Origin of the sequence: Pseudogemmobacter sp. W21_MBD1_M6 (assembly GCF_052119585.1) — a bacterium.
In the GTDB taxonomy this organism is placed as follows: domain Bacteria; phylum Pseudomonadota; class Alphaproteobacteria; order Rhodobacterales; family Rhodobacteraceae; genus JBGQOJ01.
On record NZ_JBGQOJ010000004.1, the window covers coordinates 168,033 to 214,970 of the forward strand.

At 60.3% G+C, this 46,938-nt stretch carries 49 protein-coding genes and 3 pseudogenes (1 of these 52 cut by a window edge); 15 read left to right on the forward strand and 37 right to left on the reverse strand.

What is annotated here, in order from left to right:
• On the forward strand, positions 1-630 hold the 3' portion of the coding sequence (gene yddG, locus ACEN2R_RS07410) for an aromatic amino acid exporter YddG (protein WP_442040762.1). 237 nt of this gene lie to the left of the window's left edge; the window shows 630 of its 867 coding nt (coding positions 238-867); the start codon falls outside the window, past its left edge; its stop codon occupies positions 628-630.
• Here the strand turns inward: yddG and ACEN2R_RS07415 are convergent.
• From ACEN2R_RS07415 to ACEN2R_RS07425, 3 genes are all read right to left on the reverse strand, one after another.
• Positions 627-791: a YdcH family protein gene (locus ACEN2R_RS07415; RefSeq protein ID WP_442040764.1), complete on the reverse strand. Its 165-nt coding sequence runs from the start codon at positions 789-791 to the stop codon at positions 627-629. The two genes, yddG and ACEN2R_RS07415, sit on opposite strands and share 4 nt — an antisense overlap.
• A gap of 122 nt (positions 792-913) precedes the next feature.
• Positions 914-1,678 (reverse strand): tRNA1(Val) (adenine(37)-N6)-methyltransferase, encoded by a 765-nt coding sequence (locus ACEN2R_RS07420; RefSeq protein WP_442040862.1) that lies wholly within the window; start codon positions 1,676-1,678, stop codon positions 914-916.
• A gap of 4 nt (positions 1,679-1,682) precedes the next feature.
• Entirely contained in the window at positions 1,683-1,898 is a 216-nt protein-coding gene (locus tag ACEN2R_RS07425; protein WP_442040766.1) for a putative signal transducing protein, read from the reverse strand.
• Between the two features lie 55 nt (positions 1,899-1,953).
• On the opposite strand from ACEN2R_RS07425, the gene ACEN2R_RS07430 reads away from it, so the two are divergent.
• Positions 1,954-2,952 (forward strand): polyprenyl synthetase family protein, encoded by a 999-nt coding sequence (locus tag ACEN2R_RS07430; RefSeq protein ID WP_442040767.1) that lies wholly within the window; start codon positions 1,954-1,956, stop codon positions 2,950-2,952.
• Here the strand turns inward: ACEN2R_RS07430 and ACEN2R_RS07435 are convergent.
• The 4 genes from ACEN2R_RS07435 to ACEN2R_RS07450 all read right to left on the reverse strand — a co-directional run bounded on the left by ACEN2R_RS07435 (position 2,945) and on the right by ACEN2R_RS07450 (position 8,270).
• Complete coding sequence (locus ACEN2R_RS07435; RefSeq protein ID WP_442040864.1) at positions 2,945-3,778, reverse strand: 4-(cytidine 5'-diphospho)-2-C-methyl-D-erythritol kinase; 834 nt, start codon at positions 3,776-3,778, stop codon at positions 2,945-2,947. The two genes, ACEN2R_RS07430 and ACEN2R_RS07435, sit on opposite strands and share 8 nt — an antisense overlap.
• Entirely contained in the window at positions 3,771-5,471 is a 1,701-nt protein-coding gene (locus ACEN2R_RS07440) for a tetratricopeptide repeat protein (protein WP_442040769.1), read from the reverse strand. The genes ACEN2R_RS07435 and ACEN2R_RS07440 overlap by 8 nt, the downstream gene beginning before the upstream one ends.
• Before the next feature lie 102 nt (positions 5,472-5,573).
• The gene (locus tag ACEN2R_RS07445; RefSeq protein WP_442040771.1) at positions 5,574-7,223 is read right to left on the reverse strand and encodes an electron transfer flavoprotein-ubiquinone oxidoreductase; all 1,650 of its coding nucleotides are present in this window, start codon (positions 7,221-7,223) and stop codon (positions 5,574-5,576) included.
• A gap of 75 nt (positions 7,224-7,298) precedes the next feature.
• Positions 7,299-8,270, reverse strand: a complete 972-nt coding sequence (locus tag ACEN2R_RS07450) for a phosphatase PAP2 family protein (protein ID WP_442040773.1) — start codon at positions 8,268-8,270, stop codon at positions 7,299-7,301.
• Positions 8,271-8,407: 137 nt separating this feature from the next.
• Here ACEN2R_RS07450 and greA point away from each other — a divergent pair, with 137 nt between their 5' ends.
• Together greA and ACEN2R_RS07460 are read left to right on the forward strand one after the other, a co-directional pair.
• A complete protein-coding gene (gene greA / locus ACEN2R_RS07455; protein ID WP_442040775.1) occupies positions 8,408-8,878 on the forward strand; it encodes a transcription elongation factor GreA in 471 nt (156 codons plus the stop codon).
• Positions 8,879-8,908: 30 nt separating this feature from the next.
• Positions 8,909-9,955 carry a hypothetical protein gene (locus tag ACEN2R_RS07460; RefSeq protein ID WP_442040777.1) on the forward strand — a complete coding sequence of 349 codons (1,047 nt, stop codon included), beginning with the start codon at positions 8,909-8,911 and terminating at the stop codon, positions 9,953-9,955.
• Here ACEN2R_RS07460 and ACEN2R_RS07465 read toward each other — a convergent pair.
• Genes ACEN2R_RS07465 through ACEN2R_RS07480 form a run of 4 tightly spaced genes read right to left on the reverse strand, consistent with a single transcriptional unit; the run spans position 9,952 to position 14,088 of the window.
• Positions 9,952-12,093 carry a molybdopterin-binding protein gene (locus ACEN2R_RS07465; RefSeq protein ID WP_442040778.1) on the reverse strand — a complete coding sequence of 714 codons (2,142 nt, stop codon included), beginning with the start codon at positions 12,091-12,093 and terminating at the stop codon, positions 9,952-9,954. The two genes, ACEN2R_RS07460 and ACEN2R_RS07465, sit on opposite strands and share 4 nt — an antisense overlap.
• Complete coding sequence (gene mobB, locus ACEN2R_RS07470) at positions 12,090-12,584, reverse strand: molybdopterin-guanine dinucleotide biosynthesis protein B (RefSeq protein ID WP_442040780.1); 495 nt, start codon at positions 12,582-12,584, stop codon at positions 12,090-12,092. The genes ACEN2R_RS07465 and mobB overlap by 4 nt, the downstream gene beginning before the upstream one ends.
• Positions 12,581-13,201 (reverse strand): molybdenum cofactor guanylyltransferase MobA, encoded by a 621-nt coding sequence (gene mobA, locus ACEN2R_RS07475; protein ID WP_442040782.1) that lies wholly within the window; start codon positions 13,199-13,201, stop codon positions 12,581-12,583. The genes mobB and mobA overlap by 4 nt, the downstream gene beginning before the upstream one ends.
• Positions 13,198-14,088: a formate dehydrogenase accessory sulfurtransferase FdhD gene (locus ACEN2R_RS07480; protein ID WP_442040784.1), complete on the reverse strand. Its 891-nt coding sequence runs from the start codon at positions 14,086-14,088 to the stop codon at positions 13,198-13,200. The genes mobA and ACEN2R_RS07480 overlap by 4 nt, the downstream gene beginning before the upstream one ends.
• A gap of 53 nt (positions 14,089-14,141) precedes the next feature.
• On the opposite strand from ACEN2R_RS07480, the gene ACEN2R_RS07485 reads away from it, so the two are divergent.
• Both ACEN2R_RS07485 and ACEN2R_RS07490 read left to right on the forward strand, forming a co-directional pair.
• On the forward strand, positions 14,142-14,852 hold the full coding sequence (locus ACEN2R_RS07485; protein WP_442040786.1) for an AzlC family ABC transporter permease: 711 nt from the start codon (positions 14,142-14,144) through the stop codon (positions 14,850-14,852).
• On the forward strand, positions 14,849-15,178 hold the full coding sequence (locus ACEN2R_RS07490) for an AzlD domain-containing protein (RefSeq protein WP_442040788.1): 330 nt from the start codon (positions 14,849-14,851) through the stop codon (positions 15,176-15,178). Before ACEN2R_RS07485 ends, ACEN2R_RS07490 begins: the two co-directional genes overlap by 4 nt.
• A 6-nt stretch (positions 15,179-15,184) precedes the next feature.
• Here the strand turns inward: ACEN2R_RS07490 and ACEN2R_RS07495 are convergent, their stop codons facing one another.
• The 4 genes from ACEN2R_RS07495 to ACEN2R_RS07510 all read right to left on the reverse strand — a co-directional run bounded on the left by ACEN2R_RS07495 (position 15,185) and on the right by ACEN2R_RS07510 (position 18,850).
• On the reverse strand, positions 15,185-15,778 hold the full coding sequence (locus ACEN2R_RS07495) for a hypothetical protein (protein ID WP_442040790.1): 594 nt from the start codon (positions 15,776-15,778) through the stop codon (positions 15,185-15,187).
• Between the two features lie 62 nt (positions 15,779-15,840).
• Positions 15,841-15,975: an aa3-type cytochrome c oxidase subunit IV gene (locus ACEN2R_RS07500; protein WP_442040792.1), complete on the reverse strand. Its 135-nt coding sequence runs from the start codon at positions 15,973-15,975 to the stop codon at positions 15,841-15,843.
• A gap of 119 nt (positions 15,976-16,094) precedes the next feature.
• Positions 16,095-17,138 carry an MBL fold metallo-hydrolase gene (locus ACEN2R_RS07505; protein WP_442040794.1) on the reverse strand — a complete coding sequence of 348 codons (1,044 nt, stop codon included), beginning with the start codon at positions 17,136-17,138 and terminating at the stop codon, positions 16,095-16,097.
• Positions 17,135-18,850 carry an acyl-CoA dehydrogenase gene (locus ACEN2R_RS07510; protein WP_442040796.1) on the reverse strand — a complete coding sequence of 572 codons (1,716 nt, stop codon included), beginning with the start codon at positions 18,848-18,850 and terminating at the stop codon, positions 17,135-17,137. The genes ACEN2R_RS07505 and ACEN2R_RS07510 overlap by 4 nt, the downstream gene beginning before the upstream one ends.
• Positions 18,851-18,964: 114 nt before the next feature.
• On the opposite strand from ACEN2R_RS07510, the gene ACEN2R_RS07515 reads away from it, so the two are divergent.
• Entirely contained in the window at positions 18,965-19,924 is a 960-nt protein-coding gene (locus ACEN2R_RS07515) for an L-threonylcarbamoyladenylate synthase (protein WP_442040798.1), read from the forward strand.
• On the opposite strand, the gene ACEN2R_RS07520 is transcribed toward ACEN2R_RS07515, so the two are convergent.
• Complete coding sequence (locus ACEN2R_RS07520) at positions 19,921-20,496, reverse strand: YqgE/AlgH family protein (protein WP_442040800.1); 576 nt, start codon at positions 20,494-20,496, stop codon at positions 19,921-19,923. The genes ACEN2R_RS07515 and ACEN2R_RS07520 overlap by 4 nt on opposite strands.
• Before the next feature lie 114 nt (positions 20,497-20,610).
• Here ACEN2R_RS07520 and ACEN2R_RS07525 point away from each other — a divergent pair, with 114 nt between their 5' ends.
• A complete protein-coding gene (locus ACEN2R_RS07525; protein ID WP_442040802.1) occupies positions 20,611-21,441 on the forward strand; it encodes a protein-disulfide reductase DsbD domain-containing protein in 831 nt (276 codons plus the stop codon).
• On the opposite strand, the gene ACEN2R_RS07530 is transcribed toward ACEN2R_RS07525, so the two are convergent.
• The 4 genes from ACEN2R_RS07530 to ACEN2R_RS07545 form a co-directional block, all read right to left on the reverse strand.
• Positions 21,438-24,839, reverse strand: coding sequence for an efflux RND transporter permease subunit (locus ACEN2R_RS07530; protein WP_442040804.1), 3,402 nt, complete (start codon positions 24,837-24,839; stop codon positions 21,438-21,440). The two genes, ACEN2R_RS07525 and ACEN2R_RS07530, sit on opposite strands and share 4 nt — an antisense overlap.
• Positions 24,840-24,842: 3 nt before the next feature.
• Entirely contained in the window at positions 24,843-26,300 is a 1,458-nt protein-coding gene (locus ACEN2R_RS07535; protein WP_442040806.1) for an efflux RND transporter periplasmic adaptor subunit, read from the reverse strand.
• A gap of 102 nt (positions 26,301-26,402) precedes the next feature.
• Positions 26,403-26,945 carry a molybdenum cofactor biosynthesis protein B gene (moaB, locus tag ACEN2R_RS07540; protein WP_442040808.1) on the reverse strand — a complete coding sequence of 181 codons (543 nt, stop codon included), beginning with the start codon at positions 26,943-26,945 and terminating at the stop codon, positions 26,403-26,405.
• Positions 26,942-27,748 carry a uracil-DNA glycosylase gene (locus ACEN2R_RS07545; protein ID WP_442040866.1) on the reverse strand — a complete coding sequence of 269 codons (807 nt, stop codon included), beginning with the start codon at positions 27,746-27,748 and terminating at the stop codon, positions 26,942-26,944. The genes moaB and ACEN2R_RS07545 overlap by 4 nt, the downstream gene beginning before the upstream one ends.
• A gap of 135 nt (positions 27,749-27,883) precedes the next feature.
• On the opposite strand from ACEN2R_RS07545, the gene ACEN2R_RS07550 reads away from it, so the two are divergent.
• Genes ACEN2R_RS07550 through plsY form a run of 3 tightly spaced genes read left to right on the forward strand, consistent with a single transcriptional unit; the run spans position 27,884 to position 30,722 of the window.
• Complete coding sequence (locus ACEN2R_RS07550) at positions 27,884-28,846, forward strand: aspartate carbamoyltransferase catalytic subunit (RefSeq protein ID WP_442040810.1); 963 nt, start codon at positions 27,884-27,886, stop codon at positions 28,844-28,846.
• Complete coding sequence (gene pyrC / locus ACEN2R_RS07555; protein WP_442040812.1) at positions 28,843-30,114, forward strand: dihydroorotase; 1,272 nt, start codon at positions 28,843-28,845, stop codon at positions 30,112-30,114. The genes ACEN2R_RS07550 and pyrC overlap by 4 nt, the downstream gene beginning before the upstream one ends.
• Positions 30,114-30,722: a glycerol-3-phosphate 1-O-acyltransferase PlsY gene (plsY, locus tag ACEN2R_RS07560; protein WP_442040814.1), complete on the forward strand. Its 609-nt coding sequence runs from the start codon at positions 30,114-30,116 to the stop codon at positions 30,720-30,722. Before pyrC ends, plsY begins: the two co-directional genes overlap by 1 nt.
• 105 nt (positions 30,723-30,827) lie before the next feature.
• On the opposite strand, the gene ACEN2R_RS07565 is transcribed toward plsY, so the two are convergent.
• The 3 genes from ACEN2R_RS07565 to ACEN2R_RS07575 all read right to left on the reverse strand — a co-directional run bounded on the left by ACEN2R_RS07565 (position 30,828) and on the right by ACEN2R_RS07575 (position 33,495).
• Positions 30,828-32,198, reverse strand: a complete 1,371-nt coding sequence (locus ACEN2R_RS07565; RefSeq protein WP_442040816.1) for a glutamate--cysteine ligase — start codon at positions 32,196-32,198, stop codon at positions 30,828-30,830.
• Positions 32,199-32,260: 62 nt separating this feature from the next.
• Positions 32,261-32,773: a hypothetical protein gene (locus ACEN2R_RS07570; RefSeq protein WP_442040818.1), complete on the reverse strand. Its 513-nt coding sequence runs from the start codon at positions 32,771-32,773 to the stop codon at positions 32,261-32,263.
• On the reverse strand, positions 32,770-33,495 hold the full coding sequence (locus ACEN2R_RS07575; RefSeq protein WP_442040820.1) for a 16S rRNA (uracil(1498)-N(3))-methyltransferase: 726 nt from the start codon (positions 33,493-33,495) through the stop codon (positions 32,770-32,772). The genes ACEN2R_RS07570 and ACEN2R_RS07575 overlap by 4 nt, the downstream gene beginning before the upstream one ends.
• 12 nt (positions 33,496-33,507) lie before the next feature.
• On the opposite strand from ACEN2R_RS07575, the gene ubiA reads away from it, so the two are divergent.
• The 3 genes from ubiA to ACEN2R_RS07590 all read left to right on the forward strand — a co-directional run bounded on the left by ubiA (position 33,508) and on the right by ACEN2R_RS07590 (position 36,784).
• Positions 33,508-34,491, forward strand: coding sequence for a 4-hydroxybenzoate octaprenyltransferase (ubiA, locus tag ACEN2R_RS07580; protein ID WP_442040822.1), 984 nt, complete (start codon positions 33,508-33,510; stop codon positions 34,489-34,491).
• A 63-nt stretch (positions 34,492-34,554) separates the two neighbouring features.
• Positions 34,555-36,471, forward strand: coding sequence for an OmpA family protein (locus tag ACEN2R_RS07585; protein ID WP_442040824.1), 1,917 nt, complete (start codon positions 34,555-34,557; stop codon positions 36,469-36,471).
• Positions 36,458-36,784, forward strand: coding sequence for a hypothetical protein (locus ACEN2R_RS07590; protein ID WP_442040826.1), 327 nt, complete (start codon positions 36,458-36,460; stop codon positions 36,782-36,784). Before ACEN2R_RS07585 ends, ACEN2R_RS07590 begins: the two co-directional genes overlap by 14 nt.
• Here the strand turns inward: ACEN2R_RS07590 and ACEN2R_RS07595 are convergent.
• From ACEN2R_RS07595 to ACEN2R_RS07655, 13 genes and pseudogenes are all read right to left on the reverse strand, one after another.
• Positions 36,781-37,227: a molybdenum cofactor biosynthesis protein MoaE gene (locus ACEN2R_RS07595; protein WP_442040828.1), complete on the reverse strand. Its 447-nt coding sequence runs from the start codon at positions 37,225-37,227 to the stop codon at positions 36,781-36,783. The two genes, ACEN2R_RS07590 and ACEN2R_RS07595, sit on opposite strands and share 4 nt — an antisense overlap.
• A 4-nt stretch (positions 37,228-37,231) precedes the next feature.
• Positions 37,232-37,477, reverse strand: coding sequence for a molybdopterin converting factor subunit 1 (gene moaD, locus ACEN2R_RS07600; RefSeq protein WP_442040868.1), 246 nt, complete (start codon positions 37,475-37,477; stop codon positions 37,232-37,234).
• Entirely contained in the window at positions 37,477-38,148 is a 672-nt protein-coding gene (gene pgsA / locus ACEN2R_RS07605) for a CDP-diacylglycerol--glycerol-3-phosphate 3-phosphatidyltransferase (protein ID WP_442040830.1), read from the reverse strand. The genes moaD and pgsA overlap by 1 nt, the downstream gene beginning before the upstream one ends.
• 18 nt (positions 38,149-38,166) lie before the next feature.
• A complete protein-coding gene (uvrC, locus tag ACEN2R_RS07610; RefSeq protein ID WP_442040832.1) occupies positions 38,167-40,059 on the reverse strand; it encodes an excinuclease ABC subunit UvrC in 1,893 nt (630 codons plus the stop codon).
• Positions 40,060-40,373: 314 nt separating this feature from the next.
• Positions 40,374-41,153, reverse strand: a complete 780-nt coding sequence (locus tag ACEN2R_RS07615) for an SDR family oxidoreductase (RefSeq protein ID WP_442040834.1) — start codon at positions 41,151-41,153, stop codon at positions 40,374-40,376.
• Between the two features lie 9 nt (positions 41,154-41,162).
• Positions 41,163-42,113: a calcium/sodium antiporter gene (locus tag ACEN2R_RS07620; RefSeq protein ID WP_442040836.1), complete on the reverse strand. Its 951-nt coding sequence runs from the start codon at positions 42,111-42,113 to the stop codon at positions 41,163-41,165.
• Between the two features lie 186 nt (positions 42,114-42,299).
• On the reverse strand, positions 42,300-43,103 hold the full coding sequence (locus ACEN2R_RS07625; RefSeq protein WP_442040838.1) for a S49 family peptidase: 804 nt from the start codon (positions 43,101-43,103) through the stop codon (positions 42,300-42,302).
• Positions 43,104-43,191: 88 nt separating this feature from the next.
• Positions 43,192-43,704: an acyloxyacyl hydrolase gene (locus ACEN2R_RS07630; protein WP_442040840.1), complete on the reverse strand. Its 513-nt coding sequence runs from the start codon at positions 43,702-43,704 to the stop codon at positions 43,192-43,194.
• A 61-nt stretch (positions 43,705-43,765) separates the two neighbouring features.
• Positions 43,766-44,227: a hypothetical protein gene (locus ACEN2R_RS07635; RefSeq protein ID WP_442040842.1), complete on the reverse strand. Its 462-nt coding sequence runs from the start codon at positions 44,225-44,227 to the stop codon at positions 43,766-43,768.
• Positions 44,228-44,267: 40 nt separating this feature from the next.
• Positions 44,268-44,807, reverse strand: a complete 540-nt coding sequence (locus tag ACEN2R_RS07640) for a hypothetical protein (RefSeq protein WP_442040843.1) — start codon at positions 44,805-44,807, stop codon at positions 44,268-44,270.
• A gap of 189 nt (positions 44,808-44,996) precedes the next feature.
• A pseudogene (locus ACEN2R_RS07645) lies at positions 44,997-45,188 on the reverse strand (ATP-binding protein); the annotation flags it as partial.
• 150 nt (positions 45,189-45,338) lie between these two features.
• Positions 45,339-45,549: pseudogene (locus ACEN2R_RS07650) on the reverse strand (IS21 family transposase); the annotation flags it as partial.
• Positions 45,547-45,747 (reverse strand): annotated as a pseudogene (locus ACEN2R_RS07655) (IS21 family transposase); the annotation flags it as partial. The pseudogenes ACEN2R_RS07655 and ACEN2R_RS07650, both read right to left, overlap by 3 nt.
• Positions 45,748-45,909: 162 nt before the next feature.
• On the opposite strand from ACEN2R_RS07655, the gene ACEN2R_RS07660 reads away from it, so the two are divergent.
• The gene (locus ACEN2R_RS07660; RefSeq protein ID WP_442040845.1) at positions 45,910-46,701 is read left to right on the forward strand and encodes a hypothetical protein; all 792 of its coding nucleotides are present in this window, start codon (positions 45,910-45,912) and stop codon (positions 46,699-46,701) included.
• Here the strand turns inward: ACEN2R_RS07660 and ACEN2R_RS07665 are convergent.
• A complete protein-coding gene (locus ACEN2R_RS07665; RefSeq protein ID WP_442040870.1) occupies positions 46,592-46,846 on the reverse strand; it encodes a response regulator transcription factor in 255 nt (84 codons plus the stop codon). The genes ACEN2R_RS07660 and ACEN2R_RS07665 overlap by 110 nt on opposite strands.
• Positions 46,847-46,938 lie beyond the last annotated feature (92 nt).

The window sequence follows — 46,938 nt, forward strand, 5'->3', positions numbered from 1 at the left end:
TTTCTGTATTTTTCCGCGCTTCGTCTTGCCCCGGCAGCAGAGGCCGGGTTGATCGCCTATCTTTGGCCCCTGTTGATTGTCCTGTTCTCGGGCCTTCTACCCGGAGAGACCCTTCGCCGCGGACATATTCTGGGCGCGGCGGTCGCCTTTGGCGGTGCCGCGCTGATCATCGTGAAGGGCGGTGGCGGATTTCAGTCGAACGCCACCCCCGGTTATGCGCTGGCATTCCTATGCGCGCTGACCTGGGCGGGGTATTCCGTCTTGTCACGAAGACTGGGCACCATCCCGACGGACAGCGTCGCAGTGTTTTGCATCGCAACGGCGGCTTTGTCTGCGGTGGCTCATATAGCATTCGAGGACACAGTCTGGCCCACGACCCAAATAGGGTGGCTGTCTTGCATTGCCTTGGGGCTGGGGCCTGTCGGACTTGCGTTCTATGTCTGGGACATCGGCGTCAAAAGAGGCGACATTCAGGTTTTGGGGGTCGCGTCTTATGCGGCGCCCCTGCTTTCGACCCTTGCACTGGTGGTTGCCGGAATTTCCAAACCGACTTTGCCTTTGCTTTTCGCGGCGATCCTGATCGCCGGAGGGGCGGCACTGGCGGCGCGCGCCAGCGCCGGAAAAGTCTAGTGCGATAGGCGCTCGATTTGTTCTTTCAATCGAAGCTTCTGCTTTTTGAGAGCCGAAATCTGAATATCGTCTGTCGCAGGGCTACGTTGCGCCTGCTCGACCTGTTCAGAAAGGTTTTGATGTTTCTTACGGAGTTCCTGCAGATGCGAACTCATTGTCATGTTCGTCCTCCTATCGGTTAACGTCAGAAATTACAGTGCACCACAGAAATTCACGCGTGTCACGTTTCCTTCATATATCGGCGGCACTTTTAAAGGCTATCAGGCAAGTTCTTGCCGGATGCTTAACAAGGGGGCGGAAAAATGGCGGCGCCATCCCTCAAAACGGCTTTGATTTGCCGCGTATAGCTTTCACGATCCCCGTCATGACCATCACCGTTGTGCATGATGACCGGACTGGTCAGGCTGAACGGCCCGCGGGCACCCTTTCTTGCGCGCAATATGACCCGAGTCGCGGGCTTGGATGTTCGCGCCATGATCGGGGTTACCGTGACATCGCCAAGGCGGCGATCAAGCGTTCCCAGAAGTTCGGGCAGACGCCGGACATCCTGAATGACCGTCAGATACCCCCTCGGGGCAAGGCGCCGCACGGCAGCCTCGACCCAAAGCACCAGCGGCGTATCTTCGGTCAGCGCCGTTTCGCGGCCGTTGTCGGCCGCTTTGGTCCGGTCGGACGCGATGTAATAGGGCGGATTGGCGATCACATGGTCAAAGGTTCGCGCACGCAGGGCGACGGGAATGCGTGCCAGATCACCGACGAACAGGTCCAAGGCAACACCATTTGCCACCGCGTTCTGTCGCGCCAGATCGGCATAAGCCGGTTGCAGTTCCAGCCCCGCCATATTCAGGCTGGGAACGCGGGCCGCGAGGCACAGGGTGGCAACCCCTGCACCGCAGCCCAGCTCAAGAACGGATTGCCCTGAAACAGCAGGCACCGAGGCCGCCAGCAGAACGGGGTCGACCCCCGCGCGATACCCTCCGCGCGGCTGAAGCGCGACAACGCGCCCGCCCAGAAATTTATCGTTGGTCAGGTCTTCGGGGGCGAAAATCACGTCAGCCTTTCAAGGGAATTCTATTATCGGTCATCACTGCGACAGCCATGAAATGATCTTGATCGCGAACCATCAGGCGACGGGGGAAAATCCCGATGCCACCTTCAAGGATGCTCATGTTTACGTCCATTTCAAAGCAGTCTATACCCTCTCCCTGAAGAAGGGCCGAGGCGAAGGCGATGATTGTCGGATCTGTTGTGCGCAATAGTTCTTTCATAGGGCTGACTTAAGGTCTTTTCAGTATTCTTGTCGAGACAATGAACGGAACCGTGATGGGTTTGGATATCGCTGCAACGAAACCGCATGAGCGTCTGAGCGCACATCTGTCCGCAGATCTTGCAGCGGTCAACGACCTAATCCGCCAGCGCATGGCATCAAAGCACGCGCCGCGAATACCCGAAGTGACCGCGCATCTGGTCGAGGCCGGCGGCAAGCGACTGCGCCCCATGCTGACCCTCGCTGCCGCGCGGCTGTGCGGTTACGCTGGTCCCTACCACATCCATCTGGCCGCCACGGTAGAGTTCATTCACACCGCCACCCTGCTGCATGACGATGTCGTGGATGAAAGCGGCCAGCGACGGGGGCGCCCGACGGCGAACCTGCTTTGGGACAACAAATCCAGCGTTCTGGTCGGCGATTACCTGTTTGCGCGATCCTTTCAGTTGATGGTGGAAACCGGCTCTATGGTGGTGCTGGATATTCTGGCCAATGCATCAGCCACGATAGCCGAGGGCGAAGTTCTACAGCTGACAGCAGCGCAGAACCTTGCGACAGACGAGGCTGTTTACCTTCAGGTCGTGCGCGGCAAAACAGCGGCGTTGTTTTCCGCCGCGACAGAGGCAGGCGCCGAGATCGCCGGTGCCCCGAAAGACCGGATCGAGGCATTGCGCGACTATGGCGACGCGCTTGGCGTCAGTTTTCAGATTGTGGACGACCTGCTGGATTACGGCGGGTCTGCCGCAACCGGCAAGAACATCGGCGATGATTTCCGCGAGCGGAAGCTGACCCTGCCGGTCATCAAGGCCGTCGCCCTGGCTGATGATGAAGAGCGGGCATTCTGGGTGCGAACCATCGAGAAGGGAAAGCAGCAAGAGGGGGATCTGGACCACGCGCTGTCCCTGTTGGCCAGACACGGCGCAATGGAATCGACACGTCAGGATGCCTTGGCCTGGGCCGCACGGGCAAAAGCCGCGCTGGCGATCCTGCCGGAGGATCCGATCAAGGATATGTTGATGGATCTGGCCGATTATGTGGTTGCGCGGGTCAGCTAAGCCTGGGCGCTGAAACGGTCCACCAATCGGGCCTGATCGCCCCGATTTGCGCCGCAGCATTGGTTGCAGACGTTTCGTCCCCGAACACCCCGAAGCACGTCGCACCGGACCCCGACATGCGCGACAGAAGGCATCCTTTGGTTACCGCGATCACATCCAGCACATCGGCGATCGCGGGCTGCAATGCCGCAGCAGGGGATTGCAGATCGTTCCGTTGGCCGGCGAGCCAATCGGCAAAGCCCGCGATGCCGTCAAAGCGCGGTAGGGTCGCTGGCATGGGCGGGTTGCAGCGGGATCGCAGCGCCTTGAAAACCGCGGGCGTCGGCACCGCAAAGCCCGGGTTCACCAGAACCATCCAAAAATCCGGCACCTGTTCGACGGGCGTCAGAACTTCGCCGATGCCAGCCATGCGCGCCGGTGTCCCCGACAGACACACGGGCACGTCCGCCCCAAGGCCAAGGATATCGGACACAGGCGGCATGTCGCAGTTGTAAAGGTCTGCCAGCACGCGCAACGCCGCCGCCGCATCCGCCGATCCGCCGCCGATACCGCTTGCCGTGGGCAGGTGTTTGTCCAGCGTCAGACGGGCGGTTCTGCCACCGAACAACCCCGCCGCTTTCAGAACCAGATTGGACATGTCCGTTGGAACCCCCGCCGCACGCGGACCGGTGACAGACAGGCCAAGGCTGTTTGAGGCAACCGCGCCTATCCGGTCGCCCACGCCGGCAAAAACCACAAGACTGTCAAGCAAATGGTAGCCGTCGTCGCGCTGGCCAGTCACATGAAGCGTCAGATTGATCTTTGCCGGGGCAAAGCCCCTAGCCATCACTGGAAGATACCGCAATCGGGTCGGCACCCTCTTCCTTGAGAACGGCGTTCAAGCCCACCTCCAGTTTGCGGCGAATGCGCGTGGCATCTTTTTCTTCGGGGTCAAAGGACAAGGCGCGGCGCCATTGGAACTGCGCCTCCAGTGATCGCCCAACGGCCCAATAAACGTCGCCCAGATGGTCGTTGACCACAGGATCCACCGGCATCAATTCTGCCGCGCGTTCCATGGGGGAAACGGCATCCTGATAGCGGCCCAGACGGAACAGAACCCAACCAAGAGAGTCAGTGATATATCCATCGTCGGGGCGCGCGGCCACGGCGCGTTCAATCATCCCCAGTGCCTCGTCCAGATTTGTGCCCTGCTCGACAAAGGAATACCCGAGATAGTTCAAAACCTGTGGCTGATCGGGGTTCAACGTCAACGCCATGCGCAGGTCTGTTTCGGCCTTGGCCCAGCGTTTGGTCCGCTCGTATGCGATGCCGCGGGTGTAATACACGAACCATTGGCTTGGCTGCGGTTCTCCGAGAATTTCGATGGCGCGATCATAGGCCGTGACCGCATCGGCATAGCGTTCCAGCCCGCGCAGCGTATCGCCAAGGGTGATCTGGATGACCGGCAGATCGGGATAGGCCTTTGCCAACTGGTTCAGCACCTCGACAGAGGCCTCTACCTTACCGGACTTGCGCAATGCCTCGGCGCGGCCAAGTTCTGCGGCGTGAAAGGCGTCACTGTCGCGGGGCACCTTGTTGTAGGTTTCCGTCGCAAGATCATAGCGCTCCATCGCCTCCAACAAACCCGCGCTTAGCAAAATCGCGTCGATATTGTCGGCCCGCAAATATTCGGAAATACGCGAATAAAGCAGGGTGTACCCTTCTGATGCTTCGCTGCTGACGGCCCCCGCCACGCCATAGAACACTTCGGCAGCGCCTTCGGTGGCGGACCTGACGGAGGCAAAGGGCAACATGTCTCCCGCCTCAAGTCGCGCACGCAAGGCCACGACCCCGGGATCAGCAGCATCCCCGAAGGCCGCATCCATCAGCTCGATCGCGGCGGGGTTGCGCTCCAGCTGGCTCAGCACCTCGGCATGGGCAATCACACCGCGGCGGGTCGCCTGCAAAACCACGTTTTCCTTGCCCGAGAATATCTTGTCGGCACCTTCGAAATCGCCAACGACCGCCAATGCCAGCGCCTTGTGATAGGCACCGAACGCCTCTAGCCCCGGACTTGCCGCCACGGCGTCAAAGGCATCCAGCGCCTCGGACATATGCCCAAGCCCAAGTTGAGCCCAGGCCCGCACAAGTCCGTCCACCAGCGGCCCGACCGTTCCGCCCGCACCCAGATCGGCCAGCACCTCGTCGAACGCCTCGCGCTTGAACTGATCGGCCACCAGAACCATGCTTGCAATCTGCGCATCAATGCCCTTGTTCTGCATCTGGCGAACAATCGGAAGCGCCGTTTCGATTTTGCCCAAGGCCACATAAGACATGACCGCGTTTTCCAGCAGCCCTGGGTTCGAAGGGTCTGCCGCAAGCAGTCGCGTATAGTACATCGCCGCTTCGGAATAATCGCTGAAAATGCTGGCATGACGCGCCGCCAGATAGTTGCCGGCAACCCCCTCCGCGACAACAGGAGTAGAGACCGGCACAAGGCCAAGGGTCGAAAGCGCCAGAATGCGTAGGGATCGTTTCATTGGCAAAATCACGGCCTTTCAGGTTGTATCTACTGAAAGGTAGCGTCGCGCAGGTCCATAAGCAATGCGGGGCGACCCTTTGGCCGCCCCATCAAGCAGAATTTACATGTTCGGATAGTTCGGTCCATCGCCACCCTGCGGTGTCGTCCAGTTAATATTCTGGCTCGGGTCCTTAATATCGCAGGTTTTACAATGAACGCAGTTCTGGAAATTGATCTGGAAACGCGGATCTTTGCCCGCTTCTTCAATCACTTCGTAGACGCCTGCGGGGCAATATCGCTGCGCCGGCTCTGCGTATTTCGGCAGGTTCACGCCGATTGGAACAGACGGATCGGCCAGACGCAGATGGCAGGGCTGGCTTTCCTCGTGGTTGGTCATCGAGAAACTGACGTTGGTCAGCCGGTCAAACGACAATGTCCCGTCCGGTTTCGGATAGGTGATTTCGGTGTGATCCTTGGCCAGCCCCGTCGCCGCCGCGTCGGTCTTGCCGTGTTTCAGCGTGCCAAGCAGGCTAAAGCCCAGCGTGTTGGTCCACATATCGAACCCGCCGACGACCAACGAGGCCATAAGCCCGCGCTTTGACCAAAGCGGTTTCACGTTGCGGACCTTTTTCAGGTCTTTGCCGATCGGCCCCTCGCGCAGCTCCGCGTCATACCCCGCCAGTTCGTCACCTGACCGCCCCGCGACGATCGCCGCATGGGCGGCTTCGGCGGCGGCCTTGCCCGACAGCATGGCGTTATGATTGCCCTTGATGCGGGGCACGTTCACCAAACCGGCAGAACACCCAAGCAAGGCGCCACCCGGAAACGCACTTTTCGGGATCGACTGGAACCCGCCTTCGGAAATGGCGCGGGCCCCGTAGGCCACGCGCTTGCCGCCTTTCAGCAGCTCTGCCACCATCGGGTGGTGTTTGAACCGCTGGAATTCCATATAGGGCGACAGATACGGGTTCTTGTAGTTCAGATGGACCACAAAACCGACATAGACCTGATTGTTATCAAGATGGTAGATGAAAGACCCGCCGCCTGCATTCTTACCCAAAGGCCAGCCCATCGTGTGGGTCACGGTGCCTTCGCGGTGCTTTGCGGGGTCGATTTCCCAGATTTCTTTCATGCCAAGGCCGTATTTCTGCGGCTGGCTGTCTTTCGCCAAATTGTATTGCGCGATCACCTCTTTACTGAGCGAACCGCGAACACCTTCGGACAGGAACACATATTTCCCGTGCAGTTCCATCCCCGGCTCGTAGGCGTCGGACGGGGTGCCATCGGGGTTTTTGCCGAACTCGCCCGCGACCACACCTTTGACCTCGCCGTTTTCACCGTAGACCAGTTCAGAGCAGGACATGCCGGGGAAAATCTCGACGCCCAGCGCCTCTGCCTGCTCGGCCATCCAGCGGCACACATTGCCCATCGACACGATATAGTTGCCGTGGTTGCTCATCAGGGGGGGCATGGGAAAGTTCGGAATGCGGATCTGACCCGCCTCGCCCAGCATGTAAAAGTTGTCATGCTTGACTGGAACGGTGATCGGGGCGCCGCGCGACTTCCAATCGGGGATCAGCGCATCAAGACCGCAAGGGTCCAGAACCGCGCCCGACAGGATATGCGCGCCAACCTCTGATCCTTTTTCCAGAACAACGACCGAACGATCGGCATCCAGCTGTTTCAGCCGGATCGCGGCGGACAGGCCCGCTGGCCCCGCACCAACGATAACCACATCGTATTCCATCGCTTCTCTTGTCATCTCGGCCATTGGTTTCCCCTTGTCTTGCTCTGTCGTCCAAACGGTTATCGCAGGCCCTGCCGCCGGGTCAATTGCGACACGACGTTAAATGGCTGCGGTGCGACGCATCGCGGCATCCCCCTGCCTTTTTCGCAGCCAAACCCAAAGACCAATCGTCACAATAATCGAAAAATAGCCGTCCAGCGCATAGTGATACCCCGTGTAGATCGACAAAAGCAGGATCGCGCCCACAAAGAAGATCCCGACAGGCAAAAACCAGATCGAGCGTTCGGCAAGATAGATCGCGGTGACGGTCGCAATCGCCAGATGCACGCTTGGAAATGCCGAAATGCCGGAGCCCATCGCCTGCGCCTTGGCGGTGTAGACCGCCCACAGGAATTCTTGCGTTGCGCCGACGCTGGATGTCGCGACGCCGCTTGTCTTCAGTTCTGACACCAGCATGGCAAAGCGGTCCGATCCCAACAACCGGTCATAGAATACAGGCCCCGCAGACATCCCAGCAATCGCCAGAATATTCCCGATCACAACCCAACTGAACACGAAAAGAACCATGGTTCTGTGGCGTCGGCCCGCATCCCCGTCCGTCGCGGCGACAAAGATCGGCAAAAAGAACGCGGGCAAGGCCCAGCCCGACAGATAGAACGGCAGCAGCCGGTCCAGAATGACCGTGGCGGGTAAGGCATGCACCAGTTCCCACGGGTCCGTTCCAAAGTGCAACGCCTTGTCCAGCGACGCAAAAAACGGGTCGGCAAAAAACGGGGTGATGAAAGGCATCGACGTTTTGATCAGCGTGAACGCCGCAGGCAGGATCAGGCAGACAGCGACGGCCAATCCAACCTCGACCGACCGCTCTTTCAGGGTCTGCATGCCGAACAAGGCGAAGATCAGGAATGCCCCAGCTAGGAATACCGCGAAAACTTCGGTCAGGACCGATAAAATATTGCCGGATGTATTTGCAACACTCGTCAGCAGGACTATAGGATTGTCACGGAACAGGAATACGATTCCGACTGCGGACAAGACGTATAAAACGCTGAAATACAAAAATAATTTCACTTGAAATTGCCCGACTTTCCTGTTCCAGCCTAACCTGCCAACCGTCTAATCTATCGCGCTGCTATTGACTTTTTTAGCGCGGGTTGGGTTAACAGAACCTGACATACGCTACTCCTCATGACTGATCCAAGGTTTTCATGGAAAAAATTGCCCTAACCCGCGCGGGACACACCGCACTTGACGCAGAACTGAAGCAACTGAAGTCTGTGGAACGCCCCGCCGTCATTCGTGCGATCGCCGAAGCCCGCGAGCATGGCGATCTGTCGGAAAACGCTGAATATCACGCCGCCCGCGAGAAGCAGAGCTTTATCGAAGGGCGTGTGAAAGAGCTGGAATCGATCCTGTCTCTGGCGGATATCATCGACACATCCAAGCTGTCTGGTGCCATCAAGTTCGGCGCCATCGTCACATTGATCGACGAAGAGACGGAAGAGAAAAAGACCTATCAGATCGTCGGAGAGCCAGAGGCCGACATCGAACGCGGTCTGTTGAATATCAAGTCTCCGCTTGCCCGTGCGCTGATCGGCAAGGACGAAGGTGACAGCGTCGAGGTCAGAACACCCGGCGGTGAACGCAGCTATGAGGTGCTGGGCATCACCTACAGCTAACAGTTGGGAACAGATGCCGGGGCCAATCGCATGCCAGAACCGAAAACCGAAAAACCAATAGGCCTTGGGGTCTATGCCAAGCGCGGCGCGAATCCGTCGCGTATTTCGGCGACCGAAATCATCGCGATAGGGCTTAGCCTTGTCTGGTTGGCCCTGGTCGGCGGTTTCTTTGCGCTTTCGGGCGGCGAAGACGGATCGACAGAGGTCGACTCGCTTCAGTTCGTGATGACCGTGCTGGCGATATTCCTGCCGATCGCGATGATCTGGATTGCCACGACCGCCGCCAGAAACACCCGTGTCATGCGAGACGAATTCGCCCGCCTTCAAACCGCGATGGACGCCATGCGACACGCCTATGTGATCCAGCAACAGACTGCGGGAATGGGCGTGAAACCTTCGGTCGAAAAGAAACTGGACGAAATCGTTGCCGCGCAACGGCAAACCGAAACGGCGATTGCAACCTTCACCTCGTCCCGCGAGGCGGGGGGTGTGCTGAATTCGGCGATCAAGGCCGCTGTGGCGAAAACTGCCGGGCTTTCATCCCAAGCCGAAGGCGGCGAGCAGGGCAATCTGGCCTTGGGCACCCCGTCAGAGGCGCTGGCCGATCCGATCAGCGTCGCCGACTTTGTCCGCGCACTGAACTTTCCCGAAACCGCCGACGACGAGGAAGGCTTTCGCGCCCTGCGCCGCGCACTCAAGGACCGCGGTGTCGCCAAGCTGATACAGGCGGCACAGGATGTTCTGACCCTTCTTAGCGAGGACGGCATCTATATGGATGACATGCGCCCCGACCGCGCCCGCCCCGAGATCTGGCGCAATTTCGCCAAGGGCGAACGCGGTCGCACCGTCGCGGTTCTTGGCGGGGTCAGGGACCGGTCCAGTCTTGCGCTGACCGCCGGACGGATGCGCAAAGACCCGATCTTTCGGGACGCGGCGCACCATTTCCTGCGTCAGTTCGACAAGACCTTTTCCGAGTTCGAGGCAAACGCCAGCGACACTGAAATCGCATCGCTGTCGGACACGCGCACCGCGCGGGCCTTTATGTTGCTGGGGCGCGTCACCGGAACCTTCGACTAGATCCCGAAGCTGCCATAGGGGATGAACCGCACAGGGTCGCCAAGGGCAATATCGCGCGCGCCGTCTTCCAATTCGACCAGCCCCGTGGCCCAGGACAGGCCGGAAATCCGGCCAGATCCTTCGGATTTGAACACCTCGGCATGGCCTTGGGCCGTCAGCCTTGCCCGCAGAAACTCGCGGCGTCCCGCCTTTTTGCGTTTCGTGAACGCGGCGGGAACAGTGAACCCCATGGGCTGGGTCCAGGCGGCGCCTGCAAGCACCTGAAAGGCGGGGCGCGCGAATATCAACGTGCAAACAAGGGCGGCAACCGGATTACCGGGAAGGCCGAACACCGGCACGCCCCCCCAAAGACCCAGCGCCAATGGCCGCCCCGGCTTGACCGCAATGCGCCAGCTTTGCATCGCCCCCGCCTCGGTCAACAAGGCGCTGACATGGTCCTCGTCCCCCGACGACGCGCCGCCGGACGTCAGAATGACATCGGTCTGTTCCGCCGCAAGGTCCAGACGGTTCCGCAGTGCATCGCGGTTGTCCCCGACATGCCCCAGATCGACCGGCATAAATCCCCACCCTTCGGCCAGAGCCAAAAGCATGGGCCGGTTCGCATCATAGGTTTGCGCGGGGTCTGCCGTGCTGCCGACCGGCGCAATCTCGTCTCCGGTGGATAAAACCCCGACACGCAGAGGTTTTCGCACCTGAACCTGCGCCAACCCCGTGGCCGCCAAAAGCGCCAGATCGGGCGCGCGCAGGACATGCCCCGCCGTCAGGATCACTGCGTCCTTGTTCACATCCTCGCCCATGCTGCGGGTGTTGGCGCCCGCTTTGACCGGCCCCTCGAACGCGATGTGCCCTTCGGCGCATGTGACGTCTTCTTGCAATACAACGGTATCAACCCCCGCCGGAATAGCAGCCCCCGTCAGGATGCGGATCGCAAAGCCGTGCGGAACAACTCCTTGAAACGGCGCGCCAGCAGCCGCGCGGCCCGTCACCAACGGCAAGACCTGAGCCCCCGCGCCTGTCGTTTCATGCGCGAACCCGTAGCCATCAACGGCGGAATTCGCGGCGGGTGGGTTGGACCGCACGGCAACCGCATCGCGCGCCAGAACGCGGTGCAGCGCGGCGGATGTGTCGATCATCTCTGTTCCGACCACCGCCGTCAGGTTGTGTTTTAAAAGGGCAATCGCCTTATCAACGGGGGTCCAGTTGACACCGGCAGGCAAGGCGAAACAGTCGTTGCGCAGACGCGGCGGTTTCAGATCCGGCATGATCTGCGACCGGGCCGCGCGGATCAGATCCACCTCGTGCCCGGCGCCAAAAATCCACCCTTCTTCGGTCAGATCCGGCACATCCGGCACCCCGAACAACGCCCCCAACCCACCGTCCTTTTGCAGACGGGCAAAGGCCCCCGCCAAAAGACGCACCTGAAGATCATCCTTTACCGCAGCGCCGCTTTGCTCTTTCACCACAGGATCAATCAACGATGGATAGATTTCGGCGAACACAATCGGCGCATCTGTGGCGGTCTCGAACGGCCAAACGATAAGGTCTTTGCCAAAACGGCCCCGCAGCGCCTGAAGCCGCGGCAACCCAAGCAAAGCCTGCGAACCGACCGACCCGGTCGTGTAAAGCTTCCAGACCGGTTGCGCGCGGGGAACGGTCAATTCGACCTGCCGTCGCTCTGTCTGGCCGTGATCCCTGCGCTTTGACCCTTGTTCGGGAATATCGGCGGACTCTGTCGCGGGCTTTCCCCAGAACGGGCCAATCCCCGGCGACATCCGGTTCAGGGCGGCGGCCACCTGAAACCGGTTGTTCGTATTGTCTGCGGAATCGGCAATCGCACCGGCAAGCCAATCCCACAGCGAAAAGGCATCGGCACGGCCCGTCACATGCGCAGCAAAGCCCGCAGGATAACCGAACGGGAAATCAAAGCCCGCAAAGACCCTGCGCCCCTGCCTGCGCTCGTCCTCCAGCAACGCACCCAGTGTTACCGTCGCGTCGTGACGCGTGCGGTGATAGGTCGACGTGGGCGTCGCACCGTCCCGCACAACCCCGATCCATATCGCATCCGCCGAGGGTTTCACCGCAGAGGGCGCCCCCCGCGCCGACCAGTCCACCACAACGAATGTGTCGAATGGGGTCACAGGCCGACCTCTGCCAGAATGAAATCGGCAATCGCCAGCGTGTCGTTCAGGTCAAACACCGGCCGCCCGTGGCCCTCAATCGCGCAATCCGCAGCGATCGCGCGGATTGTCGGGTCGTCGGGTGCGATCAGGGCATTGCCGGTTTCCGCACGAAACGCCTCGACCTTCGGATGGGTATCACGTTTGTAGCCCTCGACCAGAACCAGATCGACGGGCGCAAGCATGCCCAGCAACTCTTCCAGTGTCTGCTCTGGCGCGCCGCGGGTCTCGTGCATCAGCGCCCATCGGTTCCGTGACGACAAAAGCACCTCTGTCGCGCCCGCCTTTCGGTGGCGATAGCTGTCCTTGCCGGGGTGATCCACGTCAAAGGAATGATGCGCGTGCTTGACGGTGGACACGGAATGTCCCCGCGCCGCTATCTCGGTCACCAGCCGTTCCATCAGGCCCGTTTTTCCGGCGTTCTTCCAGCCGACCACGCCATAAATCCTCATGTAGCGGCTCCTAAAAGTGCAGTGGCCCGATCCAGATCTTCGGGCGTATTGACGTTGAAGAACGGGTCAAAGCCGTCCACCGGAAACAGCGCCGTCGCCGCGCCATGGGCATCGGTCCATAGGACGACCTTGCGCAGGCCACCGGTCAGCGCGGCGCGCAAATCCTCGCGCAGCGCAACAGGCCAAAGCCCGAAGGTCGGGTGGCGGGACAGCCCCCGTTCGGGGTCCGGGGTGGCCGACAACGCGATTTCGCTGCCCGCCTGTTCAGCCGCCAGCAAAAGGCGCGGAACCAGATCGGGCGGAAAGAACGGCGTGTCGGCGGCGGCGGTCACGATGGCATCGGCCCCCTGCGCCGCCGCCCAGTCAAGCCCCGCCAGAACACCCGCCAAAGGCCCCGCAAACCCGTCCACGCTGTCCGCCAGAACGGGCAACCCGAACGGCGCGAATCGCGCCGGATCGCCATTCGCATTGATCGCAAGGTCGGCCACCTGCGGTTCCAGCCGGTCGATCACATGCTGCAACAAGGTCTGCCCGCCAAGGGTCAGCAGACCCTTGTCACCGCCGCCCATACGGGTCGCCTGCCCCCCGGCAAGGATTACGCCAAGGGGTTGCATCATTCTTCGCCCCCTTTGCGGCCGGATTTGCGGCCTTCGTGTTCCACCAACGCCGGATCGGCATCGCGGATCAAACGGTCCTCGCCCGCAAGGCAGACAAACCTTTGGCCTTTCATCCGGCCGATCAGGGTCAGGCCGACCTGCTGCGCGATCTCGACACCCCATGCCGTAAACCCCGACCGCGAGGCCAGCACAGGGATTCCCATCAGCGCCGTCTTGATCACCATCTCGGATGTCAGGCGACCTGTTGTGTACAGGATCTTGTCCTCGGCGGTGGCGCCTTCGTCCAGCATCCAGCCCGCGACCTTATCGACCGCATTGTGCCGCCCCACATCCTCCATATAGACCAAAGGCCGGTCCTGATGGCACAGCACAGTGCCGTGGATCGCGCCAGCCTCCAGATACAGGCTGGGTGTGCGGTTGATCTTGGCCGAAAGCGCGTAAAGCCACGAGGTGCGCACAGGGGTCGGGGGCAAGGTCAGCCCCTCCAGCCCTTCCATCATGTCGCCGAAGACAGTCCCGACCGCGCAGCCGCTGGTGCGGGTTTTCTTCTTCAGCTTTTCCTCGAACGTGGTTTTCCCGTTGGTGCGCACCACCACGGTTTCCACCTCTTCGTCATAGTCGACACCGGTGATGATCTCTCCGTCTTTCAGCATGCCCTGATTGCGCAGAAACCCAAGCGCCAGATAGCGGGGATAGTCGCCGATGGTCATCGCCGTCACGATTTCCTGCGAATTCAGGTAGATCGTCAAAGGCCGCTCCTCTACCACACTGATCTTTGTCGCGGCACCGTTCTGGTCCGTTCCCACGACCTTGCGCGTCAAGCGGACGGCCCCCGGATCAGGCGCAATCAAATAGTCGGACAGATCATCCCGTGTGGCCAATTGCATCCCTCCCGCGGATTGCCTAAACGTCTTACATAATCTCACATTAGGAACTTGCCATGGCATCCTCCACCCCGAAAACCGCATATTGGCAGGGTGTCCGCGATGGATCGCCGTTTCTTTTGGTCGTGGCCCCCTTTGCGCTGCTGTTCGGGGTGGTCGCAACAGAGGCTGGCCTGAACCTGACGCAGGTGATGGGGTTCAGTATCCTTGTCATCGCGGGCGCATCGCAGTTTGCCGCGATCCAGTTGATGGTCGACAATGCGCCGACCTTGATCGTGCTGGCAACCGCGCTGGCGGTCAATATGCGCATGGCGATGTATTCTGCCGCATTGACGCCCTATCTGGGGGCGGCCCCGATCTGGCAGCGGGCCTTGATGTCTTATTTTCTGGTGGATCAGACCTTTGCCGTGACCACCGTCAGATACGAGCGTCAGCCCGATATGCCCCTGCCCGAAAAGGTGGCCTATCTGTTCGGGGTCGTCACGCTGATCTGCCCGATGTGGTATGCACTGACCTTCGTCGGGGCGGTTGCGGGCACGCAGATTCCGCCTGAATTCGCGCTGGATTTCGCGGTGCCTATCACATTCCTTGCGATCATCGCACCGATGATGCGGACGCTCGCACATATCGCCGCAGCGCTGACCTCTATCGTGATTGCGTTGGGGTTGGCATTTCTGCCGTATAATATTGGCCTGCTGGTTGCCGCCGCTGTTGCGATGGCTGTTGGTGCGCAGGTCGAAGTCATGATGAAAAGGCGCACAGCTTGACCCTTAGCAGCTTCGAGATATGGACCATCATCATTGCGATGGGCATCGGCACATTCCTGATCCGGTTTTCATTTCTGGGGATGATTGGGAACCGCAAATTGCCGGAATGGGTGCTGCGTCATTTGCGTTACACGCCGGTCGCGATCATGCCCGGGCTTGTCGCGCCCCTGGTGCTTTGGCCCGCCGCAACCGATGGCGCACTGGACGCACCGCGCCTTGCCGCCGCCTGCATGACGCTGCTGGTCGGGATGCTGGCCAAGAACACATTGGCCGCAATTTTTGGCGGTGCGGTGACGCTATATTCTTTGATGTATCTGCTGGGATAGGTTCGGTTAAAGCTCGCCTGCCAGCTTGGCCTTATTGTTGTCGGCATCATTGTCGTAAACGGTGCGGGTGGTCACACCCGGTAACGTAGCAAATTCCGCCGCCAGCTTTTTGGGATAGAATGTGCCCCCGACCGACTCGAAGCCCGGCAGTTTACGCAGGATCGAAGAAATGCTGTTGGCGCATTGCGCTTGTCCGACCGCGCCATAGCTTTGAACGCTTTGCAGCGCCATCTCTGCCACCTCGGGAGAGACCTCAATCGTGTCGATCACCACGTGAAAGGTTTCGCGGGCGTGATAGTCGATATAGTAATTCAGAACGCGCGGCGACATCCCGTAGATGACGTCGTTCCGCTCGGGGAAGGTTCTGTGTTTGAAACTTCCGGCAGGGTCGAACAGCACCCGCTGGGAGCCGCTGACCATCAGCGCCGAATGCGCGCCCTGCTTGCTGCGGTTGTTGATCACGGTGAACAGAGTCAGGGCTGTCGGGCCGCTATCGCGATACATCGCTTGCCGGACTTCGACATCGGGGGCCCAGACGGACTCTGCCGTGCACGCTGCCATAAAGACGGGCAGGCAGAAAGCCAGCAGAATACGGCGCATATAAAAGCTCCCGACAGGGGGTTCAGAACAGGAAAAACGGGAATCTATGACGCCCGCTTTGATCAGCTGTTGAAGATCGCCATGAAAATCAGGGTCGCAATGATGATGACGACAGCTTTTGTCGTCATGCTGATGAACCCCTCAAAGGTCTTTTCCTGCGTCGTGGTATCCATCGAGCCGTGCTTGTATTCTGCCATCGGTCCATTCCTTATCAATAGCGTTCCTCTGTGGGATAAACGATTCCGGCAGGGCTGTCACGACCTAGAGACGGGGTCAGAATGGCGCAGGGCCGTCCTTTTTTGCCGAAATGTGGTTTCTACGCCTTTGCCTGCCATTCCCACGCGCCATCGGGTCGCATTTTGCGTGTCACGACACCGGATTGAAAAAGATGGGACAGATGCGCCACGGCCTCGACAAGGGCCAGACCGTATTCTGCCTCGCCGATCGGACGCTTGAACAGCGGCGGGAAACATTCGCCGCCCGTGGCGGGATGCGCCAGATGTTCCAGCAGCCGCGCCAAGGCGCCGTGGTGATTGTCGATCAACTGCCGCATGCGGGTCGGCAAGCCGGTAAAGGGCAATTTATGACCGCCCAGAACCAGATGATCCTCTCTGGCCAAGGGGGCTAACCTCTCGCAGGCCTCCAACCAGTCGGCGACGGGGTCTGCCTCCGGCTCGGTCGCATAAACGCCGATATTGGGCGAAATGGAGGGAAGGATCTGATCGCCCGCAATGACCAAGTTGTCATCGCGCGACCAGAATGTCGCGTGTTCCGGCGAATGGCCGTTGCCGATATGCACATCCCAATCGCGCCCGCCCATCCTGATCACGTCATCCTGCCGGATACGCCGGAACCCGAGCGGCATTTCGTAAACCACATCTGCAAAATTGAATGGTCGTTCCGTTTCACGTTTCGCATAAATCCCGGCATCCATGCCGCTGGCCCGCCAAAACGCCAGCGTCTCCTCTGCGGGGGTATCTTGCGTGTCCAACGTCAGCATCCGCGAAAACAGCCAAGCCGTTCGCGTGGTCCACAGATCGGCCCCGTGGATCGACTGGAACCATCCCGCCAAACCCATGTGGTCAGGGTGGTGGTGCGTCACGACAACACGCGATACGGGCTTACCCCCCAAAGGCCCCGCCAAAAGTGCCTCCCAGATCGCACGGGTTCTGGCCGCATTGAAACCCGTGTCGATCACCGTCCAGCTATCGCCTTCGTCCAGCGCGTAGACGTTGACATGGTCCAGCTTCATCGGCAGCGGCAGGCGCATCCAAAGAACGCCTTCTGCGACTTCGATCGCTTCGCCCTCGGCGGGGGGCGTCTCGAACGGATATCTAATGCCGGTTGCCGTGTCTTTCATGACATCAGATCGTCAAGCGTTACGGCGTAAAGCTCTGCCGCGCCCTCGCGGACATGGGTCAAAAGGGCGGCGTGTTCCGGCAGAAGACGCTTGATAAAGAACCGCGCAAGATTGGTGCGCGGCCCTGTGCCACCTTCGGCTTTGGCCGCCATCAGATGGGCATGCGCGCCCAACACACGGGCATAGGCCCGCAAATAGGGAACCGCCCCCGCGAAGCGGTTGTTCAGATCGCTTTGCGCCACCAGCCACTCGGTGGTTTCGCGCAGGGTTTCGGCCGCCGACCATACCGCCGTTGCCATATTCGGGAACTGGCCGCGCGCCGCCTCTGCCCCCGCCTCGATCTCTTCCAGAATACGGTAGGCGGCTTCACCCCCATCCATCAGCTTGCGCGCGACAAGGTCCATCGCCTGAATGCCGTTGGTGCCTTCGTAAATCGCGGTGACCCGCACATCGCGCAGATATTGCGATGCGCCCGTTTCCTCGATGAAGCCCATGCCGCCATGCACCTGCACCCCGGTATTGGCCACATCCACGCCGACATCGGTTCCGTATGCCTTGGAAATCGGCGTCAAAAACGCGGCGCGGGCGTGCCAATCGGCGTCGCCCGTCGCACGGGCCATATCAATGGCAACCGCACAAGACAGCGCAATGGACCGCGCCGCGAAAATCTCGGACTTCATCGTGGCCAGCATGCGCCGCACATCGGCGTGGTCGGCAATGCTGCCCGCCCCCGCAACAGGTGTTTTGCCTTGCTTGCGGTCCATCGCGTAGGCAAGCGCGTGTTGATACGCCCCTTCTGCCGCACCGATCCCCTGCACCCCGACCCCAAGCCGCGCGTTGTTCATCATTGTGAACATCGCCTTCATCCCCGCATGGGGCGCGCCGATCAGCCAGCCTTTCGCACCGTCATATTGCATCACCGCCGTCGGAGACCCGTGCAGCCCCATCTTGTGCTCCAGGCTGACAACCTTCAGCGTATTGGCGACACCGGCGTTGCCATCGGCGTCCGGCAACCGCTTTGGCACCATGAACAGGCTGATCCCCTTGGTGCCGTCCGCCCCGTCGGGCAGGCGGGCCAGCACCAGATGGCAGACATTGTCGGTAAAGTCGTTGTCGGCCCAGCTGATGTAAATCTTTTGACCGGTGATCGCGTAGGTTCCGTCGCCGTTCGGCTCTGCCTTGGTCCGCAACGCGCCCACATCCGATCCCGCCTGCGGTTCGGTCAGGTTCATCGTTCCGCACCATTCGCCGGAAATCAGTTTCGGGATGTATAGCTCTTTGATCTCGTCACTTGCGTGATGTTCCAGTGCCTCTATCTGGCCCTGCGTCATCAGCGGGTTCAGCTGCAACGACAGGCAGGCCGACGACATCATCTCGTTCACCGCGGTGGTCAGCGCGATGGGCAGGCCCATGCCGCCATGGGTGGCATCCGCGCTCATTCCGATCCATCCGCCTTCGGCAATCGCGGCATAGCCCCCGTCAAAACCCGGCGACGTGCGCACAACGCCATTTTCCAGCACGGCGGGATACAAATCGCCGCTGCGTTGCAGGGGGGCAAGGACCTCTTCACACAGCTTGCCCGCCTCGAACAGAATCGCATCGCGTAAATCATTGGTCGCATCTGCGAAAAGTTCGGTTGCAACAACTTGGTCGAGACCGACAATATGGTCGAAAATAAACTGAAAATCATTGATCGGAGCGCGATATGGCATTTTTGCCTCCCTCAAACGCGGCTTGGCAGCGGACCAAGGCGCGGGTATGTCATTTTAATATGACCCCAACCTAGTCAATAGGCCCGCCCCTTCAACAGGAACGCAGCGTCAGAAATGCAAAGCTTGCAAACACTTGCCTTGGGCACCGCGCCCACGGACATCGAAAAAGCCGCACAGATCCTGTCGGATGGCGGGCTTGTCGCCTTTCCGACCGAAACTGTTTACGGCCTTGGCGGCGATGCACGCAACGATCTGGCGGTCGCGCGGATCTTTGACGCCAAGGGGCGGCCAAGGTTCAATCCGCTGATCATTCACCTGCCAACCCTCGGCGCCGCCAGACAATTCGCACAGTTCACCGACACAGCCGAACGGCTTGCCGCCGCATTCTGGCCCGGACCATTGACCCTTGTCCTGCCGTTGAAACAGGGCCACGGGCTATCGCCGCTTGTCACCGCCGATCTGTCGACGGTCGCCATCCGCGTGCCGGCCCATAGGGTCGCTCAGGCGGTGTTGACCGCGTTCGGCGGTCCGGTCGCAGCTCCTTCGGCCAACCTTTCCGGCAAGATCAGCCCGACCAGCGCCGCGCATGTCGCAGCAGGCCTGACGGGGCGCATCGATGCCATCGTTGATGGCGGCGATTGTGCGGTGGGGCTGGAATCCACAATCATCGGGCTGGATGGCGCGCCGACGCTGTTGCGCGCCGGTGGCGTTCCGGCAGAGGCGATAGAGGCCTGCCTTGGCCATACATTGCAGCGCGGCGGTGACGGCCCGAAACCCAATGCCCCGGGACAGCTTGCCTCGCATTACGCGCCGGGTGCCAAGGTGCGCCTGAATGCGTCGGGAAAAGAAAAGGGCGAGGTTCTGCTTGGCTTTGGCCCCTGCGAAGGTGCGGACCTGAACCTATCGCCTGCGGGTGATCTGGTAGAGGCGGCGGCGAACCTGTTCGGCCACCTTCACCGGCTGGATGCGCTGAACGCGGACACCATCGCGGTTTCGCCCATTCCCGAGACCGGCCTTGGCCGTGCGATCAACGACAGACTGCGACGCGCAGCGGCCCCCAGACCCTGCCCTTAGGCATGGCCCGCCGAAGGCGAAAGCGTCAGCGGATCGACCCCCAGAGATTTCAGCGCCGCGCCCCACTTGGACCCGCTATCCCTGGCAAAAACGATTTCGGGACTGGCGTCACAGGTCAGCCAGCCGTTGCGCTGGATTTCACCCTCTAGCTGCCCGGGGCCCCAACCACTGTATCCCAGCGCCATCAAGGACGACTCAGGCCCGGCCCCGCGTGCGATATCCTGCAGAATATCCAGTGTTGCGGTCATCCCGAACCGGTCATCCACCTTCATCGTCGACCGATTGGCGGCATAATCAGAGGTATGCAGCACAAATCCCCTGCCGTGTTCGACGGGACCACCAAAGTATATTTGCGTTCCTTTTGCCCCGTCACCAGCGGGAATCTTCAGCTGTTTCAACAAATCTTCGAATTTCAGGTCAAGCGATGGCTTGTTGATGATCAACCCCATCCCGCCTTCAGGCGAATGGGCGCACATATAGATCACGCTGTGCTCAAACCGCTGATCCCCCATGCCAGGCATGGCGATCAACAGCTTTCCAGAGAAATCGCCGGTTTCTGTCTTTGTGCTCATGCGGTCAACAAGACCAAGGAGAGGCGCAAGACGCAAGGGGAAGAAACAAGAGTTGTCACAGATGTCGCCCAAATGTGATTTCTCATTGGCGAAGCTGTGCCTATTGTCGGCGCAATGAACACAAAGTTTATCACATCCTGCGCCCTTGCCGCGTCCCTGTTTTTGGCTAGCCATGCACCCGCACTGGCCAAGTCCGGCGTTCTGGTCATTGATGACGTCGTTTCGGTGCGTATCCTGAACGGCTGGCGCACGGACCGCGGCACCCATATGGCCGCGATCGAGGTGCGGTTGGCGGATGGCTGGAAAACCTATTGGCGGGCGCCCGGCGACGGGGGCATTCCCCCGCGGTTCAACTGGTCCGGGTCCACCAATCTGGCCAATGTGGACCTTCACTGGCCGCGCCCCGACGCGTTTCATCTCAACGGAATGCTCAGCATCGGTTATCATGACGCGGTCATCATCCCGATAGAGCTGTCGCCCGCGACAAAAGGGCAACCGATCTCCGTCAGCGGCGAAATCGACATGGGCGTGTGCGATGATATCTGCGTTCCGGTTACGGTTCATGTCACAGCCGAACTGCCTGCGGACCAAACCACCACCGATCCCGCGATCCTTGGCGCGCTAAAGCTTGCCCCCGCAAACGCCAAGGCAGGCGGCGTGACCTCTGCCACCTGCGCCGTTTCCCCCATTTCGGATGGTATGCGGGTCACCGCGACAATCGACATGCCCGCCCTTGATGGCGAAGAAATCGCGGTATTCGAGCTTGCAGGCCAACAGGTCTGGATCGACGAGGCCAAGACGACGCGGGCAGGTCGACACCTTACGGCAACCACAGATGTCGTGCCCTCGGCGTCGGGGCCGTTCCTGCTCAACCGCTCTGATCTGCGGATCACGGTTCTTGGTAAAACGCGGGCCGTGGATATTCGCGGCTGTCCGGCGGGCTAAACCGGCGGGCGCGTCGCGCGGGTTATCATCGCCCCGACACCGTAGCTGACAAGCGCCAGGATCGCGGTTCCCACAACGAACAGCCCAAAGGCGACCGGCATGACCGGCGCCGCAGCCAAGCCCGGAACCAACACCGACAAGAATGCGGGCAATGACGCATAGACAATCGCATGCCCCAGCGTTGCGGCAAAAACCGCCGCCACCCCAAGGCCAAGACCCATGGCGGACAAACCGACAACCCGCCCCCGTTTTGGCGCGCCGAACGCACGGCGGGCAGAGACAACCTGTTTGGCAACATCGCCCTGCATCGCCAAAAGCGCCGGAACCACCAACAGCACCAGCACCATGCCGAACCCAAGGCCGTAAACCAGGGTCACGACGGTCGGCTTGAGGAACTGCGCCTGCGACGAGGTTTCGTACAACAACGGCGCCAGACCAAGAACGGTGGTCAACGTCGTTAGCAGAACAGGGCGCAAACGGTCTGATACACCGTCGATAATCGCCGGAATCATCCCGCGATCCTGCGCGTATTCGTCGATTGTGCCCACCAGAACGATAGAGTCGTTGATGATAATGCCCGTCATCCCGATCATGCCCACAACGGAAAACAGCGATACCGGAATATCCCAGGCCATATGGCCATAAACGGTGCCGACCAACCCGAACGGGATAATCGCCATGACCACAACGGGCCGCGTCCAGCTGGAGAAAATCCATGCCAGCGTCAGGTAAATTCCGATCAGGCACAGACCGAAGCCAAGGGAGGCGTCGGTCAGGAACGCGTTCTCCTGCTCTGACAGTCCGGCCAATTTATAGGCAACGCCAAAATTGCTGGCGATGTCCGGCAGGATCACCTGCTCCAGCCGGGTCATGATCTCTGTCGCGCGGGCGGGATCGTCCTCGGACACATCGCCGGTGACAGAGACAAGCCGCAGACCGTTTTCCCGTTGCACCGTTGAAAACCCGGATCGCGTTTCGACCGTCACGATATCGGCAAGCGGCACATATTGGCCCGCCGTCGTCCGCATCATTGTCCGGTCAAGAAAGTCCGCCGTCAGTTCGTCCTTTGGCAGTTCAACGCGGATCGCGGCAGATCTTGCGCCATCGGGATAGGTGGCTGCCTCGATCCCGCTAAGACGGTTCCGCAAAACACGGCCCAGCCCGTCGATGGTAAACCCAAGCGCCTGTCCCTGTTGCGTCAGGTCCAGAATCAGTTCCGATTTATCGTAGGCCAGACTGTCCTCCAGCCCCGAAACCTCGCCGAATTGCGCCATGGCCGTTTTCAACGCCTCGGCGGCGGCTTTCAGCGTTTCGGCGTCTGCCCCGTAAAACTCAACGTTCAGCGCATCGCCGCCGGGGCCGGACCTGAACCCCCGGAAACTGACCTCCTCGGCCAGGGGATGGTTGACCACACTCTCTTGCAGATCGGACACAAAGGTTGATGATGAATAGGGGCGCAGATCGGCCTCGATCAACTCGACCGCGATAGACCCCAGCAATTCGGCGTCCTTGTTCTCGGCGCTTGCCAGCGCGCGCCCGGTGTTGCCGCCAACCTGCGCCAGCACATAGACCAACGGATTGACGCCATACTCTGCCTCGTATCTCGCCCCCAGCGCCTCGGTTGCCCGCTGCATCTCGTGCATCATCGCCAGAGTATCGGCGCGGGTGGCCCCCGGTGCCATCGAGAAGTTCCCCGAGACAGAGCTTTCCTCTGGCGAGTTGAAGAACCGCCACTGGACATCGCCGCTGATAAAGGCCGACACCTGCATCGCGAGCAGCAGGATCGCGGCTGCGAAAACCGGATAGCGCGCCCGCACGATCACCGCCATCACCTTGCGGAACACCCCGTCCCGGAACCAGCCAAAGCCCTTGTTCACCTGACGGCTTGGCCAGTCATACCAATGTTCTTTGGTCGAATGGGTCAACGCGTGTGACAGATGGTTCGGCAGGATCAAAAAACATTCGACCAACGACGCGATCAGCACCACGATCACGGTGAACGGAATATCCGCGATCAGGCTGCCGAACCGCCCGCCAACCGCGACCAGACCGAAAAAGGCGATCACGGTCGTTATGGTCGAGGAAAACACAGGGGCCGCCATGCGCCGCGCCGCGTTTTCGGCGGCCTGCACAGCGCCTTCTTTTAGCCGCCTGAACCGGAAATCGGCATGTTCGCCCACCACGATCGCATCATCCACGACGATGCCAAGCGTGATGATCAGCGCGAACAAAGAGATCATGTTCAGCGTCAGCCCCGCCAGATACATGATCGCAATCGCGGTCAGCATGGCCACGGGAATACCTGCGGCGACCCAGAACGCAATCCGCGCATTCAGGAACAAAAACAGCAGCATAACCACCAGACCAAGCCCCATTAGCCCGTTGTCCAACAGGATATTCAGGCGGCCGGTGATCTGTTCGGCACGGGTGCGGATCAGATCGACGCGAACCCCTGCGGGCAGCGTTTCCAGCAAATCCCGCGCGACCGTTTCGACCTGCCGCTGAATGTCAATCGCATCCCCCTTGTCAGACCGGTCAACCCGTATGGAAATCGCCGGATCGGTCCCGACGAAATAGGCCGCGTCCCGGTCGACCCCCATGATCTGGATACGTGCCAGTTCGCCCACGGTCAGTGTCGATCCATCCGCATTGGATCGCAGAACGATGCCGGCAATGTCGCTGGCGCTGCGCTTGGCGATGCCTGTCCGCACGCGGGCCGCACCACCGCCCAGATCACCGGCGGGATCGGCCGCCGCCTGTTCGGCGATGGCGGCAGAAATCTCTGCCATGCTGATGTCGTTCTTTATCAACGCGGCAGAGGGAACTTCGATGATCGTCTCGGGCGACGCCACCCCGCGAATGGTCGTCCTTGTGACACCCGCCGCAAAAAGCCGCGTCACGAATTCATCGGCAAACCGCCCCAGCTGATCCACGCCAACGGGTCCGGTAATGACCACATCGGTCACACGGTCGCGCCAGTTGCCGCGCCGGACGTTGGCGTCTTCGGCGTCCTCGGGCAAGTTGGAAATGGCATCGACAACGGTCTGCACATCGGTCGCCGCGCGCGCCATGTCCCAGCCCGGTTCGAACTCCAGCGTAATCCGCGCACTGCCCTCGCTTGACCGGCTGCTGGAGCTTTCGACGCCTTCAACCCCCAAAAGAGCCGGCTCCATCAGCTGTGCGATCGCGGTGTCGACATCCTCGGCGCCCGCGCCCTTCCAAGCGACGGACACGGTGATATTGTCGATCACCACATCGGGAAAATATTGCGCGCGCATCCGCGGGAACGCCAAAAGCCCCGCCGCAATCAGGATCACCAAAAGCAGGTTCGCCGCCGTGCTGTGCCGGGTAAAATAGGACAGCAAGCCCTGCGCCGCCGGGGGAACCTCGCGCGCCATGGGTTAGCCCCCCATCCGCGATTCAATCCGCTCGATTGTCTTGAGCGGCACCATGTCCTTGGCCAATTGCGCCAGAACGCGGTCCTTCGCCTCTTTCGGCATCTGGGTGTTCGCCTCGACAAAGGCGACCAGTCTGGCCCGCCGCTCTGTACTCAATTGCAGCATTGCGGGTGCTTCGGGTGCAACGGCCGCCTCTGGCACGATGGCCCGCACCTTGATCCCCGCCCCCAGTAGCGGCGATCGCTCTGCCACCACGCGCTGACCCGTCAAGTCAGCCGCGCGCACGATAATGCTGTCGGCCTGACGCCGGATCACGGCAACCTGTGCGACAGACAGACGGTCATCGTCCCCGACAACAAGCACGGTTGCGTCGGTATCCACAGCACTTGCGGGCAGAACGACAACATCTTCCAGCTTGGGCTCGTTTATACGCACCGTCACGAAATCGCCGGGCCGGAACCCTTTGGGCCCATCAAGACGTGCAAAAATCAGACGTCCGGTCTGGCCCGTTCCAACAGCCGCGCTCTCGCGCGATATGACACCCTTGCTGGTCAGGTCGGCCCCCAGCACGTCCAGAGCCACCTCTATTTCTGCCCGGATCAATGCGCCATTCGCGTCCAGCAACCGCGCATATTGCGAGGTTGAAATCCGGAACGAGACCTCGAGCAGATCTGGCGCGATCAGTTGGGCAACGCGTTCGTTTGCTGTGACGATACCGCCTTCGACAACCGCCACTTCCCCCAATGTTCCGGTGAACCCTGCGAAAATCTCTGTGTCGGCCAGCCTGCGTTTCGCCTCTGCCAGCGCAATTCTGCGCCGGTCCAATCCGGTGTTTGCCTGATCCAGACGCGCCTCGGCCTGCGCCTCGGCCTGCCGGCGCGACAGCACGGATTGGTTCGCGGCAGCGGCGGCAAGGGCCGCGGTTTCAACGGTCGCATCCGTGCCGACACCGCGGGTTTGCAGGGCCTTCTGACGGTCCAGCGCCTGCACCCGTAAATCGGCCTGCGCCATCGCCAAGGCGGTTTCGTCTTTTGCCAGCTCCAACCCCCGGACCGCATCACGCAATTCGGCCTCGGCCTCCTGCAAATCAGCCTGTGCCGTATCCAGCGCGGATTGGGCATCAGCGGGATCAATGCGCAACAGCAACTGCCCCTGCTGAACGGTGCCGCCATTTTCGAACCCGTCGGCAAGGGCCACAATCCGCCCCGCCGCCGTCGCCCGTATGTCCAATGTGCGACGGCTCAGCACTTCGCCAAAGGCGGTCAGAACCGGGGTGACCTCTGTCGGGGTCATGGTGACCACATTGACCGAAAACACCCGCTCCCGCGCAGGGCGGGCGGTTTGCTCTTTCGACCAACGCGCGTCCAGTGCGGAATAGACAGACTGTCCCGCCCAGGCGAGCAGACCAAAGGTCAGCGACATCAAAAACAGCCCGACAAGCGAGCGCCGCAAAAACCGCATCTGCGATCCTTCTTGTTATTTCATCGACATGAATCTTCTGACAGTAAACCTAGCCTGACAACAGGAAACGGCCACAACACAACCCTGTTACGCGCCCGGCGCCTATTTCCGTCGCTTATGCTCGTCCAGACGGGGAAATATTTCGACAAAGTTGCAAGGTCGGTGCCGGTAATCCAGTTGCAGCGACAAGATATCATCCCATGCGTCACGGCAAGCACCCGGACTGCCCGGCAACGCGAACAGATAGGTGCCGTTGGCCACGCCGCCTGTTGCACGGCTTTGCACGGCAGAGGTTCCGATTTTTTGCATGGACACGATGGTGAACACCGTCCCGAACGCATCCATCTCTTTTTCGTAGACATCGCGGTGCGCCTCGACGGTCACATCCCGCCCCGTCAGCCCCGTCCCCCCCGTCGAGATCACAACGTCGATCCCGGGGTCGCCACACCAACGACGCAACTGATCCGCGATCTCGGCCCGCTCGTCGCGCAGGATCATCCGGTCGGCAAGGATATGCCCCGCGCCGGTGATCCGGTCGACAAGCGTCTGACCGGATTTATCCTCGTCCAAAGTGCGCGTGTCCGATACCGTCAGAACCGCGATGCGCACCGGCAGGAATTCTTTGCTTTCGTCAATCCGGCTCATTCCGTTTCCCTTAATTTGGCCTGCACCATCAAAAGGTCATGCCATGCCTCGCGTTTGAATTCCGGCGACCGCACCAGATAGGCGGGGTGAAACATCGGCAGGGCGGGCGTGTCGAACGCCTTGGTCCATGCGCCGCGCAAACGGGTGATCCCCTTTTCCCCCAGCACCGCCTGACAGGAAATATTACCCATCAGAACAACCACATCCGGGTTCACAAGCTCTACATGCCGCTTCAGGAACGGCAACATCATCGCTATTTCCTGCGGCTTCGGCTCTCGGTTCTGGGGGGGGCGCCACGGCATGACATTGGTGACATAGATCGAGGCCGCATCTTCCAAACTCCGCCCAAGCCCGATTGCCGCGAACATCTTGTCCAGCATATGCCCGGCCTGCCCGACAAAGGGTTTACCCTCCAGATCCTCCTCGCGGCCTGGCGCCTCGCCGATTACCATGACGCGCGCCTTCGGGTTACCGTCGGCGAACACCAGATTGCGCGCACCGCGCTTCAACTCGCATCCCTCGAACGCGGCCATCGCTGCCCTTAGCCCGTCAAGATCCTGCGCCGACGCAGCCGCCTGCGCGGCAACGGCGACCCAGTCGACATCGGGCACGGCAATGGGCGCACCGGCCGCCGCCGCCTTTGGCGCAGGTTCGGCACCCGCCTGCAGAACTGCGGGCTTTGGCAGGGTTGCAACCGCTTCGTACCGGTTGACCGGCGCGTCGCAGATCGCCTCGTCTGCGCCCAGCTCGATCAGCCAGTCCAAAGCCGCTTTTGCAGCGTAAAAATCCATGTGCGACTCCATCCGCCAAAGGTAGGGCCACAACGGGCCAACGTAAATGGCGATTGCATCGCAGGGGCACCTGTCACACGCGGAACCGAAAACAACGTTGATGGCGCCGCCACCTTTGCTATAAGCAAGAAAATCCAAGGGGGCCCTATGTCGTTCCGCGCAAAACATCTTTTGGGGATAGAGCATCTTCGCCCCGAAGAAATCGTCACTCTGCTGGATCTCGCTGACACATATGTCGACCTGAACCGCCGTTCGATCAAGCGATCCAACGTGTTGCAGGGGCTGACCCAGATCAACATGTTCTTCGAGAATTCCACCCGCACGCAGGCCAGCTTTGAAATCGCGGGCAAGCGTCTTGGGGCGGATGTGATGAATATGTCGATGCAGGCGTCCAGCATCAAAAAGGGCGAGACCCTGATTGATACGGCGCTGACATTGAACGCGATGCACCCCGACCTTCTGGTCGTGCGGCACCCGCATTCGGGGGCGGTGAACCTGCTGGCGGAAAAGGTGAATTGCGCCGTGCTGAACGCGGGCGACGGCAAGCATGAACACCCGACGCAGGCGTTGCTGGATGCGCTGACGATCCGCCGCGCCAAAGGCCGCCTGCACCGCCTGAACATTGCGATTTGCGGCGATATCGCCCATTCCCGCGTGGCGCGGTCGAATATCCTGCTGCTGGGTAAAATGGAAAACCGCATTCGCCTGATCGGGCCACCCACCCTGATGCCAACCGGCATCGAGCACTTTGGCGTCGAGGTTTACGATGACATGCGCAAAGGGCTGGACGGTGTCGATGTGGTCATGATGCTGCGGCTTCAAAAAGAACGAATGGATGGTGGTTTCATCCCGTCAGAGCGCGAATATTACCACCGATATGGTCTGGACACCGAAAAGCTGGCCTTTGCCAAGGATGACGCGATTGTCATGCACCCCGGCCCGATGAACCGCGGGGTCGAGATCGACGGCACCCTTGCCGACGACATCAACCGCAGCGTCATACAGGAACAGGTGGAAATGGGCGTCGCCGTCCGCATGGCGGCAATGGATTTGCTGGCCCGCAATCTGAAGGCCGAACGCGGCGCGCGCGCGACAGGGGTGATGGTATGAAAATCCTTCTGACAAACGCACGGCTGATCGACCCCGAACATGGCGAAAGCACAGGTGCGCTGCTGATCGCGGATGGCAAGATCGCGGCAATCGGTGAAATCGCTGTGCCCAAAGGTGCCACTGTTATCGACTGCAACGGGAAATGCCTTGCCCCCGGCATCGTTGATATCGGCGTCAAGATTTGCGAACCGGGCGAGCGGCACAAGGAATCCTTCCGCTCGGCGGGCCTGGCTGCGGCGGCAGGCGGTGTGACCACGATGGTCACCCGACCCGATACAACGCCCGCCATCGACAGCCCCGAAACATTGGAATTCGTCACCCGCCGCGCACAAGAGGCATCGCCGGTGCGCATTCGCCCCATGGCCGCCCTAACCAAAGGCCGTAACGGGCACGAGATGACAGAAATCGGGTTCCTGCTGGACGCGGGTGCCGTTGCGTTTACCGATTGCGACCATGTCGTGCAAAACACCAAGGTTTTCAGCCGCTGCCTGACCTATGCACGCAGCCTTGGCGCATTGGTCATCGCACATCCACAGGACCCCAGCCTGTCTGACGGCGCGGCCTGCACCTCTGGCAAATTCGCCTCGCTCAAGGGGCTGCCCGCCGTGACGCCCATGGCCGAACGCATGGGGCTGGACCGCGACATGACACTGGTCGAAATGACCGGCGCCAGATACCACGCCGACCAGATCACCACCGCCCGCGCCTTGCCCGCGCTGGAACGGGCGAAAAAGAACGGGCTGGATGTGACCGCCGGGGTCAGCATCCACCACCTGACACTGAACGAATACGACGTGGGCGATTACCGCACGTTCTTCAAGGTGAAACCGCCGCTGCGCTCGGAAGAGGACCGCGTGGCAATGGTCGAGGCCGTGGCAAGCGGGCTGATCGACATCATCAGTTCCATGCACACGCCGCAGGACGAGGAAAGCAAGCGCCTGCCATTCGAAGAGGCCGCATCCGGTGCCGTCGCATTGGAAACCCTGCTGCCCGCCGCGATGCGCCTTTATCATGCGGGCGCGCTGGACCTGCCGACGCTGTTCCGCGCCTTGTCGCTGAACCCGTCAAAGCGGCTGGGGCTGGACACTGGCCGCCTGACCGTCGGCGCACCCGCCGATCTGGTGCTGTTCGATCCCGACGCACCCTTCGTCATGGACCGCAGCACGCTGCTGTCGAAATCAAAGAACACGCCATTCGACGGCCAACGGATGCAGGGCCGCGTTATGGCCACCTTTGTTGGCGGCACCCAAGTATTCGGAGAGAACTGATGCCGCTTATCGAACATAGCCCGCTTCTGCTGGGTCTGGTGGCCCTGCTTGCCTACCTTCTGGGGTCGGTGCCCTTTGGCATTGTCATGGCGCGGATCTTTGGGCTGGGGGATCTTCGCGCGATCGGTTCAGGCAATATCGGCGCGACCAATGTCCTGCGAACCGGTAACAAAACCGCCGCGTTTCTGACCCTTGTTCTGGACGCAGGCAAAGGCGGCATCGCGGTTCTTGCCGCGCGTGCGGCTCTGGGCGAAGACGCGGCGCAAGTCGCCGGTCTCTTTGCGTTTCTGGGGCATTGCTTTCCGGTTTATCTGCGCTTCAGGGGCGGCAAGGGCGTTGCGACGTTCCTTGGCATCCTTTTGGCAATTCATTGGCCCATCGGCCTGGCCGCCTGCGCCACATGGGCCGTTTCAGCCGCCGTTCTGCGCTATTCATCATTGTCCGCGCTGATGGCGGCAGGGCTGACGCCGCTTTGGTTGTTCTTGATGGGATACGGCAGCGCCTTCTTTCTGGCGGTGGCATTGGCGATCGTGATCTATGTCCGCCATTGGCCGAATATCCAGCGTCTGCACGAGGGAACAGAACCCAGGATTGGCAAAAAGGGCTGATCCTTTCCGCTCTTCTCGGTCAAAATACTCTCGCGCGAAACGCAAAACCCCCGGTAAAAGATTTTGCGCTTCGCGCGAGGATATTTTTAAAATAAAGAACTGAAATCAGTAGCTGTATTCATTGTAGATCCGGGTCAGATCGCCCTTCCATTCGCCATGGAATTTCTCGAGCAATTCATCCGCAGGGGTGCGGCCTGTCTCGACTGTTTCCTTAAGGGCGTTCAGGAAATGGGTTTCGTCAGGGATCATACCGCCGGCACCGGGGCGTGCGCGCGCCTTCAGGCCCGCATCGGCAATCGCCACGACTTCTTTCGCAAGGTCGTGCATTTTGATGCCGTTCACCTCGGCCTGAAGCCCGGATTCGGAGGCCGCCACGCGCAGCGCCTCGCGTGTTTCGGCATCCCAATCCTTGGCCAGATCCCAAGCGGCATCCAACGCGCCCTGATCGTAGGTCAGACCGACCCAAAGCGCAGGCAGCGCGCACAGGCGGCGCCACGGGCCACCATCGGCGCCGCGCATCTCGATGAATTTTTTCAAACGCGCTTCGGGAAAGACGGTTGTCAGGTGATCGGCCCAATCGGACAGGGTCGGCATTTCGCCCGGCAGCGCGGGCAGCTGCCCTTTCAGGAAATCGCGGAATGACTGGCCCAGCGCATCGATGTATTTTCCATCGCGGTAGACGAAATACATCGGCACATCGAGAACGTATTGCACCCATGCCTCGAAGCCGAAACTGTCGTCGAACACAAAGGGCAGCATTCCGGTGCGCGCGTTGTCCAGGCCCCGCCAAACGCGGCTGCGCCAAGATTTGTGGCCGTTGACCTTGCCGTCGAAGAACGGCGAATTGGCGAACAGCGCGGTCGCAACGGGTTGCAGGGCAAGCGCCACGCGCATTTTCTGCACCATGTCCGCCTCTGTCTCGAAGTCCAGATTCACCTGAACGGTGCAGGTCCGGTACATCATCTGGGTGCCATGGGTGCCAACGCGCCCCATGTAATCCGTCATCAGGCGATAGCGCCCTTTGGGCATCATCGGCATCTGCTCGTGCGACCAGATCGGCGCGGCGCCAAGCCCGATGAAACCGACGCCCATGGCATCGGCGACCGACTGCACCTCTTTCAGGTGGTGGTTCACCTCGTCGCAGGTCTCGTGGATGGTTTCCAGCGGCGCGCCGGACAGTTCAAGCTGGCCACCCGGTTCAAGGCTGACGTTCGCGCCGTCCTTGACCAGACCGATGATATGCTCGCCCTCCATCACGGGGGCCCAGTGATACCGGTCGCGCAGCGCCTCGAGAATCGCGCGGATGCTTTGCGGCCCGTCGTAGGGCAGCGGCGCAAGCGTCTCTTTGATGTAGCCGAACTTTTCGTGCTCGGTTCCGATCCGCCAGTCTTCTTTGGGCTTGCAGCCGGATGCCAGATATTCAGCGAGCTGGCTTTCGTGTTCAATCGGGCCACCGCCGGTTTGTGGAATAGACATTGAGAGGCTCCGATCGGATCAGGTTTTCAGGGGGACAGACGTGTAAGGATTTGCGGGTGAAGTCAATGCAGTCGCGCAGGCTCTTTCCGCCAGATCACAACAGGGTGTTCCGCGTTATCGGCAAGAGCGTTCAGCATCCGGGGCACATCCAGTCCTTTCAACGTCGCAAAGGCATCGAATAACAGATCGGCTCCTTCGGCTTTTGTCGGGATCGACAGCGGCGGCGCGCCCGGCTCTGTCAGTCGCCAGTGCTGTGCGACACCGGCACCGACAAGCTCGATCAGCGTCACGGCACCAAGCGAGATGACCCCGCCATTCAACGGCCCGTAATAGGTTACTTGCGCCTCGTCGATCTGCACAACGCCCGGCCCGCCGGACCCGATGCGAAAACGGGCGCGCTGCAGGCCCGCAAAGACCAGAACCGCACCTGCAATCACAACACAGGTTCCAAGGATGCGAACGAACCCGATCCCCGCGACGGCAAGCCAGATGCCTAAAAGCCCAAGCACCAGTCCGGCCACGGCCTCGCGCCAGCGCCAAAGACGCGCACGGGCGGCGGGACGAATGAAACTCAACCCCAATCCCCCAGTGCACTTTGCCACATCGTCAGTGCCGCAACCGCCGCCGTGTCCGCCCGCAATATCCGCGGTCCAAGGCTGATTGATACGGCAAATGGCAAGGACCGCAGGCGCGACCGCTCTTTTTCCGAAAACCCACCCTCGGGGCCGATCAGAATCGCCCATTTGCCCGGCTTTGCGTCGCGCAGGGTCAACGCCGCGCCAACCAGCGTCTCGTCGCAGAACATCAGTTGGCGGTCATCGGGCCAGTCGGTCAGCAGGCGGTCAAGTTTCGTCAGATCCGCGACCACCGGAACACAGGTGCCGCCGCATTGCTCTGCCGCCTCTACCGCATGCGCCTGAAGGCGATCCTGCCGGATCCGTTCGGAATTGGTGTGGTCGGTTTGCACGGGCATGATCCGTGCGGCCCCCATCTCTGTCGCTTTTTCAACGATGAAATCGGTGCGGGCCTTTTTGATCGGCGCGAACAACAGCCACAGATCGGGCGGCAGGTGCAGCGGCCGGGTCTGTTCCTTGCACAGCAGGATGCCGCCGCGCTTTCCCGCATCCACAACTTCGGCACGCCATTCGCCGCTGGACCCGTTGAACAACAGCACCTGCGCCCCCAGCCCAAGGCGCATGACGCCGAACAAATAATGCGCCTGCTCTCGGGATACGGGAACAGATTGCCCCACCCCAAGTGCATGTTCTACAAACAACCTGATCTTTGCATCCGACATGAGGCTGACATTATGACCGAGTTCACGAAAACGCCAGAGGCCAAGGACACCGGCGCAAGCGGCGCGGTGTCGGATGCCGTTACGGGCAACTGGGTGGACCGGCTTGCCCCTGAATGGACGCGCCCCTATCTGCGGCTTAGCAGGGCGGACCGACCCATCGGGACATGGCTGTTGCTGTTGCCCTGCTGGTGGTCGGTCCTGCTGGCGTCGCTGCATGACGGGCAGTTTGGCCTTTTCGATCTATGGATCATCGGCGGATGCGGTATCGGCGCGGTTTTGATGCGGGGGGCGGGGTGCACATGGAACGACATCACCGACCGCGACTTTGACGGGCGGGTAGAGCGCACAAGGTCGCGGCCGATCCCGTCGGGGCAGGTCAGTGTCAGACAGGCGCTTGTCTGGATGGCGCTACAGGCGCTGATCGCTTTCGGGGTTCTGCTGACATTCAACATCACCGCGATCGCACTTGGCATCGGCTCGCTTGTGCTGGTCGCGATCTATCCGTCTGCCAAGCGGTTCACCTGGTGGCCGCAGGTCTTTCTGGGGCTGGCATTCAACTGGGGCGCGTTACTGGCATGGACGGCGCATACCGGTAGCCTGGGCTGGCCCGCTGTGCTGCTTTATGCAGGCGGCATCAGCTGGACCCTGTTTTACGACACGATCTATGCGCATCAGGATAAGGAGGACGACGCCCTGATCGGGGTGAAATCCACGGCCCGCCTTTTTGCGGACAAGACCAACATCTGGTTGCGGTTCTTTATGGTGGTCAGCGTGGCCCTGCTGGCGGCGTCTGTTGTCTCCGCGATGCTGCCCGACGCGAACGTTCTGGCGCTGACCATGGCGTTGTGCGGCGTCTGGGCATTCGGCTGGCACCTTGCTTGGCAAATGCGCAAGCTTGACGCGGATAATCCCGACGTATGCCTGCGCCTGTTCAGGTCCAACCGCGATGCCGGCCTGATTCCTGCGCTGTTTCTTGCCGTATCACTTTTCATTTGATTGATCCCACAAGGTCTGCGCCCTAGACAGGGGGCAACGGAAACAATGGGGCGCATCCACCTTATGCGAGTGTCTTCTTCACTGATTGTTCTTGCGGTCTTTATCGCCGCAGGATTTGTAAGTTTCTTTGGTGCGTCCTTCGCCGTGGAGGCCGTCGAAACGCGGTCGGTCGACGCTATCGCCATGGCGATGGAAAAGAACGACCACGACTGGGTCGAGGTAGAGGCAGACGGGCTTCAGGTTCACCTGAGCGGGACCGCCCCGAACGAAGCCACGCGATTTCGTGCGCTTGCCATTGCGGGCGGCATCGTGGACGCGGCCCGTGTGATCGACAAGATGCAGGTCGAAGACAGCGCATTGATCGAGGCCCCGAAATTCGCCGTGGAAATTCTGCGCAGCGGCGACGGCATTTCCCTGATCGGCCTTATTCCCGCCGCGACCGACCGCGCGACCATTCTGGACACCATCAATGCCGTCGCAGGCGACACCCCGGTGATCGACATGCTGGAATCGGCAGATCACCCCGTGCCGGAGGGCTGGGATGCATCGCTGGCCTTTGGCCTGCAATCCCTGCGCAAGCTGCCCAGTTCCAAAATCTCCATTGCGGCGGACCGCGTCGCGATCACCGCCAGCAGCGAAAGCATTCCCGAGAAGAAGCGGATCGAGACAGAGCTTGCCCGCAAGGTGCCCAGCGCGGTCGAATTGGTGCTGAATATCAAAGCGCCGCGTCCCGTGGTTACACCATTCACCCTTCGCTTTCTGATCGACGCAAACGGCGCAAAATTCGACGCCTGCGCGGCGCAATCCGAAGAGGCGCGCGACAGGATCATCAAGGCTGCGACAGCAGCAGGCATGGAAAGCAAGGCAAACTGCATCCTTGGCCTTGGCGTTCCGTCCCCCCGTTGGGCCGAAGCCGTCGAAAAGGGTATTCTGGCACTGAAAGACATGGGCGGCGGCAGCATCACGTATTCGGATGCCGATGTGACGCTTGTCGCGCTGGACACAACATCGCAAGCCACCTTTGACCGCGTGATCGGAGAGCTGGAAACAGCCCTGCCCGATGTGTTCTCGCTGCATTCGGTTCTACCCGAAAAGGTCAAGATCGACGGAACTGGCGAAGGCAGCGGGCCACCGGAATTCATCGCCACCCGCAGCCCCGAGGGGCAGATACAATTGCGCGGCCGCCTGACGGATGAACGCGTGCGCAATGCCGTCGAAAGCTATGCGCGCGCCCGGTTCGGCAAGGACAGCGTCTATGCCGCCACCCGCCTGGACGAGGCGTTGCCGGATGGTTGGCCGGTGCGCGTTCTGGCAGGGGTAGAGGCGCTGGCCGAACTGCTCAGCGGCAGCGTGATCGTGCAACCCGATATCGTCGAAGTGCGCGGCATCACCGGAAACCCAGAGACCAATTCAACAATTTCCCGGATCTTGTCGGACAAGCTGGGCGAGGCAGAGAACTTCAACATCGAAGTCACCTATGACAAAAAGCTGGACCCGCTTTTGGGGCTGCCAACGGCGGATGAATGCGTCGAACAGCTGAACGCCGTGCTGAACCAGCGCAAGATAAGCTTTGATCCGGGGGCGGCCACGTTCGGTGCGGATTCGGTCGAGCCTATCGACAAGCTGGCAAAACTGATGACCAACTGTTCCGACTTCGAAATGCAGATCGGCGGCCATACCGACAGTCAGGGTCGCGAGGAAATGAACCTTGATCTTAGCCAGCAGCGTGCGGATGCTGTTCTGACCGCCCTGATGTCGCGCCGTGTCCTGACATCGGCGCTCACGGCAAAAGGCTATGGCGAAACCGTGCCGATTGCGGATAATGACACCGAAGACGGGCGCGAAGCGAACCGCCGGATCGAATTCAAATTGCTGACGGATGATACTGCGGCAGCGACAACAACACCCGGAACCGACGTTGCAGATGAACCTGTAGCAGAGGGAACAACCGGAACAGGGACGACCGATGAACAGAACTGAGTTTATCTTTGCGACGGCCATTATTCTATTTGTAGCATTTGTTCTTGGCTGGTTTGCCAGTTGGCTGATCCACCGTTTTACTCGGGTGTCCCAGTCGGAAATGGGCGAGCTGGACAAGATGGCGCAGGCCCTGCACGAGGCGGAAGAAACCCGCGATCAGGCCATCACCTATCTGCAGCAGCGCGAGGCAGAGATGACCAACCAGCTGTCCCAGTCAGAGGCAGAGCTGCGGGCGGCAATGGATGGGTTGCGGGCGGCGCGGCACGAGGCGGAAGAATTGCGCACCTATATAGAACGCGTGAACGCTGGCTAGTCCTGCCAGCGGGTCAGCGCGGCTTCGTCCTCGGCCTTGCTTTCAACCCAGTCAGTCCCGTCGCGGGTCAGTTCCTTTTTCCAGAACGGCGCACGGGACTTCAGGTAATCCATCAGGAATTCGGCCGCCGCAAACGCGTCGCCGCGATGACGGGCGGCGGTGGCGACCATCATGATCATATCGTCAGGCGCCAGCGGGCCATATCGGTGGATCACCTGCACATTGGTCAGGGACCAGCGCCGCGCCGCTTCGTCAGCAATCGCGGCCAGCGCCTTTTCCGTCATGCCGGGGTAATGCTCTATCTCCATCCGGTTCAGGCCACCGGCCACGTCGCGCACAATGCCCGTAAATGTCACGACCGCACCGGCACCGGCGCTGGCACCGGTGAACGCGGTCAGTTCCGCGCCTGGATCAAACGGTTCCAGCTGGACCCGCACGCGCATGGCCTCAGCCCCCCGTCATCGGCGGAAAGAACGCCACCTCGCGCACACCGGCAAGCGGGGCGTCAAAATCCATCAATTCCTGATCAACGGCAACACGCAGCGCGCTGAGATCGGCGAATGCCACCGCATACCGCTCTTCCCTCGCGACCAGTTCCGCCACCAGTTCCGCGACCGTTGCGGCAGAGGTTGTAACCCGCTCTTTCGGCAGGCCGATCCGTTCCCGGACCCAGGCGAAATAAAGCACGTCGATCACGCAGTCTCTCCCTCTCGCAGGATCGGCAGGGCTTTGGCAAAATAGTCCCATCCTGTGACAAGCGTCAGAATGGCGGCAAGCCATAGCAACACAGTGCCCGCATATAAACTGGCCGACATCGCGTTATACTTCCACAAAAGCCCCGTTTTGTCAGGTCCGGTGCCTTCCAGAATTCCAGCGACCATAGCAGCGTCCATGCCGAAGCTGTCCATCACCACATAATGTTCGAATATACCGCTTCCGAACAGAACCGAGATCGCGATCATCTGCGCCGTTGTTTTCCATTTGGCCAGTTTCGTGACGTTCAGCAGGCTGGCGCGGCTGCCAAGAAACTCTCGCAGGCCGGAAACAAATACCTCGCGGAACAAAATGATCGTTGCCGGCAGAAGGATCAGAAAGGTCGCGCTGGAAAAGGCGGTCAGCACCAGCAGCGCAATGACAACCATCGCCTTGTCTGCAATCGGGTCCAGCATACGCCCGAAAGAGCTTTCCTGTTTCCACCGGCGGGCAAGATAGCCGTCGAAAAAGTCGGTAACAGCCGCGCCGACAAACAACGTAAGGGCGAACCAATCCGCATAGGGTCTTTGAAAATACAAAAACATGATCGCAACACCCGGGGCTGCGAAAAGGCGGATAACCGTCAGAATATTGGGCAATGTCCATGTCATGGCACTATCCTTACCCTGTCATCCTTTCGCATGGAAGAAGGCATATATGGTTTCCGCCATTGCATCCGAAATACCGTCGACCGCCTTCAGATCGGACAGCCCCGCGCGACTGACCGCCTTGGCAGAGCCAAAATGCGCCAGCAGCGCCCGCTTGCGCGTGGCGCCAACGCCGGGCACCTCGTCCAGTGGCGTAGCACCGATCGCCTTGGCACGTTTCGCGCGGTGCGTACCGATGGCAAAGCGGTGCGCCTCGTCGCGCAGGCGCTGAACGAAATACAGCACCGGATCGTTGTGCTGCAATGCAAAGGGGCGCTGGCCCGTGCGGTGGAATACCTCTTTGCCAGCGTCGCGGTCCACGCCCTTCGCCACCCCGACCATCGCAATATCCTCGACCCCCATTTCGGACAGGATGCTTTGCACCGCGCTAACCTGACCCGCACCGCCGTCAATCAGCAGCAGGTCGGGCCACATGTCGGACTTGCGTTCGGGGTCTTCTTTCAGCAACCGCTGGAACCGGCGGGTCAGCACCTCTTTCATCATCCCGAAATCGTCGCCGGGGGTGATGTCCTCGCCGCGGATATTGTATTTGCGATACTGGCTTTTCAGAAATCCGTCCGCCCCTGCCACGATCATACCGCCGACCGCGTTGGTGCCTTGGATGTGGCTGTTGTCATAGACCTCGATCCGTTTCGGCGGCGCGTCCAGATCGAACGCCTCGGCCAGACCGCGCAGCAGTTTGCCCTGCGTCGCGGTTTCCGACATCCGCCGCGCCAGCGACTCGCGGGCATTGCGCAGCGCACCCTCCATCAGCTCTGCCTTCTCGCCGCGCAGCGGCACGGCGATCTCCACCCTGCGCTCTGCCTTCTGGCTCAGCGCCTCGACCATCAGATCCTCGTCGGGGATAGGGTGGGACAAAAGCAACAGGCGCGGCGGCGTCTTGTCGCCATAGAACTGGCCCAGAAACGCCTCCAGCACCTCGCCCTCGTCCGCGTCTGCCACCAGCCGCGGATAGAAATCGCGGTTCCCCCAATTCTGGTTCGCGCGGATAAAGAACACCTGAACGCAGGCCTGCCCGCCTTCCATATGCAAGGCGATCACATCGGCCTCGGCCACGCCGCGCGGATTGATGCCCTGCCCTGCCTGCACCTGCGTCAGGGCGCGGATCCGGTCGCGCAGGGCGGCCGCGCGTTCGAATTCCATCGCCTCGCTCGCGATGTCCATTTCACGGGCAAGCGTTTCCTGCACGTTGGTGGATTTCCCCGAAAGAAATTTCTCTGCATCGTCCACCAGCGCGTTGTAATCCTCGGCTGACACATAGCCGACGCAGGGCGCGGCACAGCGTTTGATCTGGTAAAGCAAGCAAGGGCGCGTGCGGGATTCAAAAACCGAATCCGTGCAGTTGCGCAGCAAAAAGACTTTCTGCAACTGGTTCAATGTCCGGTTCACCGCGCCCGCGCTGGCAAACGGCCCATAATAATTGCCCTTTTCCGTCTTCGCCCCGCGATGCTTCTTGATCTGCGGAAAGGCATGCGTGCTGGACACCAGAATGTTCGGAAAGCTTTTGTCGTCGCGCAGCAGCACGTTGTAACGCGGCTTCAACTGCTTGATCAGGTTCTGCTCCAGCAGCAGTGCCTCTGTCTCGGTCAGGGTGGTCAGGAACATCATCGAGGCGGTCTCGGAAATCATCCGCGCGATGCGCCCCGAATGCCCACCCTCTTTGGCATAGTTCGACACGCGCTTTTTCAGATTGCGCGCCTTGCCGACGTAAAGCACCCGCGCCTGCTCATCCAGCATGCGGTACACGCCGGGCGAATTATCCAGCGTTTTCAGATAATTCTGGATGCATTCATAGCCCCTTGGGCCATCCTTGATCCGCGCTGCGTCGCCGGTGATATGATTGTTGTGTGCCATGGGTCGTTAATACTTTGATTCCCTAGGGGGGCTGCAACCTTATCCGCGCGGGGACAAGGAAAAACATGTCCACGGATCCTGTGGATAAGTCTGCATATAACTTTACCACTACTCGAAAAAACCCTTAGATTCAGCGTGGTTCAATGGTTTGCCTGTTTTTTAGGCGATAACTTAAGTCGTTGTTTTAAAACGAAATTATTATCATGAAACCACAAGCACCTGATAACGTTAAAAGAATCGTAACGCTTTCGTGACAGGAAATCGCAAGGTGCACAAGTCAAGCAGCAAGGCCGCAACAGATCGGCTTTTTTCGGTCACTCGACACCCGAAACATCCGGCGTTTCCCATCCCAGATGCTGCCCGCCATCGACACATAACAGCTGTCCGGTGACCGAATGCGCATCCAGAAAGTACCCAAGCGCCGCAGTTATATCGGCGGCATTCGCGCCGCGATTAAGGATCGTTGACGCGCGTTGCGTCGCAAAGGCCTCTTCGGATTGCCGCCCACCCCGCAATGTCGGCCCCGGACCGATGGCATTGACCCGCACATCCGGCGCAAGGGCCTGGGCTGCGGTCTGGGTAAAGGCCCACAGACCCATCTTGGCAATCGTGTAGGTCATGAATTCCGGCGTCAGCTTGCGTACGCGCTGGTCGATCATGTTGATCACCAGCCCACTGGCGACAGGTTCCCCCTGATCGTCCCTTTGCGCGGTAGGCACCTGTGCCGCGAAGTGCTGCGTCAGCACGAATGGCGCCCGCAAATTGCTTTCGATGTGCCGGTCCCAGCTTTCTCGCGTCGCCGAGGTGATCGTGTCATATTCGAACAGGGAAGCGTTGTTGATCAGAACGCTTAGCGGCCCCCCCAATGCCTGTGCCGCGCGGGATACAAGCGTCTGCGTCGCCGCCTCGTCCAGCAGATCGGCCTGCAACGCAACAGCCGCACGCCCCGAACGGCGAATATCGGCAGCAACCGCCTCTGCCTCGTTTGACGAGGTCGCGAAATGCACCGCAACATCATAGCCCCGCACCGCCAGATGCAGCGCCATCTCGCGGCCAAGGCGCTTTCCCGCGCCTGTCACCAATGCCTTTGCCATGCAGGCCCCCTATGCAACCACCGAGATCAGGTAGGCCGCATAAAGCCCGGTCAAGATCGCACCCCAAAGTTTCGTGATATTCCACCGCAGGAAGACGAACGGAAACAGGACCAGCGATGCCGCAAGCATGACCCAAAGATCGACGCGCAGAAACTGGTCGGCCACCGGAATATCGCCGACAAAGGATGCAATACCGATGATCGCAAGCAGGTTGAACATATTCGACCCGATCACATTGCCCAATGCCACGTCGGCCTGCCGCCGCAGGGCCGCCATGATTGTCGTGGCCAGCTCTGGCAAAGAGGTGCCGATCGCGATCAAGGTCAGGCCGATCACCTCTTCGCTGATGTTCATCCGCGTCGCGATATTCACCGCGCTGTCCACCAGAAGATCGGCACCCAGCGGCAACCCGGCCAGTCCCAGCGCCAGAAACATCATGATTTTCCAGAACGGCATCGACGGGTCCGCGCCCTCGACCTCGATAACATCCAGGGCCGCCGCTTTTGCATCCTTGCGATGCGCCAACGCCTCGAACAACTGATCGCCAAGCATGACACAAAGGGCGGCAAACAGGATCAGCCCGTGCACCCATGTAATCGGCCCGAAATAGCACACGGCAATGAACAGCAAGGTGGCGACAAGCATGAAGACATAGGTCTTTCTGGTATCGCAACTGCTGGTGTGCAGGCCGGAAATGATTGCGGGAATGCCGAGAACCAGCAGAATATTCGCCGTATTCGACCCGACGACATTACCCAGCGCAAGACCCGGCGCATTGTCCATGATGGCCTTGACCGAGATCAGAAGTTCGGGCGCGGACGTGCCAAAGGCCACGATTGTCAGGCTGACAATCAACGCCGGAATACCCATCCGCAGGCTCAGGTTCACAGCCCCCTTGACCAGCGCATCACCCGCAAACAACAAAATGATCAGGCCAAGGCCCGCATAAACCAGATCCATACTACAACCCTATTTTTTTCCGCCACCGCAGGCACAAGGCCCGCTGCCGATTTTAGGCCGCCCGCAAGCGGAACATTTCCCGGATGTCATCATCTTGGGCATTTTCGGCTTTGGAAGCCGCAGTTTGCCGAATATGGCAAGCACAAGCATTCCGATCAGGAAAAGGCTGACAACTTTGACCATGCGCTACAAACCGAACCGCGCATAATGCGCGCGGTCCTCGATCTGGTTCAGCGCGTCATCGATAATCCGCACCCCGAACCGCTGGAACAGCGACCGCTTCACCCCGTAGGTTGCAAACCGCACCTTGTCGCCGAACACCCGTTTCATTGTCGGAACGATATGGCCGATGCCGTCGACAAGACCGACGTCGATCGCCTTTTGCCCGACCCAGACAGACCCGTCGAACAAATCCTGCCCCGCGGCCAGCTTTGCGCCACGCCGTGCCTTGACCTGCGCGATAAAGCTGTCGTGGATCTGCCCTTGCAACTCTTTCACCCGCGTCACGTCTTCGGATTTTTCCGGTTGAAACGGGTCCAGCATGCTTTTTGACGCGCCAGCCGTATAGACACGCCGCTCTATCCCCTGACGTTTCATCAGCTCGGGAAACCCGAAAGAGGCAGAGATGACGCCAATGGACCCGACAATGGAATTCTCGTCGATCCAGATTTCGTCCGCCGCCGAGGCCAGCCAATACCCACCCGACGCGGCCAGATCCTCGACAAAGGCGTAAACGGGAATCGATTTTTCCTGTGCCAGCCGCCGGATACGTGCGGCAATCAGGGACGACTGCACCGGCGACCCTCCGGGCGAGTTGATGACAAGCGCAACGGCGCTTGGCTTGCCGCGCTTGAAGGCGCGTTCGATCATCGGCGCATAGGCTGCGTCGTTTAACGTGGCGCCGACACGACTGCCGGATGCAATGACACCTGACAGGCGGATGACCGCGACCGTCGGGCCGGATTTGATAAACGGGATCCAGTGTTTCATCGGGCTGATGTAGGCCCGCCATCACGGATGGACAAGGCTCGCAACGCGTTAAACACACCGTTCATGCAGACCCGCCACATGCCCCGGCTCAACGCAGCGGAACCGAAACACGCAATTGCAGGGTCTCCAGCCCGGGGTTGACCGATGACAGTTCCGCATTCGACCGGTGATCGAACGACAGGCCATATCTGATCCCGTTCGCTGCGGCATACCCCAGCTCGATCCCGGACCGGATTTCCAGCGTATTCCCCAGATCGGGGCCATCACCCGCCGTATAGACCCCCGGCATCAGCGACAGTTGTAAATACCCGCGTTCGTTCCGCGTAGAGGCCGTATAAACCATGCCCGCGCCCAGCCAGGCAGAGCCCTGATCGGTGATCGAAACCCCGACCGCAGGCTGATAGGGGCCGTATTTCATTCCGAAATCATGGCGGTAATAGAACTCGGACGCGATGTTCTGGTTCTGAAATATTACGTGCCCAAGGCCGAAGGACGAATAGGCAGGCGCAGGGGCCTGCGCCACACAGCCGGTGTCACAATGGTTCGCAACCATGTCCCAGGAACTGGCCAAAAGAAACAGCGCCGCAATTGTTCCGTCCATAAGATTCTCCTCTTGGGTTGCATCCAGAGGTAAATCACAAATCAAACACTGGCCATAGCTTTCACCCGCACCCTGACCATTTCCGCGTTAAACTTTCGTAGTTTTTGTCTGTTTCCTCATCTTTCGCGGAAGGCGCGGTTGAATTGATCCAGCAAGGGTTTTGCCAGATAGGACACGACAGGCGGTCCTGAATGGCAAAGCCGCGCACGATCGACAGTTCCGCGCGGGTCTGCGTGTCTTCCAGACGCACCAGAACCTGACCGGCGGCCACCACATCCCCTTCTTTCACCGCAATTTCCGAGACGATGCCGCCATCGCGATGCTGGACCTGCTTCAGGTTCTGATCGACGATCACGACCCCGGGCGAGATCACCGCCCCCGATAGTTTCGCGGTCGCGGCCCAGCCCCCGACGCCGCCGATCAAAAAAAACCCGAGCACAAAGCCCGCAATCACCCGCGGCCCGATGCGGAACGCGTCGCTGCCCTGTGCCGTGCCGGTTGTCCGGTTTGCTTTCGATGTCATCCTGTCCGGTCCTTATAAATGCCTTGCGCCGCCGCGGGTGTCATCCGATGTCCGACCATACCAGAATATGATGCCCGTTCAGCGTTATGATCGTCGCCATGCTGACATCATCATGGTCATATTCGACAATTGTATGGCCCGATGACATATCATTCGCGTCACTGTCGTCGCCGTCATCACCCCGTTCATACCGATAGCGGATCTGCTCGCGTGCGCCGCTTTGCCCGGCCTGCGCCGTCTCGTTGTAGACCGCATTGAACAGCGCGGCCGAGGCCTCGTCGGGGGCATCGAAGATCTTGTATTTCGAGGTGCGGATCACATCGCCCGCATCGAAGTCGGTGATCTGATATGCGTTCAGCGCCAGTTCCGGCTCCTGCGGAATCTGCGGCGCCGCCTCGTCCTCGACAAAGGCCCGGGTCGCGGTGTCAGGAAACATCGACTTCAGGTACAGCACGAACGCCGTCAGCATGATCCCGATCGCATAGGGAGAGCGGGATTTGGCGTCCTGGCCATTCAAGACATATTTTTGCGCGGGGTCCGCGTCTTTTTGCGGGCTTCTGGTGCCTTTGATCTCGATCATGATGCAGCTCCTCCAACGTTGCGCAGCGCAGGTTTCGCAGCCGCCATTGTCGGAGCCGCGCGCGCCGGTGTTGTCGTCTCTGTTGCAGGGGGAGCGACCGCTTTTGGTCCGAAGGCTGTTGATTGCCACTGAGAATTGACCCGGCATTTTCACCGAGATCTGACCCACCCAGTTGTTATGTTCTCTGCGTCATGATGGCGTCAATGCTGATGTCTCCTTTCGTTTCTTTTTTGCGGTCTCTGAGCTGGCAGTGAAGCGATAGCTGTTATTGCCGGTCTCCAAAGTGCGGCATCGATGGGTGAGGCGATTGAGCAGTGCCGCCGTCCTTTTGGCGTCGCCGAACACGCTGGCCCATTGGCTCAAGCTCAAATTGGTGGTGATGCGCGATGGCCTGAATGCCAAGTGCCGTTGCAACATGGGGATCGCTGCATCAACGGCGGCGGCCCCTGCTCAAGCAGATCTTGCACGGCCTGAGCCATACCCGGCATCTTCAGGCTGCGCAGCATAGTGACGATGGCAGCACCGGCAGGATCATGACGCATGGCGTGTTCCGCCCCGCAGCCCGTCATAGCGCGCGACATTGGCCTCTGGCTCTTTGCGCAGCGCAAGAGCTTCAGGCGGCGTCACATCTGGCTGATCGGTCGGCGTGCCATCCAGCAACCTGTGAAGCAGGTTCAGCACCTGGGTCATGGTCGGCGCCTGCCTCCAGTGCCAATTCCACAGCACATAGCACGGCCCGTTCGCCGGGCTGGAACACCAGCGGCACGAGGACACCCCGGTCAGTCGTGTGATACGCGCGCTGTCGCTCTTCTTTCCAATTCCGCACAAAGGTGGCCACGCGCCCATACGAACCCTCATATCCAAGCTGCACCAAATCGGAATGCATCTGCCTCGCCGTTTGCCGTTCCTTGCGCGATTTGCGCTGCTCAGACACCAACCAGTTCAAGTCGGGGCGAGATTGCACATGGGTCAATTCTTAGCGGCAATCAACGCCCACGGCCCTGATCGCAATGCTGGCGCTGCTTGGGTCATCGGTGACCAAGCGGATCACCGACGGGGTTCTCAACCGCAATGCAGAGGCTGCGGCGCGGCAGGCGTTGGCATGCTGTTCATGATCGTAAACGCCGGCAGCCAGAAGCTATCGACACAACAGGCCGCGCTGGACGATCTTGTAATCGCCCATGACAGCCTTGCGCTGGAAAATTCCGACCTGCAAAGCCGCATCGTGTCGGCCACGCAAGGTATCGCACGCCTTGACGAACCTGTGCAGAAGCGCATCGCAATAATGCCGCACGATGGGCCGGCGCAAATGCTGGCATTCATTCTGATGATCATTAATGAAATCGAAGATCTCCTTGCCACGGTGGATCAGGATCAACGGCCATTCAAAGACGTCGTGCATCAGGTGCGCGAGGCAGCGCAGGACGCGCTTGCCGATATGCGTGGAATGTCCAGCGGGTTGTTTCTGAAACCTTCGCACGGCATCGGCGGCGGCGGGATCGGTCAGAAGGTTGATGTAAAGGCCACAAACGGCGCGCTCGTGATGGAAGTCCGACAAAGGGCCGGGGATGGGCACCGCTGCAACCATGTCGATGGATGCCAGACGGGCCCATATCGGGCCGAAGGGCATGCGGTTCCGCATAGAGACAACCGGCGGAACCATGGATGTCCGCTCGGCTGCGGGGGTCGGAACCACGGTTATGTTTTCAGTGCCGATGCCTGCAAAAATAGGGACTGCAGAAACGTAAAATGCGCACCCCGAAGGGTCGTGGCGCCTGCGGGTTCTAATGCTGGCTTTGCCGCTCTTCCGTGTTCTGGTTGCGATGCGCGATCACCGCGCCAACCCGGTTTGAAACACCGTATTTCTGCATCAGACTTGTCATGTAATATTTGACCGTCTTCTCGCTGATCTTCAGTCGTGTTGCGACCTCTCGATTGGTCAGGCCCTTTTCGACCTCGCCGATAATCTGCGTCTCGCGATAGCTAAGATCCTCGAAGGTGCCGCTAACCGCCTTCTTGGCCTGCGCCGCTTCGACCAGCTTGGCGGCAAATTCCCCCCTGTGTCAGCGTAGTTGTCCGCCGCTCTATTTTTCTCTAATTTTCAGGTGGGCGGGATAGGACAATGACGTGG

Coding starts and splice junctions, on each gene's coding strand:
- ACEN2R_RS07620 (WP_442040836.1), bottom strand. CDS start 42,113: ATGGATCTGGTTTATGCGGGCCTTGGCCTGATCATTTTGTTGTTTGCG.
- mobA (WP_442040782.1), bottom strand. CDS start 13,201: ATGATGCAACCCCTTGGCGTAATCCTTGCCGGGGGGCAGGCGACCCGT.
- ACEN2R_RS07615 (WP_442040834.1), bottom strand. CDS start 41,153: ATGGCAAAGGCATTGGTGACAGGCGCGGGAAAGCGCCTTGGCCGCGAG.
- ACEN2R_RS07575 (WP_442040820.1), bottom strand. CDS start 33,495: ATGTCGGATGCAAAGATCAGGTTGTTTGTAGAACATGCACTTGGGGTG.
- ACEN2R_RS07630 (WP_442040840.1), bottom strand. CDS start 43,704: ATGGACGGAACAATTGCGGCGCTGTTTCTTTTGGCCAGTTCCTGGGAC.
- ACEN2R_RS07445 (WP_442040771.1), bottom strand. CDS start 7,223: ATGGCCGAGATGACAAGAGAAGCGATGGAATACGATGTGGTTATCGTT.
- pgsA (WP_442040830.1), bottom strand. CDS start 38,148: ATGACATGGACATTGCCCAATATTCTGACGGTTATCCGCCTTTTCGCA.
- ACEN2R_RS07525 (WP_442040802.1), top strand. CDS start 20,611: ATGAACACAAAGTTTATCACATCCTGCGCCCTTGCCGCGTCCCTGTTT.
- greA (WP_442040775.1), top strand. CDS start 8,408: ATGGAAAAAATTGCCCTAACCCGCGCGGGACACACCGCACTTGACGCA.
- ACEN2R_RS07660 (WP_442040845.1), top strand. CDS start 45,910: ATGCTGTTCATGATCGTAAACGCCGGCAGCCAGAAGCTATCGACACAA.
- ACEN2R_RS07510 (WP_442040796.1), bottom strand. CDS start 18,850: ATGCCATATCGCGCTCCGATCAATGATTTTCAGTTTATTTTCGACCAT.
- plsY (WP_442040814.1), top strand. CDS start 30,114: ATGCCGCTTATCGAACATAGCCCGCTTCTGCTGGGTCTGGTGGCCCTG.
- ACEN2R_RS07435 (WP_442040864.1), bottom strand. CDS start 3,778: ATGGCTAGGGGCTTTGCCCCGGCAAAGATCAATCTGACGCTTCATGTG.
- ACEN2R_RS07595 (WP_442040828.1), bottom strand. CDS start 37,227: ATGCGCGTGCGGGTCCAGCTGGAACCGTTTGATCCAGGCGCGGAACTG.
- ACEN2R_RS07425 (WP_442040766.1), bottom strand. CDS start 1,898: ATGAAAGAACTATTGCGCACAACAGATCCGACAATCATCGCCTTCGCC.
- ACEN2R_RS07440 (WP_442040769.1), bottom strand. CDS start 5,471: ATGAAACGATCCCTACGCATTCTGGCGCTTTCGACCCTTGGCCTTGTG.
- ACEN2R_RS07415 (WP_442040764.1), bottom strand. CDS start 791: ATGACAATGAGTTCGCATCTGCAGGAACTCCGTAAGAAACATCAAAAC.
- ACEN2R_RS07520 (WP_442040800.1), bottom strand. CDS start 20,496: ATGAGCACAAAGACAGAAACCGGCGATTTCTCTGGAAAGCTGTTGATC.
- ACEN2R_RS07585 (WP_442040824.1), top strand. CDS start 34,555: ATGCGAGTGTCTTCTTCACTGATTGTTCTTGCGGTCTTTATCGCCGCA.
- ACEN2R_RS07515 (WP_442040798.1), top strand. CDS start 18,965: ATGCAAAGCTTGCAAACACTTGCCTTGGGCACCGCGCCCACGGACATC.
- ACEN2R_RS07480 (WP_442040784.1), bottom strand. CDS start 14,088: ATGCAATTGGCCACACGGGATGATCTGTCCGACTATTTGATTGCGCCT.
- ACEN2R_RS07460 (WP_442040777.1), top strand. CDS start 8,909: ATGCCAGAACCGAAAACCGAAAAACCAATAGGCCTTGGGGTCTATGCC.
- ACEN2R_RS07545 (WP_442040866.1), bottom strand. CDS start 27,748: ATGGAGTCGCACATGGATTTTTACGCTGCAAAAGCGGCTTTGGACTGG.
- ACEN2R_RS07495 (WP_442040790.1), bottom strand. CDS start 15,778: ATGCGCCGTATTCTGCTGGCTTTCTGCCTGCCCGTCTTTATGGCAGCG.
- ACEN2R_RS07635 (WP_442040842.1), bottom strand. CDS start 44,227: ATGACATCGAAAGCAAACCGGACAACCGGCACGGCACAGGGCAGCGAC.
- ACEN2R_RS07565 (WP_442040816.1), bottom strand. CDS start 32,198: ATGTCTATTCCACAAACCGGCGGTGGCCCGATTGAACACGAAAGCCAG.
- ACEN2R_RS07640 (WP_442040843.1), bottom strand. CDS start 44,807: ATGATCGAGATCAAAGGCACCAGAAGCCCGCAAAAAGACGCGGACCCC.
- ACEN2R_RS07485 (WP_442040786.1), top strand. CDS start 14,142: ATGGCATCCTCCACCCCGAAAACCGCATATTGGCAGGGTGTCCGCGAT.
- uvrC (WP_442040832.1), bottom strand. CDS start 40,059: ATGGCACACAACAATCATATCACCGGCGACGCAGCGCGGATCAAGGAT.
- moaB (WP_442040808.1), bottom strand. CDS start 26,945: ATGAGCCGGATTGACGAAAGCAAAGAATTCCTGCCGGTGCGCATCGCG.
- ACEN2R_RS07590 (WP_442040826.1), top strand. CDS start 36,458: ATGAACAGAACTGAGTTTATCTTTGCGACGGCCATTATTCTATTTGTA.
- ACEN2R_RS07530 (WP_442040804.1), bottom strand. CDS start 24,839: ATGGCGCGCGAGGTTCCCCCGGCGGCGCAGGGCTTGCTGTCCTATTTT.
- ACEN2R_RS07500 (WP_442040792.1), bottom strand. CDS start 15,975: ATGGCAGAATACAAGCACGGCTCGATGGATACCACGACGCAGGAAAAG.
- ubiA (WP_442040822.1), top strand. CDS start 33,508: ATGACCGAGTTCACGAAAACGCCAGAGGCCAAGGACACCGGCGCAAGC.
- mobB (WP_442040780.1), bottom strand. CDS start 12,584: ATGAGGATTTATGGCGTGGTCGGCTGGAAGAACGCCGGAAAAACGGGC.
- pyrC (WP_442040812.1), top strand. CDS start 28,843: ATGAAAATCCTTCTGACAAACGCACGGCTGATCGACCCCGAACATGGC.
- ACEN2R_RS07550 (WP_442040810.1), top strand. CDS start 27,884: ATGTCGTTCCGCGCAAAACATCTTTTGGGGATAGAGCATCTTCGCCCC.
- ACEN2R_RS07625 (WP_442040838.1), bottom strand. CDS start 43,103: ATGAAACACTGGATCCCGTTTATCAAATCCGGCCCGACGGTCGCGGTC.
- ACEN2R_RS07505 (WP_442040794.1), bottom strand. CDS start 17,138: ATGAAAGACACGGCAACCGGCATTAGATATCCGTTCGAGACGCCCCCC.
- ACEN2R_RS07535 (WP_442040806.1), bottom strand. CDS start 26,300: ATGCGGTTTTTGCGGCGCTCGCTTGTCGGGCTGTTTTTGATGTCGCTG.
- ACEN2R_RS07430 (WP_442040767.1), top strand. CDS start 1,954: ATGGGTTTGGATATCGCTGCAACGAAACCGCATGAGCGTCTGAGCGCA.